General features: G+C 65.0%; 48 protein-coding genes and 2 tRNA genes (2 of these 50 cut by a window edge). 31 read left to right on the top strand and 19 right to left on the bottom strand.

The window, feature by feature from the left end:
• The 6 genes from napA (KUV81_RS14325) to KUV81_RS14300 all read left to right on the top strand — a co-directional run.
• On the top strand, positions 1-2,242 hold the 3' portion of the coding sequence (napA, locus tag KUV81_RS14325) for a nitrate reductase catalytic subunit NapA (RefSeq protein ID WP_222544565.1). Its footprint begins 239 nt before the window's first position; 2,242 of the gene's 2,481 nt are visible here — the last part of the coding sequence; its start codon lies off the left edge, out of view; its stop codon occupies positions 2,240-2,242.
• Positions 2,243-2,252: 10 nt separating this feature from the next.
• The gene (locus tag KUV81_RS14320; RefSeq protein ID WP_222544564.1) at positions 2,253-2,645 is read left to right on the top strand and encodes a nitrate reductase cytochrome c-type subunit; all 393 of its coding nucleotides are present in this window, start codon (positions 2,253-2,255) and stop codon (positions 2,643-2,645) included.
• 90 nt (positions 2,646-2,735) lie between these two features.
• Positions 2,736-3,488 carry a molybdate ABC transporter substrate-binding protein gene (gene modA, locus KUV81_RS14315; protein WP_222544563.1) on the top strand — a complete coding sequence of 251 codons (753 nt, stop codon included), beginning with the start codon at positions 2,736-2,738 and terminating at the stop codon, positions 3,486-3,488.
• A gap of 176 nt (positions 3,489-3,664) precedes the next feature.
• Positions 3,665-3,934: a chaperone NapD gene (locus tag KUV81_RS14310; protein ID WP_222544562.1), complete on the top strand. Its 270-nt coding sequence runs from the start codon at positions 3,665-3,667 to the stop codon at positions 3,932-3,934.
• Complete coding sequence (gene napA / locus KUV81_RS14305; protein ID WP_222544561.1) at positions 3,931-6,411, top strand: nitrate reductase catalytic subunit NapA; 2,481 nt, start codon at positions 3,931-3,933, stop codon at positions 6,409-6,411. Before KUV81_RS14310 ends, napA (KUV81_RS14305) begins: the two co-directional genes overlap by 4 nt.
• A gap of 13 nt (positions 6,412-6,424) precedes the next feature.
• Positions 6,425-6,790, top strand: a complete 366-nt coding sequence (locus KUV81_RS14300; protein ID WP_222544560.1) for a nitrate reductase cytochrome c-type subunit — start codon at positions 6,425-6,427, stop codon at positions 6,788-6,790.
• A 91-nt stretch (positions 6,791-6,881) separates the two neighbouring features.
• Here KUV81_RS14300 and KUV81_RS14295 read toward each other — a convergent pair whose 3' ends face one another.
• The 5 genes from KUV81_RS14295 to KUV81_RS14275 form a co-directional block, all read right to left on the bottom strand.
• Positions 6,882-7,490, bottom strand: coding sequence for a molecular chaperone (locus KUV81_RS14295; protein ID WP_222544559.1), 609 nt, complete (start codon positions 7,488-7,490; stop codon positions 6,882-6,884).
• Positions 7,491-7,560: 70 nt separating this feature from the next.
• A complete protein-coding gene (locus KUV81_RS14290) occupies positions 7,561-8,178 on the bottom strand; it encodes a DMSO/selenate family reductase complex B subunit (RefSeq protein ID WP_222544558.1) in 618 nt (205 codons plus the stop codon).
• Positions 8,179-8,197: 19 nt separating this feature from the next.
• On the bottom strand, positions 8,198-10,657 hold the full coding sequence (locus KUV81_RS14285; protein ID WP_222544557.1) for a DMSO/selenate family reductase complex A subunit: 2,460 nt from the start codon (positions 10,655-10,657) through the stop codon (positions 8,198-8,200).
• A 16-nt stretch (positions 10,658-10,673) separates the two neighbouring features.
• Positions 10,674-12,671 carry an MtrB/PioB family decaheme-associated outer membrane protein gene (locus KUV81_RS14280; protein WP_222544556.1) on the bottom strand — a complete coding sequence of 666 codons (1,998 nt, stop codon included), beginning with the start codon at positions 12,669-12,671 and terminating at the stop codon, positions 10,674-10,676.
• Positions 12,672-12,683: 12 nt separating this feature from the next.
• The gene (locus KUV81_RS14275; RefSeq protein ID WP_222544555.1) at positions 12,684-13,622 is read right to left on the bottom strand and encodes a DmsE family decaheme c-type cytochrome; all 939 of its coding nucleotides are present in this window, start codon (positions 13,620-13,622) and stop codon (positions 12,684-12,686) included.
• Between the two features lie 364 nt (positions 13,623-13,986).
• Between KUV81_RS14275 and KUV81_RS14270 the strand changes: the two genes are divergently transcribed.
• From KUV81_RS14270 to KUV81_RS14255, 4 genes are read left to right on the top strand one after another with little or no spacing between them, the layout of a single operon-like run.
• Positions 13,987-14,721 carry a Crp/Fnr family transcriptional regulator gene (locus tag KUV81_RS14270; protein ID WP_222544554.1) on the top strand — a complete coding sequence of 245 codons (735 nt, stop codon included), beginning with the start codon at positions 13,987-13,989 and terminating at the stop codon, positions 14,719-14,721.
• Entirely contained in the window at positions 14,718-15,470 is a 753-nt protein-coding gene (gene modA, locus KUV81_RS14265) for a molybdate ABC transporter substrate-binding protein (RefSeq protein ID WP_222544553.1), read from the top strand. Before KUV81_RS14270 ends, modA (KUV81_RS14265) begins: the two co-directional genes overlap by 4 nt.
• Complete coding sequence (gene modB, locus KUV81_RS14260; RefSeq protein ID WP_222544552.1) at positions 15,451-16,140, top strand: molybdate ABC transporter permease subunit; 690 nt, start codon at positions 15,451-15,453, stop codon at positions 16,138-16,140. Before modA (KUV81_RS14265) ends, modB begins: the two co-directional genes overlap by 20 nt.
• 9 nt (positions 16,141-16,149) lie before the next feature.
• Positions 16,150-16,962: an ATP-binding cassette domain-containing protein gene (locus tag KUV81_RS14255; RefSeq protein ID WP_222544551.1), complete on the top strand. Its 813-nt coding sequence runs from the start codon at positions 16,150-16,152 to the stop codon at positions 16,960-16,962.
• Between the two features lies 1 nt (position 16,963).
• Here KUV81_RS14255 and KUV81_RS14250 read toward each other — a convergent pair whose 3' ends face one another.
• Entirely contained in the window at positions 16,964-17,413 is a 450-nt protein-coding gene (locus tag KUV81_RS14250) for a hypothetical protein (protein WP_222544550.1), read from the bottom strand.
• A gap of 410 nt (positions 17,414-17,823) precedes the next feature.
• Here KUV81_RS14250 and KUV81_RS14245 point away from each other — a divergent pair, with 410 nt between their 5' ends.
• Together KUV81_RS14245 and KUV81_RS14240 are read left to right on the top strand one after the other, a co-directional pair.
• Positions 17,824-19,809, top strand: coding sequence for a BCCT family transporter (locus tag KUV81_RS14245; protein WP_222544549.1), 1,986 nt, complete (start codon positions 17,824-17,826; stop codon positions 19,807-19,809).
• A gap of 59 nt (positions 19,810-19,868) precedes the next feature.
• Entirely contained in the window at positions 19,869-21,857 is a 1,989-nt protein-coding gene (locus tag KUV81_RS14240) for a BCCT family transporter (RefSeq protein ID WP_222544548.1), read from the top strand.
• A gap of 42 nt (positions 21,858-21,899) precedes the next feature.
• On the opposite strand, the gene KUV81_RS14235 is transcribed toward KUV81_RS14240, so the two are convergent.
• The 3 genes from KUV81_RS14235 to ubiK all read right to left on the bottom strand — a co-directional run bounded on the left by KUV81_RS14235 (position 21,900) and on the right by ubiK (position 23,192).
• On the bottom strand, positions 21,900-22,403 hold the full coding sequence (locus KUV81_RS14235) for a hypothetical protein (protein ID WP_222544547.1): 504 nt from the start codon (positions 22,401-22,403) through the stop codon (positions 21,900-21,902).
• A 65-nt stretch (positions 22,404-22,468) separates the two neighbouring features.
• The gene (locus KUV81_RS14230) at positions 22,469-22,924 is read right to left on the bottom strand and encodes a GNAT family N-acetyltransferase (protein WP_222544546.1); all 456 of its coding nucleotides are present in this window, start codon (positions 22,922-22,924) and stop codon (positions 22,469-22,471) included.
• A gap of 4 nt (positions 22,925-22,928) precedes the next feature.
• A complete protein-coding gene (gene ubiK, locus KUV81_RS14225) occupies positions 22,929-23,192 on the bottom strand; it encodes a ubiquinone biosynthesis accessory factor UbiK (RefSeq protein WP_222544545.1) in 264 nt (87 codons plus the stop codon).
• A gap of 125 nt (positions 23,193-23,317) precedes the next feature.
• Between ubiK and rep the strand changes: the two genes are divergently transcribed.
• Positions 23,318-25,333, top strand: a complete 2,016-nt coding sequence (rep, locus tag KUV81_RS14220) for a DNA helicase Rep (protein ID WP_222544544.1) — start codon at positions 23,318-23,320, stop codon at positions 25,331-25,333.
• On the opposite strand, the gene KUV81_RS14215 is transcribed toward rep, so the two are convergent.
• Positions 25,320-27,932 (bottom strand): EAL domain-containing protein, encoded by a 2,613-nt coding sequence (locus KUV81_RS14215; RefSeq protein ID WP_222544543.1) that lies wholly within the window; start codon positions 27,930-27,932, stop codon positions 25,320-25,322. The two genes, rep and KUV81_RS14215, sit on opposite strands and share 14 nt — an antisense overlap.
• A 208-nt stretch (positions 27,933-28,140) precedes the next feature.
• On the opposite strand from KUV81_RS14215, the gene KUV81_RS14210 reads away from it, so the two are divergent.
• Both KUV81_RS14210 and KUV81_RS14205 read left to right on the top strand, forming a co-directional pair.
• A tRNA-Arg gene (locus KUV81_RS14210) sits at positions 28,141-28,217 on the top strand.
• 42 nt (positions 28,218-28,259) lie between these two features.
• Positions 28,260-28,335: transfer RNA gene (locus tag KUV81_RS14205), tRNA-His, on the top strand.
• A gap of 52 nt (positions 28,336-28,387) precedes the next feature.
• Here KUV81_RS14205 and KUV81_RS14200 read toward each other — a convergent pair.
• The 7 genes from KUV81_RS14200 to KUV81_RS14170 form a co-directional block, all read right to left on the bottom strand.
• A complete protein-coding gene (locus KUV81_RS14200; RefSeq protein ID WP_222544542.1) occupies positions 28,388-29,056 on the bottom strand; it encodes a DUF3313 family protein in 669 nt (222 codons plus the stop codon).
• 103 nt (positions 29,057-29,159) lie between these two features.
• Complete coding sequence (gene moaA / locus KUV81_RS14195; RefSeq protein WP_222544541.1) at positions 29,160-30,146, bottom strand: GTP 3',8-cyclase MoaA; 987 nt, start codon at positions 30,144-30,146, stop codon at positions 29,160-29,162.
• A 9-nt stretch (positions 30,147-30,155) separates the two neighbouring features.
• Entirely contained in the window at positions 30,156-31,946 is a 1,791-nt protein-coding gene (locus KUV81_RS14190; protein WP_222544540.1) for a bifunctional molybdopterin-guanine dinucleotide biosynthesis adaptor protein MobB/molybdopterin molybdotransferase MoeA, read from the bottom strand.
• Between the two features lie 8 nt (positions 31,947-31,954).
• Positions 31,955-32,557: a molybdenum cofactor guanylyltransferase MobA gene (gene mobA, locus KUV81_RS14185; RefSeq protein WP_222544539.1), complete on the bottom strand. Its 603-nt coding sequence runs from the start codon at positions 32,555-32,557 to the stop codon at positions 31,955-31,957.
• Positions 32,554-33,231, bottom strand: coding sequence for an energy-coupling factor ABC transporter ATP-binding protein (locus KUV81_RS14180; protein WP_222544538.1), 678 nt, complete (start codon positions 33,229-33,231; stop codon positions 32,554-32,556). Before KUV81_RS14180 ends, mobA begins: the two co-directional genes overlap by 4 nt.
• Before the next feature lie 2 nt (positions 33,232-33,233).
• Positions 33,234-33,944, bottom strand: coding sequence for an ABC transporter permease (locus tag KUV81_RS14175; RefSeq protein ID WP_222544537.1), 711 nt, complete (start codon positions 33,942-33,944; stop codon positions 33,234-33,236).
• Complete coding sequence (locus tag KUV81_RS14170) at positions 33,941-34,750, bottom strand: substrate-binding domain-containing protein (protein ID WP_222544536.1); 810 nt, start codon at positions 34,748-34,750, stop codon at positions 33,941-33,943. Before KUV81_RS14170 ends, KUV81_RS14175 begins: the two co-directional genes overlap by 4 nt.
• 243 nt (positions 34,751-34,993) lie before the next feature.
• Here KUV81_RS14170 and KUV81_RS14165 point away from each other — a divergent pair, with 243 nt between their 5' ends.
• The gene (locus KUV81_RS14165; protein WP_222544535.1) at positions 34,994-36,355 is read left to right on the top strand and encodes a sigma-54-dependent transcriptional regulator; all 1,362 of its coding nucleotides are present in this window, start codon (positions 34,994-34,996) and stop codon (positions 36,353-36,355) included.
• On the top strand, positions 36,355-38,439 hold the full coding sequence (locus tag KUV81_RS14160) for a cache domain-containing protein (protein WP_222544534.1): 2,085 nt from the start codon (positions 36,355-36,357) through the stop codon (positions 38,437-38,439). The genes KUV81_RS14165 and KUV81_RS14160 overlap by 1 nt, the downstream gene beginning before the upstream one ends.
• A 62-nt stretch (positions 38,440-38,501) precedes the next feature.
• Here the strand turns inward: KUV81_RS14160 and KUV81_RS14155 are convergent, their stop codons facing one another.
• Positions 38,502-39,407 carry a helix-turn-helix transcriptional regulator gene (locus KUV81_RS14155; protein ID WP_222544533.1) on the bottom strand — a complete coding sequence of 302 codons (906 nt, stop codon included), beginning with the start codon at positions 39,405-39,407 and terminating at the stop codon, positions 38,502-38,504.
• Positions 39,404-40,237 (bottom strand): formate dehydrogenase accessory sulfurtransferase FdhD, encoded by an 834-nt coding sequence (locus KUV81_RS14150; protein ID WP_222544532.1) that lies wholly within the window; start codon positions 40,235-40,237, stop codon positions 39,404-39,406. The genes KUV81_RS14155 and KUV81_RS14150 overlap by 4 nt, the downstream gene beginning before the upstream one ends.
• A gap of 271 nt (positions 40,238-40,508) precedes the next feature.
• Between KUV81_RS14150 and KUV81_RS14145 the strand changes: the two genes are divergently transcribed.
• The 14 genes from KUV81_RS14145 to KUV81_RS14080 all read left to right on the top strand — a co-directional run.
• Positions 40,509-40,964 (top strand): DUF3305 domain-containing protein, encoded by a 456-nt coding sequence (locus KUV81_RS14145; RefSeq protein WP_222544531.1) that lies wholly within the window; start codon positions 40,509-40,511, stop codon positions 40,962-40,964.
• Positions 40,964-41,536, top strand: coding sequence for a DUF3306 domain-containing protein (locus KUV81_RS14140; protein WP_222544530.1), 573 nt, complete (start codon positions 40,964-40,966; stop codon positions 41,534-41,536). The genes KUV81_RS14145 and KUV81_RS14140 overlap by 1 nt, the downstream gene beginning before the upstream one ends.
• 129 nt (positions 41,537-41,665) lie before the next feature.
• Complete coding sequence (locus tag KUV81_RS14135; protein ID WP_315900088.1) at positions 41,666-43,354, top strand: 4Fe-4S binding protein; 1,689 nt, start codon at positions 41,666-41,668, stop codon at positions 43,352-43,354.
• Positions 43,355-43,366: 12 nt separating this feature from the next.
• A complete protein-coding gene (locus KUV81_RS14130) occupies positions 43,367-43,993 on the top strand; it encodes a molecular chaperone (RefSeq protein WP_222544529.1) in 627 nt (208 codons plus the stop codon).
• A 93-nt stretch (positions 43,994-44,086) separates the two neighbouring features.
• The gene (locus KUV81_RS14125; protein ID WP_222544528.1) at positions 44,087-44,281 is read left to right on the top strand and encodes a twin-arginine translocation signal domain-containing protein; all 195 of its coding nucleotides are present in this window, start codon (positions 44,087-44,089) and stop codon (positions 44,279-44,281) included.
• Positions 44,282-44,292: 11 nt separating this feature from the next.
• The gene (locus KUV81_RS14120) at positions 44,293-47,157 is read left to right on the top strand and encodes a formate dehydrogenase subunit alpha (protein ID WP_222544527.1); all 2,865 of its coding nucleotides are present in this window, start codon (positions 44,293-44,295) and stop codon (positions 47,155-47,157) included.
• A gap of 14 nt (positions 47,158-47,171) precedes the next feature.
• The gene (gene fdh3B, locus KUV81_RS14115) at positions 47,172-47,750 is read left to right on the top strand and encodes a formate dehydrogenase FDH3 subunit beta (protein ID WP_222544526.1); all 579 of its coding nucleotides are present in this window, start codon (positions 47,172-47,174) and stop codon (positions 47,748-47,750) included.
• A 16-nt stretch (positions 47,751-47,766) separates the two neighbouring features.
• On the top strand, positions 47,767-48,825 hold the full coding sequence (locus KUV81_RS14110; RefSeq protein WP_261389409.1) for a formate dehydrogenase subunit gamma: 1,059 nt from the start codon (positions 47,767-47,769) through the stop codon (positions 48,823-48,825).
• A gap of 391 nt (positions 48,826-49,216) precedes the next feature.
• On the top strand, positions 49,217-49,408 hold the full coding sequence (locus KUV81_RS14105) for a twin-arginine translocation signal domain-containing protein (protein WP_222544525.1): 192 nt from the start codon (positions 49,217-49,219) through the stop codon (positions 49,406-49,408).
• 12 nt (positions 49,409-49,420) lie between these two features.
• A complete protein-coding gene (locus KUV81_RS14100; RefSeq protein ID WP_222544524.1) occupies positions 49,421-52,291 on the top strand; it encodes a formate dehydrogenase subunit alpha in 2,871 nt (956 codons plus the stop codon).
• 14 nt (positions 52,292-52,305) lie between these two features.
• Entirely contained in the window at positions 52,306-52,878 is a 573-nt protein-coding gene (fdh3B, locus tag KUV81_RS14095; protein WP_222544523.1) for a formate dehydrogenase FDH3 subunit beta, read from the top strand.
• A 51-nt stretch (positions 52,879-52,929) separates the two neighbouring features.
• Positions 52,930-53,913 (top strand): formate dehydrogenase subunit gamma, encoded by a 984-nt coding sequence (locus KUV81_RS14090; RefSeq protein WP_222544522.1) that lies wholly within the window; start codon positions 52,930-52,932, stop codon positions 53,911-53,913.
• Positions 53,914-54,353: 440 nt separating this feature from the next.
• Complete coding sequence (locus KUV81_RS14085; protein ID WP_222544521.1) at positions 54,354-54,551, top strand: twin-arginine translocation signal domain-containing protein; 198 nt, start codon at positions 54,354-54,356, stop codon at positions 54,549-54,551.
• Between the two features lie 14 nt (positions 54,552-54,565).
• A protein-coding gene (locus KUV81_RS14080) for a molybdopterin-dependent oxidoreductase (RefSeq protein ID WP_222544520.1) crosses the window boundary here: on the top strand, positions 54,566-57,138 show its 5' portion. Its footprint extends 289 nt past the window's final position; only the first 2,573 of its 2,862 coding nucleotides appear in the window; the start codon lies at positions 54,566-54,568; the stop codon falls past the right edge of the window.

The following is a 57,138-nucleotide window of genomic DNA, read 5'->3' as shown; positions in this document are numbered from 1 at the left end:
CTGCGTTAAGGGCTACTACCTGGCCAAGATCATGTACGGCGAAGGTCGCCTGACCCAGCCTCTGTTGCGGATGAAGGACGGCAAGGTCGACAAGGGGGGCGAGTTGACCCCGGTCAGCTGGGACCAGGCCTTCGACGTCATGGCGGACAAGTGGAAAGCCAGCCTGAAGGCCAAAGGGCCCACCTCGGTGGGGATGTTCGGCTCCGGCCAGTGGACCATCTGGGAGGGCTACGCCGCTGCCAAGCTGATGAAAGCGGGCTTTCGCTCCAACAACCTCGAGCCCAACGCCCGCCACTGCATGGCCTCGGCGGTGGTGGGCTTCCTGCGGGCCTTCGGCATCGATGAGCCCATGGGCTGTTACGACGACTTCGAACACGCCGATACCTTCGTCCTTTGGGGCTCCAACGCCGCCGAGATGCACCCCATCCTCTGGGCACGACTGACCGAGCGGCGCCTCTCCCACGACGCCTGCCGGGTGCACGTGCTCTCCACCTACGAAAACCGCTGTTTCGATCTGGCGGACAACGCCATGGTGATGCAGCCCCAGTCGGATCTGGTGATCCTCAACTACATCGCCAACCACATCATCCAAAGCGGCGCGGTGAACAAGGCCTTCGTCGACAAGCACGTGAAGTTTGCCGAGGCGACGCCGGACATCGGTTACGGCCTGCGCCCGGAAGATCCCCGGGAGAAGAAGGCCAAGAACGCCGGCTCGGGGGCGATGAAGGACATCAGCTTCGACGAGTACAAGCGCTACCTGTCGGAGTACACCCTGGAGAAGGCCTCGCAGATGTCCGGGGTGCCCCAGGAGAACCTCAAGGCCCTGGCGGAGGCCTACGCCGATCCCAAGGCCCGGGTGATGAGCCTGTGGTGCATGGGCTTCAACCAGCACGTGCGCGGGGTCTGGGCCAACAACTCGGTCTACAACCTGCACCTGCTCACCGGCAAGATCTCCGAGCCGGGCAACAGCCCCTTCTCCCTCACCGGCCAGCCCGCCGCCTGCGGCACCGCCCGGGAAGTGGGCACCTTCAGCCACCGCCTGCCGGCGGACATGGTGGTGATGAACGACAAACACCGGGCCCTGGCGGAGGAGAAGTGGCAGCTGCCCAAGGGCACCATCCCCGCCAAGCCGGGGTTCCACGCCGTGGATCACTGTCGCAAGCTCAAGGACGGGGTGATCAACTGCTACTGGATCCAGGTCAACAACAACCTGCAGGCTGGCCCCAACACCAACGAGGAGGTGCTGCCGGGCTACCTTAACCCGGAGAACTTCATCGTCGTCTCCGATCCCTACATGACGGTGACCGCCTCGGTGGCGGACCTGGTGCTGCCCACCGCCATGTGGGTGGAGAAGGAGGGGGGCTTCGGTAACGCCGAGCGGCGCACCCACCTGTGGCACCAGATGGTCAAGGCCCCGGGCCAGGCCCGCTCCGATCTCTGGCAGCTGATGGAGTTTGCCAAACGCTTCAAGGTCAGCGAGGTGTGGCCGGACGAACTGCTGGCCCAGAAGCCCGAGTACAAGGACAAGACCCTGTACGACGTGCTCTTTGCCAACGGGGTGGCCAACCGCTTCCCCCGCTCCGACTGCAAATCGCCCCTCAACGACGAGTCCGACGCCTTCGGCTTTTACGTGCAGAAGGGGCTGTTCGAGGAGTACGCCGCCTTTGGCCGGGGCAAGGCCCACGATCTGGACGACTTCGACGCCTACCACGAGAACCGGGGCAAACGCTGGCCGGTGGTGGACGGCAAGGAGACCCCTTGGCGCTTCAAGGTGGGGCGGGATCCCTACGCCAAGGGGGAGGGGTTCGACTTCTACGGCAAACCGGACGGCAAGGCGGTGGTGATCGCCAACCCCTACGAGCCGCCGGCGGAGAGCCCGGACAAGGAGTACGACCTCTGGTTCAGCACCGGGCGGGTGCTGGAGCACTGGCACACCGGCACCATGACCGGCCGGGTACCGGAGCTGCACAACGCTTATCCCAACGCCAAGCTCTACATGCACCCGGAGGACGCCAAGGCCCGCGGCCTGGCCCGGGGCGACGAGGTGGTGGTGACCAGTCGTCGCGGCAGTGTGCGCACCCGGGTGGAGACCCAGGGTCGCAACAAGCCGCCCCAGGGGATGACCTTTATGCCCTTCTTCGACGCCAGTCAGCTGGTCAATAAGCTGCTGCTGGACGCCACGGATCCCATCTCCAAAGAGACCGACTTCAAGAAGTGCGCGGTCAAGGTGGCCAAGGCCTGAGGAGCCCGTTATGACCCATTGGAAACCCCTGTTACTGGTGGCGCTGGGCCTGTCGGGCCTGGCGCTGGCGGCGGAGCTGCCCCAGTCCTTGCGCGGCGCCACGCCGGTGTCCGACGCCGCCCCGGCACCGGCCATGGCCGATTACCCGGCCAAGGGCACGTCGCTGCCGCGCTCCCTGGTGCACCAGCCGCCGCTCATCCCCCACAAGGCAAGCTACCCCATCACCGGTCAGCGTAACGGCTGCACCGGCTGCCACGATCCCAAGCGGGCCGCCAAGATGAAGGCCACCCCCATCCACATCTCCCACTACCGCAGCGACAGCACCCTCAAGGGGGAGTACTACTTCTGCAACCAGTGCCATGTGCCCCAGCAGAACCTGTCCGAGATCAAGGCCGCGCAATAAAGCCGCTGACGGTAAACTCTTTCGGTTGCTAAGATGGGCGCGTTTTTTCGGGGCGGCACGGGCCGCCCCCGTCTTGAGCAGGGAGCCGGAATGATGCGTTGTGTCCGCGGGATGGTGTTGCTGTGTGCGGCACTGCTGTCGTCCTCGGTGTGGGCCACCGAGCTCAAAGTGGCGGTGGCGGCCAACTTCCATCCGGTGTTCGAGCGCATCGCCGAGGGCTTCGAGCGGGAGTCCGGAGTGCGGGTGCGGATCTCCTCCGGCGCCAGCGGCGCCCTCTACACCCAGATCCGCCACGGCGCCCCCTTCGATCTCTTCCTCTCCGCCGACAGTGCCCGCCCGGCCCTGTTGGAGCAGCACGACCTGATCCTGCCCGGCTCTCGCGCCACCTATGCGGTGGGCATACTGGCGTTCTGGTCCCGGGAGGGGGGCGCCGACGAAGCCCGGCTGCGGCTCTGGCATCAGCGCCTGGCCATCGCCAACGCCCGCACCGCCCCCTACGGCGAAGCGGCGGAGCAGGTGCTCGATCACCTGGCCCTTACCGACAGCCTCAAGGGCAAGCTGCTGCGGGGCAACAGCGTGGTGCAGGCGTTCCAGTACGTGGACAGCGGCAACGTCGGCGGCGGCCTGGTGGCCCTCTCGCTGCTCAAGGCCCGGGCGGTGCCCGAGTCCCACTACTGGCCGGTACCGCCTCAGTGGCACCACCCCTTGGACCAGCAGGCGGTGATCCTCAAGCGCACCGCCGAGCCCGAGGCCGCCAAGGCGCTGATGCGCTACCTGCTGGAGCAGCGCCCCCTGCTGACCCAGGCCGGCTACTCCGTCATTGAGGCGCCGATCCGCTTCTGAATCCCCACCTCCATACCGCTCCCATCCTGCCCGACCTGGCGGGAAGATTGTTTTCCCTTCCCGCGCCACTTTTTTGATCCGTGGCGCTTTTTTCGCCAACTACCTCCGACTGGGTATATCCCGGGAAAGGCCGCATTTTCATTATGGGTTTGAACGGTCAGCCAGAGGAGAGTCCCGTGACAGACGAATACCACATCACCAGTTTCGCGGTGCATTGCCAGCCGGGGCAGGTGGACGAGGTCTGCCGGGCCATCGAATCGATGGCGGGCGCCGAGATCCACGCCCGCACCGATGAGGGCAAGCTGGCAGTGACCTTGGAGCGGCGCGATCGCAACGACATGCGTCAGGGCATGGAGGGGATCGCCACCCTGCCCGGCGTACTGTCCGCGGCGCTGACCTACCACCGGGTAGAAACCTTAGATGAGCTGGGGGAAACAACAGGATGAAACTGGATCGTCGCAACTTTATCAAAGCCAACGCGGCGCTGGCGGCGGCCACCGCGGCCGGCGCCAGCCTGCCGGCTGGCCTGGCCAGGGCCGCCGAGGGTCAGGACGACATTCACTGGGACAAGGCGCCCTGCCGCTTCTGCGGCGTGGGCTGCTCCATCATGGTCGGGACCAAGAACAACCGCATCGTCGGCACCAAGGGCAACCCGGACAGCCCGGTCAACAAGGGGATGGCCTGTGTGAAGGGCTACTTCCTCTCCAAGGTGCTCTACGGCCAGGACCGGCTGACCACCCCGCTGCTGCGGATGAAGAACGGCCAGTTCGCCAAAGACGGGGAGTTGACCCCGGTCAGCTGGGATCGCGCCTACGACGAGATGGCCGCCCGCTGGAAGGCCAGCCTCAAGGCCAAGGGCCCCACCTCCGTGGGGATGTTCGGCTCCGGCCAGTGGACCGTGTGGGAGGGCTACGCCGCCGCCAAGCTGATGAAGGCCGGCTTCCGCTCCAACAACATCGATCCCAACGCTCGTCACTGCATGGCTTCCGCGGTGGTGGGCTTCCTGCGCGCCTTCGGCATCGATGAGCCCATGGGCTGCTACGACGACATCGAGCACACCGACGCCTTTGTGCTCTGGGGCTCCAACGCCGCCGAGGCCCATCCGGTGCTGTGGAACCGCATCACCGATCGTCGCCTCTCCCACCCGGGTTGCGAGATCCACGTGCTCTCCACCTACAAGCACCGCTGCTTCGAGCTGGCGGACAACGGCATGGTGTTCGCGCCGCACCGGGACCAGATCCTGCTGAACTTCGTCGCCAACTACATCATCCAGAACGATGCGGTGAACTGGGACTTCGTCAACAAGCACACCAAGTTCGCCATGGCCCAGGCCGACATCGGTTACGGCCTGCGTCCGGATCACCCGCTGGAGAAGGCGGCCAAGAACCCCGGATCCGGCAAGACCGAGGCGATCAGCTTCGAGCAGTACGCCCAGTTCCTGGAGCGCTACACCCTGGAGTACACCGTCGAGCAGACCGGCGTGCCCGCCGAGGCCCTGCTCAAGATGGCCAAGCTGTACGCGGATCCCAAGCGCAAGGTGATGAGCCTGTGGTGCATGGGTGCCAACCAGCACGTGCGCGGCGTCTGGGTGAACAACTCCATCTACAACATCCATCTGCTGACCGGCAAGATCTCCGAGCCGGGCAACAGCCCCTTCTCCCTCACCGGTCAGCCCTCCGCCTGCGGCACCGCCCGGGAAGTGGGCACCTTCGCCCACCGCCTGCCGGCGGACATGGTGGTGATGAAGGAGAAGCACCGCACCGTCACCGAGCAGCGCTGGCAGCTGCCCAAGGGCACCATCCCCGGCAAGCCCGGCTTCCACGCCGTGATGCACAACCGGATGCTCAAAGATGGGGTGATGAACTGCTACTGGACCCAGTGCACCAACAACCTGCAGGCCGGGCCCAACATCAACGAGGAGGCCCTGCCGGGGTTCACCAACCCGGACAACTTCATCACCGTCTCCGACGCCTACATGACGGTGACCGCCTCCATGGCCGATCTGGTGCTGCCCACCGCCATGTGGGTGGAGAAGGAGGGCGCCTACGGTAACGCCGAGCGCCGCGGCCAGTACTGGCACCAGATGGTCACTCCGGTGCCCGGCGCCCGCTCCGATCTGCGCCAGGTGATGGAGTTCGCCCAGCGCTTCACCATGGAGGACGTCTGGACCGAAGAGCTGCTGGCCCAGGCCCCCGAGTACCGCGGCAAGACCCTGTTCGAGGTACTGTTCGCCAACGGTGAGGTGAACAAGTTCCCCACCCGGGAGTGCAAGGGGCGGTTCAACGACGAGAACAAGGCGTTTGGCTTCTACGTGCAGAAGGGCCTGTTCGAGGAGTACGCCGGCTTCACCCGCGGTCACCACCACGATCTGGGCGACTTCGACGCCTACTTCGGTGAGGGCCTGCGCTGGCCGGTGGTGAACGGCAAGGAGACCCTGTGGCGCTTCAAAGAGGGGCTGGATCCCTACGTCGAGAAGGGCACCGGCTTCCAGTTCTACGGCAAGCCCGATGGCAAGGCGGTGATCATCGCCAACACCTACGAGCCGCCGGCGGAGAGCCCGGATGAGGAGCACGATCTCTGGATGTGCACCGGCCGCATCCTGGAGCACTGGCACACCGGATCCATGACCCGTCGGGTGCCGGAGCTGCACGACGCCTTCCCCAACGGTCAGGTGTTTATGAACGCCGAGGACGCCGCGGCCCGCGGGCTGAGCGAAGGGGACGCCGTGGTGGTCTCCAACCGCCGGGGCGAGGTGCGCAGTCGGGTGACCACCGACAGCCGTTACGAGATGCCGCGCGGGGTGATCTTCATGGCCTTCTTCGACTCCAGCCAGCTGATCAACAAGCTGATCCTGGACGCCACGGATCCCATCTCCAAGGAGACGGATTTCAAGAAGTGTCCGGTGAAAGTGACCAAGGCCTGAGGAGGAAAGGAAGATGAAAAAGACACTGTCCCTGATGGCCCTGATGCTGGCCCTGAGCGGTTGCCAATCCGGCGGCAGCGAGCCGGTGAACGGGCCCCAGTCCCTGCGTGGCGAGGTGCCGGTGGCGGCCACCGCGCCGGTCGCCGCCGTGGCCCAGTACCCGAGCAAGGGCACGTCGGTGGCGGTCACCTCGGTGGGCCAGCCCCCGGTGATCCCCCACTCGGCGGACTACCCCATCAACCTGGATAAGAACGGCTGCATCAGCTGCCACCGGGGCGGCAAGCGCAAGATGGCCGAAAGCCACTTCGACGACGGCAAGGTGGACGGCAAGTACTACCAGTGCAAAGCCTGCCACGTGCCCCAGGCGGAAAATTTCTGACCCCATCACGCCCAGACCAGGCCGCCCTTCGGGGCGGCTTTTTTGTGTCCGGCGCGGGGCAAAAAAACGCCCCCGTGTCGGGGGCGGCGTCTTACTTGTACAGCTGCAGCGGGTCCGGCGTGATGGCCAGCCGCCGCTGCCAGTCGCCCAGCAGCGTCGCCAGCAGGTCGCCGAAACCGGCGTAGTAGCCGGTGCGGGCCTCCCGGGCCACCGCCTCGGTGAAGCGGTGGCTCCAGGGCAGCAGGTGGTGGGTCAGCAGGTCGGTGACCCCGGCCTGGTCCTGCTGCTCGAACAGCTGGCCCAGCAGCGCCAGGATGAGGCCAATGTGATCCTCCGGCTCCCGGTGGGCCAGCTCGAAGGCCACGCCCTTCTCCCGGCAGAAGCGGGCCAGGGCCACCGTGGTGTCGCCAAACACCAGGTTCTCCTTGTCGGTGTACACCGAGCCCCAGGGGTAGGCGGCGATCTCCCCCGGGCCGATAAAGAGCCGGTAGTGCTCCCGCTCGATGGTGTCGAAATCGTCCTGGGCCAGGCTGGCCTTCACCTGGGCGATGGCCGCCCCGGTGGGGGTGCCTAAGTCGGGCCACTGGTCCAGCAGACCGGAGTCACTCAGCTCGGCCAGGAACGCGGGGGTGGGTTTGTGGTAGAACACGTTGTGCAACACGCCACAGGCGGCGGCCGCGTAGGGATAGAGTTCGGTCATGGGCGTCTCCACAGTGATGGAGTCAGGGTAGTTCAGCGGGGGCCGGCGGACGCCGACCCCCGTCGGGTTTTTACACTTCGAACCAGTTCAGCACTTCGCCACCGGCCTGGGCATTGCGGTTGCGCTTGATGACCAGGTTGGGCGCAGTGATGCTGGCGGAGGGCAGCGGGTTGATGTCGGCGTTGGAGCCGTACTTGGCCCGCAGCTCATCGATGGGGCCGAACTCCAGCGCCCGCAGGGGGCAGGACTCGACGCAGATCGGGTTGCGACCCTGGCTCAGGCGCTCGTAGCAGCCGTCGCACTTGGTCATCACCCCGTGGGCCTTGTCGATCTGCGGTGCGTCGTAGGGGCAGGCCCGGGCGCAGCTTTCACAGCCGATGCAGATCCCCTGGTCGATGTGCACCAGGCCGTCGCTGCGGCGCTTGTAGCAGGCGCCGGTGGGGCAGGCCTTCACACACACCGGGTTGCTGCAGTGGTTGCAGCCGATGGAGACGTAGTAGCTGTAGACGCTTTGCTCCACGGTGCCGTCGCCGTTCTCCTGCCAGCTGCCGCCGCCGTATTCGTACACCCGGCGCCACTTCACGTCCTTGGGCAGATCCTTGCGATCCTTACAGGCCACATGACAGGTCTTGCAGCCGGTGCACTTGCTGGTATCGACGTAAAAGCCGTACTGCTTGGGTTCGTTCATGGTCAATCTCTCCAAAATCTTAAGCGGTCACTTTTACCCGGATGGTGTGCTGCGGGTTGCCCTTGGAAACCGGGGTGGGGTGGTATTTGGTCAGGGCGTTGATGCAGCCGCCCTGGTCCACGGCACCGGCACGGTTGCCCAGGTACCAGGCGCCCTGCGCCATGGCCACCACGCCCACCATCACCCGCGGGGTGATCTTGGCGCGCACGCTGATGGCGCCCTGGGGGCTGGTGAGGGTGATCATCTGGCCCTTGCTGACCCCGTACTTGGCGGCATCGGCGGGGTTGAACCAGGCGGCGTCCTCCACCGCTTCGCGCAGCCACTCGACGTTGTGGTAGCTGGAGTGGGTACGGCCCTTGGTGTGGTAGCCCACCACCTGCAGGGGGTACTCGTCCCGGGTCTCCTCATCCTCGAACCCCTGCCAGGCTTCGGTGTAGTGGGGCAGCGGGGTGATCTGGTCGTAATCCTTGTCGGAGGCCGGCACCCACTCGTCCCGCTTCTTGGCCCAGTCGAGGGAGTAGATCTCGATCTTGCCGGAGGGGGTGGAGAGGGCTTTGCCGTCCTTGATGAAGCTCTGCAGCGCCACGTGGGTGCCCGGGCTGTGGCGGCGGTAGAAGCCCACCTTCTGCGCTTCGGCGTAGGTGGCCGGCAGGTTCAGCTCCGGGTTGCTGCTGCGGGTGCCCTGGTAGAGGTGCTCCAGCCACTCCTGTTCGCTGCGCCCCTCGGTGTAGGCGGCCTCCTGGCCAAACGCCTTGGCCAGCCCCAGGCCGATCTGGTAGAGGTTTTTGCAGTTGTACATCGGCTCGATGCCGGTGCTCAGGAAGGTGAGGTATCCGGTCTCACCGGAGGCGTAGCTGTCGTTGGCCAGGTCGTTGGACTCCACCCAGGTGGTGTCCGGCAGGATGTAATCGGCGAAGCGGGCGCTGGCGGTCATCCAGCAGTCGGCCACCACCACCAGCTCACACTTGGACTCGTCCTCCAGAATCTGACGGGTGTGGTTGATGTCGGAGTGCTGGTTGATCAGCGCGTTGCCGGTGGAGGAGAACACCGCCTTGACGTTGACCCCCAGTTTCTCGCCCTCGTCCAGCCCCTTCACCCCGTCGGCGGTGGCGGTCATCTCCTCGCCACGCTCGATCGCCTCGGCCCAGGTGTGGAAACAGATGGAGGCGGACTCGGGGTTGGAACCGGCGCTCATGCCGGAGCGGCCCAGGCCGAAGTTGGCTGGCAGCTCGCCGTTGTTGACCCCGTGCTCCCCCAGCTTGCCGGTCAGGATCGGCAGCATGTAGAGGGCGCGCATGGTCTGTTCGCCGCAGGCGTGGCGGTTACAACCGGCGCCGATGGTGATGTAGGGGGTCTGGGCGCCCATGATCTTGTCCGCCAGATCCTGGATCTGGTGGACCGGCACGCCACACTTGCCCGCGGCCCACTCGGCGGTGCGGGGGCCCTGCTCGGCGTACTTGCCGACGCCCATGATGTAGTCGTGGTAGTTCTCGTCGGAGTCGATGAGGTGGGCGTAGTCCGGGTTGTCGATCTTGGCCTGTTCCAGGGAGGCCTTGTCGTAGCCGATGGCGTACTGGTCGAGGAAGGCCTGGGAGTGCTGCGCCACCCAGCCGGAGCTGATCATCAGGTAGGCGATCGCCTCGGCCAGGGCGCCGTCGGTGCCCGGGCGGATCGGCAGCCACTGGTCTTCCTTACCCAGGGTGGTGTCGGTGTAGCGGGGATCGATGATGATCACGTCCAGCTTGGCGCTGGCCCGGCGCTTCTCGATGGCGTTGAGGAAGTCGATCTGCTCACCGGAGCCGGACATGCGGATCTCGAAGGGGTTGAAGCCGAAGCCCACCACCAGATCGGAGTGCTGGATCTCGGACAGCCGGGTGCCGCTGGTGCCGCCGGTGCCGAAGGTGGCCGGACCGGCCACGTTGAGCTGGGCCCAGGAGTAGTTGCCGTAGTAGTTGAGGTGGCCGCCGGAGAGGCGCAGGGCGCGCTGGATGCAGCTGCTGCTGGCGAAGCCGTAGTAGGCGCCGGAGCCGTAGTGGTGGTAGATGGAGCGGGGGCCGTAGGCCGCCTGCAGTTCCATCACCTTGCTGCCGATCTCGGCGAACGCCTGCTCCCAGCTGATCTCCTCGTACATGCCGGCGCCGCGCTTGGTGCCCGCCTTACGCTTGAGGGGGGTCTTGAGGCGATCGGCGGCGTAGGTGCGCTGCTTGATGGAGCGGCCCCTCAGACAGGCGCGTACCTGGTGGTCGCCGTACTGGTCGGTGCCGGAGTGGTCGGTCTCCACCCGCAGGATGCGGCCTTCGGAGCTGATCACCTTGAGCGGGCAGTTGGAGCCGCAGTTCACCAAACAGGCGGAGAAGTTCACCTGCTCCTCGGTGGGCACCTCGGGGTCCACGGTTTCGGTTTTCTTGCCACCACAGGCGGCCAGGCAGGACACCGCCCCGGCGGTGGCACTCAGTTTCAGAAACTCACGACGTTGCATAAGGTCACCTCTGTGATTAAAGCGAATAGGTAAAGGACAGCATCAGCAGGTGGGCGTTGTAGTTGTGCCCCAGGTCGCCCAGGGTGATGAGCCCGGGGATGCTGTCGCTGGCGACATCGGCGTAGTCCGTGTCGTAATAGCGTTCATAGCGGTAATCCAGTCGCACGCTGGTGCGGAGATCGAGCTGGTAATCGGCGTAGGCGCGCACGCTGTGGGCCCACTGGAAGTAATCGCCGTAGGGCTGGCCCTCGGACACCTCGGTGTCGGAGCGCGACTCGGTGTACTGGTAGTCGGCGCCCAGGGTCAGACGGTCGTCCATCAGGCCGCTGTACACGGCCCCGGCGCCGGCGTAGTCGAAGCGATCCTCGATGCGGTAGGTCCAGTCCGGGGCGGCGAAGCCCTGGCTGCCGGCCTGGTTGGATTCGATCCACTGCTGACCAACAAAGGCGTGCAGGTTCAGCGATGGGCTGATCCGGTAGCTGGCGGCCAGATCGTAGCCGAGATCCTCGGCGTCCAGCAGGCCGATCTCCGACTCGCTGTAATCGTCCTGGGCGAAGCGCACCGTGGCGTCCAGGGAGAGGTTCTCCAGCGGACTGTGGCCGATCTCCAGCTGCAGTTCGGTGCGGTCCCGGTCCGCCAGGTAGTACTTGCGCAGCAGGGCGTTGTCTTCGCTGGAGGTGGCCTCGCTGGCCTGGTAGCGGGAGCCGTCGCGCTGGCCGTAGCTGGCCTTGAGGGCCAGATCCCAGTGCTCGAAGGCGTTGACCCGGGTGCGGGCCCAGAGGGTGTTGTCCTCGGTGGTTTCCCGCACGCTGTGGCTGCGCTCGGTGCGTTCCCCCTGGTATCCCGCCTCCAGGGCCACGCCCTGGGCCAGGCGGGTGCTGGCGTCCAGCCCGTAGCGGTGGCGGGTGGTGTCCAGCGGGGTGTTCATCCGGGCGGTGCCGCTGAGGCTGTCGATGCTCAGCTGCTGGTCGTAGGCGAACACCGGGGTGCGGTTGTCCCGGTCGGCGTAGTCGTACTTGGCGGCCAGGCGCACCTGACCCACGGCGCTGGTCAGGCGCAGGTTGGCCCCCTGGGTGCGCACTTCGCCGTTGGCGTGGGTGATGCCGCTGGGCACCCCGGTGGCGTCAACGAAGGCGGTGTCGTTCTGGTAGAGCCAGCCCTGGGTCAGGCGGCCGCTCAGGCGGGTCTTGCCCAGGCGATATTGGCCGGTGAGGGCCAGCTGGTGAGCCTCGTTGTCCGGGGCCAGGGCCTGCACCGCGCCGCGCTCACCGTCGTAGAGGCCGCTGTAGCTGTTCTCAAACAGCGAGCCCTGGTAGCTGACTCCGGTGCGCCACTGGGCGCCGCCCAGCTCGGCCCCGGCGTTGAAGGTCTGGGTGGTGGTGTCCACCGGGGCGGTGATGTTGACCGGGCTCTTGTTGAGGCTGACGCTGCTGGCCTGGTGGCCGGTCTTGGACTCGTGCTGGTAGCGGGCGTAGGTGCGCCAGTCGAGGCCGGCAAAAGCATCCTGGTAGGCCAGGCCAAGCCCGGTGCGCTCGCGGCGCTGCTCCAGGGTGACGTCGATGGGGGCCTCCAGGCCCACCAGGTTGCGACCGTCGAAGCCGTACTCGGTCTGGGCCACGGCGTCTACGGTGCGCAGCTTGGCGTAGTCGAACTGGGCGTCCAGGTGGTTGTCGCGGTAGCGGGCCTGGCCGTAGCCGCTGCTCATCCCCAGCTGGTCGGCCTTGAGATCCAGCCGGCCGTCGGCTTCGCCGTTCAAGGTGGCGTCGGCGTTGATGCCCACCGCGGCGCCGTCCCGGGCACCGAACCGATTGGCGGCGTGGGGGTCGCTGCTGTCCACCATGCCGGCGCTGAGGCCGACGGTGCCACTGGCGTCGGGCCCGTCACAGCGGCGGCACTCCCAACCAGAGGTGTCCAGCGCCTCGGTGTTGGCCTGGGAGAGGGCAAAGCTGGCCGCCTGGGCCGGGGCGATGACCGACAGGATCGCCAGGGCGGTCAGAGAAAGTTGCGCTTTCATCACTGAAACTCCTTATTTCTCGAACAGGCTGCCGGCGGGGTGGTTGGACCCGTGCACCTGGCTGTGGCAGTTGAGGCAGCTCTGGCCGGCGACAAAGGCGCTGTTGCCCTGGCCGTCGTAGACCCGGCTGGCGTGGCCATCGCTGGCGTGACAGCTTTGGCACAGCTGGGGCGCCCGGCGGGTCAGCATGGCGTCGTTGACGCTGCCGTGGACGTCGTGGCAGCTGGTGCAGTTGTCGGTCACCGGGGCGTGCTCCCACACCACGGGGCCGCGCTTCTCGGCGTGGCACTGGTAGCAGGTGTCGTTGAGGCTCACCTGATTGAGGGCCGACTCGGTCAGGCTGCCGTGGGCGCTGTGACAGCTGGTGCAGGTCATGTCGCTGCCGCTGTGCAGGCCGGCCATGGGGTGGGCCGAGCGCTTGTTCATGTCCGCCCGCTGGCCGCTGTGGCAGCTGGTGCAGGTGGCGATCTCCCCTTCGGGGGAGAGCACGGGATCGCTGGCGGTGTGGATCTGGTGACAGTCGCTGCAGGCGACCTCGGCGAAGTCGTGGCGGCTGCCCTGCCAGTCGTGGCGGCCGCCATCCTCGTGGCAGCTCATGCAGACCGAGTTTTGCAGCTCGGCGCTGACGTTGGCGTCGTCACCGAAGTTGATCATCGGCTCGTTCTTGCCCCGGTGCTGGCCCTGGGGCCCGTGGCAGGTTTCGCACTGCAGCTGGGCCATGGGGCTGGCGCTGCTGTCCAGGCTGCCGTGAGGGGAGGCAAACAGGGCGGTGACCTGCTCGTCGCGGCCATGGCACATCAGGCAACCGTCGGCGCCCTTGCCGGAGTACTGGCCCTGCTGGAACTTGTCGATAAGCTGGGCCTGGGCGTCGTCCGCCCAGGCGGGGCCGCAGGTCAGGGTCAATACCCCGGCCAACAGGCTGGAACCCAGTAGGGTTTGGATCTGTTTCATCGGTTAGCCACCGTAATAAATGAAAACCGTTCTCATTATTTTTAAATAACCTGTAAGACGTTAATTTATTCAGTTCAATGGAATTAAATTTGGCGTCGTTAATGTCCGGTTATTTAATTGTGGGATTCCGGTAAATTGGGGAATTTGGGAATCGCGGAATTATGGAATTGCCGACGGATGGATAATGTCATTCAGATTGCATTTGCCGGTGTGGGTTTGGCGATTTGTGATCCAGCTGGCTTAATTCGGGGGCAATAAAATGGGCATCTATAATGATCAATTTGATAATTTGAACCCCAATCACTTTCTTGTCTCAGGCTGCGCGATAAGCTGGCCTCCTGACGCCTTTTGAGATTTTCAGAACATGCCCGTTGAGCCCACAGCGCGCCCCGCCCTGGTGGCGGCCCTTCGCCAGCTTGGCGTTGGAGAATCCGCCGCCGAAGCCCTGAGCCGACAAGCCCAAAGCCGCCGCCTCGATGAGGGCGACAGCCTCTGCCTGAGCTGCGCTGGCATGGGGCTGGCACTGGTGATGCGGGGCACGCTACTGCGTCAGATCCACTTCCACGATGGCAGCATTGGCGGCACCGAGTTGCTGTTTTCCGGCCAGTTTCTCTTTGCCAGTGGCTGCGGCCAGGGCAGTGACGATAATGTTCGCTACCTGGCCCTGGAAGCGGGGGAACTGCTGTGGGTGCCCATGGCTTGGGTATATGAGATCTGTCGAATACATAAGGGCTTTCTTGAAATATATATGGAAAGAAAACACCGTTATTCGAGAATGGTGGAAGATCACTTATTGCTGCGTTCCATATTAAGCAAGAAGGAACACATCGTTATGACCTTAGCGATGATTTTTTCCGCTAAATTAAGACGAAATGAATATGGTATCCGGATCACCATTGAGGATCTCTGCACTGTGACCGGGGCCACAAGACAATATTACAGCAAGGTGATTGCCGAGCTCTGTCAGAAAAAGATTCTTGAAAATCACTACGGTTCGTTGCAGCTGTGCGATTACGCCGGATTGAAAGCCGAACTGGGGGAGGACGCCCGTCGCCATTACGATCTGTTTCGCGCCAAACCCGTAGCGGTGGCCGCATGAGCCGCTGGTGTGCCCCTCTGAGTCTCTGTCTGGCCCTGCTGCTGGTGCCGGTGGCCCAGGCCACCACCCTGACGGTGGCGGTGGCGGCCAACTTCAAGACCACCCTGGAGCAGCTGGTGGCGGACTACCAGGCCCAGACCGGGGTGCGGGTGCAGATCTCCGCCGGCGCCACCGGGGCGCTCTACACCCAGATCCTCCACGGCGCCCCCTATGATCTCTTCCTGGCGGCGGACGACGTGCGCCCGGCGCAGTTGGTGGCCCAGGGGCTGGCGGATCCCGACAGCCTGAGCGACTACGCCATCGGGGTGCTGGCCTTCTGGCACCCGAAGGGGCGGGCGGACGAGACCACCCTGGCCCAGTGGGACCAGCGACTGGCGATGGCCAACCCGCGCACTGCGCCTTATGGCGCCGCGGCCGAGCAAGTTGCGCAACATCTTGATATCCTGCACAGGCTGAGAGGAAAGATCGTGCGCGGCACCAACATCCTGCATACCTTTCAGTATGTGCAAAGCGGCAATGCGCCCGCCGGGCTGGTGTCCCTGGCACAGCTCAAGGCGGCCGAGGTGCCGCCGCAAGAGTACTGGCTGGTGCCCGAGTCCTGGCACGGCAGCCTGACCCAACAGGGAGTGGTGCTGACGCGCAGTGCGCATCCGCAACAGGCCAAGGCGCTGCTCCAATACTTAATGGCACGAGACGATCTCCTGTCTCAAGCTGGATACGCTATCCCGGATGACCATCAATCCCGCTGATCTGGAAGCCCTCTGGATCACCCTGAAACTGGCGGCCATCAGCACTGCGTTGTTGCTGCTGATCACCCCACCCCTGGCCTGGTGGCTGGCCCACAGCCGGGCCCGCTGGCGCCCGGTGGTGGAGGCCCTGGTGGCCCTGCCGCTGATCCTGCCCCCCACGGTGCTCGGCTTCTATCTGCTGCTGCTGTTCTCGCCCCTCTACCTGCCGGGGCAGTGGGTGCAGGCCCTGACCGGCTCCACCCTGGCGTTCTCCTTCTCCGGGCTGGTGATCGGGTCGATGATCTACTCCCTGCCCTTCGTGGTGCAGCCGCTGCAATCGAGCTTCGCCACCCTGGGGAAAGGGGAGTTGGAGGCGGCGGCCACCCTGGGGATGAACCGCTGGAAACGGTTCCACTACGTGGTGTTTCCCATGACCCGCCACAGCTTCGTGCTGGCGGGGATGCTGGGCTTTGCCCACACCCTGGGGGAGTTCGGTGTGGTACTGATGATCGGCGGCAATATTCCTGGGGAGACCCAGGTGATCGCCATCGCCCTGTTCGAGCACGTGGAGGCGCTGGATTACGCCAGTGCCCATGTGCTGGCGGCGGGGCTGCTGACCATCTCCCTGGTGCTGCTGCTGTTCATCTACGTCGGCATGGACAGGCGCAAACGCGCCTGGGGCTACTGGTAAGGGGGCAGCATGCAACTGGAACTGGCCCTCAAGGGGCACCTGGGGGAGTTTGCCTTCGACCTGGAGCTGGCGTTGCCGATGCAGGGGATCGTGGGGGTGTTTGGCCCCTCCGGGGTGGGCAAGACCAGCCTGTTTCGCGCCATCAGTGGCCTGGAGAGTGGACTGGAGGGGCGCATCCGCCTCGGTGATACGGTGTTGCAGGACAGCGCCGAGAAGCGCTTCGCGTTGCCGGAGCAGCGGCGCATCGGCGTGGTGTTCCAGGACAGCCGGCTGTTTCCCCACCTGACGGTGCGGCAGAACCTGGCCCTGGCCCAGAGCCAGGCCCGTCAGCCGCTGTTTGGCATCGAGGAGCTGGCGGCCCAGTGCCAGTTCAGCGCGTTGCTGGATCAACCAGCACCCTCACTCTCCGCCGGCCAGCGCCAACGGGTGGCCATCGCCCGCGCCCTGGCCGCCTCACCGCGACTGTTGCTGCTGGATGAGCCCCTGGCGGCCCTGGATCTGGCCAGCCGTCAGCACCTGATGGGTTTCCTGGCCCGGGTGTCGGAGCGGATCCCCATGCTGTTCATCAGCCATTCGGTGTCGGAAACCCTGCACCTGTGCGATCCCATCATCACCATGAGTGAGGGGCGGATCGATCGGGTGGGCGCGCCGACGGAGGTGGGCCAGTACCTGCCCCGTCGCCGGGGCCATGGCCGGGTGGTGCGGTACAACGCCGAGACCGGCGAACTGGTGTTGCAGCTGGACGACTTTGCCCCGGACTTCGAGGCGGAGCAGACCGTGGGTCTGGTGAGCGATCCCGCCTGGCTGCGCGGCCGCGACTAGTTCAGCCGTGGCGGCCCATATTGCGCTGCTCGGTCCGCTTCTGGGTCATTGCCGCCTCCCAGCGCCGGTAGAGATCCAGCACCCGCTCCCGCATCTGGAGCAGGGGCGGGGGGGCGTCCTCGGGGGCCGGCTTCTGGGCCAGGTGGTGGGTCAGGGGGATCACCAGGTGCTCCGCCTGGGTCAGGGTCTCCCCCTGCAGGCTTTTGACCACCATCAGCTGGAAGGGGATGGCGAACACCGGCAGCAATTGCTGGGCGTCGATGGGCTGCTCCCGCAAAAGGGCCGGGGCCTCCGCCAGGGTGATCTCGGTGACCAGGTTGGCCACCTGGTCCAAGGTGGTGGCGCCGCGGAAATAGCCGTGGACTTGGGGGTCCTTGGCCAGTTCATTGGCCAGGGCCTCGGCCAGTTCGGCCACCGCCCACTTGGCGCCAACCTGTCGGATCAGGGTCATGGAGTCTCGCATCAATAGGGACCGATTCCCCAATCCTAGCAGGGCCGGCGGCCGCGAAACGTTAGCTTGCTCACCGGCCGCGACCCGAGCCCGAGCCAGCAGGATAATTTCACTGGATCGAGGGTAAAACGTTAAATAAAGCAACCTTCTGCGGTTGCATATTTGAACAGAAACCCGGTCTTGGGCATACTGCGCTGCGCACATCATTTGTTCCTGTTGGAACACCAACTACCCTTTCCATGATGCGGTGCGGGCGCTTACCCCGGATCGGATTGCCTACATAGTGCCGACGCGGTTCCCGCGAATCGTCAGTTCTTTGGACACCTTTGGCCCCCTTGGGGACCCAATCCTGTTTGCTGAGCCCCGTTGGTGCCGACGCCCCCTGTGGCGTCACTGACCAAGGAGGCCCCATGTCCGATGAGCCGAAGACGCTCAACTCTCCATCCACTTTGAACCGGCCCGTGTTTGCCTGGTCCACCGGCCTGATCCTGGCCCTGGTGGGCTACGCGGCGCTGTTCCCCAGCCAGGCGGCTGACCAGTTCTCCACCATCCAGTCCAGCATCATCACCAACGCTGGCTGGTTCTACGTCACCACGGTGGCGCTGATCCTGATTTTCGTGGCCTTCCTGGGCCTGTCCCGCTACGGCGACATCAAGCTGGGGCCGGACCACGCCGAACCGGCGTTCAATAACAAGTCCTGGTTTGCCATGCTGTTCTCCGCCGGCATGGGGATCGGGTTGATGTTCTTCGGCGTGGCCGAACCGGTGATGCACTACATGAGCCCGCCAGTGGGCGAGCCCGGCACCGTCGAGGCCGCCAAGGAGGCGATGAAGCTCACCTTCTTCCACTGGGGCCTGCACGCCTGGGCGATCTACGCCATCGTGGCGCTGATCCTCGCCTTCTTCGCCTACCGTCACGGCCTGCCCCTGACCCTGCGCTCCGCCCTCTACCCGCTGATCGGCGACAGGATCCACGGGCCCATTGGCCACGCGGTGGACATCTTCGCCATCATCGGCACCGTGTTCGGGGTGGCCACCTCCCTGGGCTTCGGGGTGCTGCAGGTCAACAGCGGCCTGCACTACCTATTCGACATCGACGTCAGCACCCAGACCCAGGTGGTGCTGATCATCGCCATCACCGCCCTGGCCACCCTGTCGGTGGTCTCCGGCCTGGAGAAGGGGATCCGCCGCCTGTCGGAGCTCAACCTGCTGCTGGCGGTGGGCCTGATGGGGCTGATCCTGGTGCTGGGGCCCACGGTGCTGCTGCTGCAGACCTTCGTTGAAAACACCGGCAGCTACCTGTCGGAGATCGTCAGCAAGACCTTCAACCTCTACGCCTACGATCCCACCGACTGGCTGGGCGGCTGGACCCTGTTCTACTGGGGCTGGTGGATCTCCTGGTCACCGTTCGTTGGCATGTTCATCGCCCGCATCTCCCGGGGCCGAACCATCCGCCAATTCGTCATGGGGGTGCTGTTCGTGCCCGCCGGCTTTACCCTGGCCTGGATGACGGTGTTCGGTAACAGCGCCATCGATCTCATCCTCCATCACGGCATGGCCCAGCTGGGCACGGTAATCAGTGAGGACTCCTCCCTGGCCCTGTTCGTCTTCCTGGAGCAGTTCCCGCTGTCGGCGGTGCTCTCCACCATCGCCATGCTGATGGTGGTGGTGTTCTTCGTCACCTCCGCCGACTCCGGCTCCCTGGTGGTGGACATGCTTGCCTCCGGCGGCAACGACCGCACCCCCATCTGGCAGCGCATCTACTGGGCCGCCAGCATCGGTGTGGTGGCCGTGGTGCTGCTGATGGCCGGGGGCCTGTCGGCCCTGCAAACCGCCGCCATCGCCAGCGCGCTGCCCTTCTCACTGGTGCTGATGCTGGCCGGTTACGGCCTGCTCGAAGCGCTGCGGGTGGATCTGCACAAGAAGGACAGCCAGCAGGCCGCCAACCTGGCGCCGCGGGTGACACGCAATCCGGTCTCCTGGCAGCGCCGGCTGCGCAACATGATGCAGTTCCCCCGTCGTACCCACGTGAACCGCTTTATCGACGAGGTGGTCTACCCGGCCATGGAGTCGGTGCTGCTGGAGCTGCGCAAGCAGGGGGTCGAGGTGCTGCTGACCAAGGACGAGGAGACCCACCGGGTGCGCCTCGAGGTGCTGCTGGGCGAGGAGATGGACTTCGAATACGAAGTGCGTCCCCGGGCCTACCTGCGCCCCTCCTTCGTGCTCGGCGAAGAGGATGAGCAGGACGAGGAGAGCAAGTACTTCCGTGCCGAGGTCCATCTGCGCGAAGGGGGCCAGGACTACGACGTCATGGGCTGGAGCCAGGAGCAGGTGCTGGGCGACATCCTCGACCAGTACGAGACCCACCTGCACTTCCTGCACATGGTGCGCGAATAACAACGATTCTGTCCCCCGCTCTGCGGGGGACTTTTTTTTGGCCAGATTAAGGGATGTTTATGTCTGCCAACGCCGATTTGGCGCCTGCTACAACCGATGCCTCCCCCGCTTTGACCCTCAACCGCCCGGTGTTCTTCAGCGCCAGTGCCCTGCTGTTGGCCCTGGTGCTGCTGGCGGTGGCCTTCCCCGAGGCGGCGGCCCAGCAGTTTTCCCTGCTGCAGGCCGACATCCTCGAGAAGGCCAGCTGGTTCTACGTCACTACGGTGGCGGTGATCCTGCTGGTGACCCTCTACCTGGGGGCGTCCCGCATTGGCGAGATCAAGCTGGGGCCGGACCACGCCGAACCCCAGTTCAGCGCCCTGTCCTGGTTCGCCATGCTGTTTTCCGCCGGCATGGGGATCGGCCTGCTGTTCTTCGGCGTCTCCGAGCCGGTGATGCACTTTCTGACCCCGCCCCAGGGGGATCCGGCCACGGTGGCCGCCGCCCGGGAGGCCCTGGTGCTGACCTTCTTCCACTGGGGGGTGCACGGCTGGGCCATCTACGCCCTGGTGGCGCTGATGCTGGCGTTCTTCGCCTACCGGCACAACCTGCCACTAACCCTGCGAAGCGCCCTGCATCCCCTGCTGGGGGATCGGATCCACGGGCCCATCGGCCACGCGGTGGACACCTTTGCCATCCTGAGCACCATCTTCGGGGTGGCCACCTCCCTGGGTTACGGGGTGTTGCAGGTCAATGCCGGCCTCAACCACCTGTTCGGGGTGCCGGTGAGCGCCGGCATGCAGATCCTGCTGGTGGTGGGGATCAGCGGCCTGGCGGCGGTCTCGGTGGCCACCGGGCTGGAGCGGGGGATCCGGCGGTTGTCGGAGTTCAATATGGTGCTGGCGGTGGGCCTGCTGTTGCTGGTGCTTTTCCTCGGTCCCACGGCCTGGCTGATGGAGGGCTTTGTCCACAACACCGGCCACTACCTCTCCACCCTGGTGGACAAGACCTTTAACCTCTACCTCTACGAGTCCAACGAGTGGCTGGGGGGCTGGACCCTGCTCTACTGGGGCTGGTGGCTCTCCTGGGCGCCCTTTGTCGGCATGTTCATCGCCCGCATCTCCCGCGGCCGCACCATCCGCGAGTTCGTTACCGGGGTGCTGCTGGTGCCGGTGGGCTTCACCTGCTTCTGGATGTCGGTGTTCGGCAACAGCGCCATCGACCTGATCCTCAACCAGGGCAGCGACCAGCTGGCCACCGTGGTGCAGCAGGACGTGGCCCTGGCGTTCTTCGCCTTTATTGAGCACTTCCCCTTCAGCACCCTGCTGTCCGGGATCGCCATCGTGATGATCGTGGTGTTCTTCGTCACCTCCGCCGACTCCGGTGCCATGGTGGTGAACATGCTGGCCAGTGGCGGCGAGGACGACACTCCGGTGATCCAGCGGGTGTTCTGGGCGGTGCTGATCGGGGTGATCGCCAGCGTGCTGCTGTACGCCGGCGGGCTGGCCTCGCTCCAGACCGCCACCATCGCTTCCGCGCTGCCCTTCTCCGTGGCCCTACTAGCCTGCACCTACGGCCTGTTGCGGGCCCTGCGTCTGGACGTGACCAAGCGGGAAACCCTGGCCCAGATGAGCAACCTGGCCTCCAACGGCAGCAGCCCGGGGCGCTGGGACCAGCGCCTGCGCAATGCCATCCAGTTCTCCCGGGAGGGTCAGGTGGAGGGTTTTGTCGACTCCGTGGTGGCCCCGGCGATGCGTTCGGTGGCGCGGCTGCTGCAGGAGGAGCAGATCGAGGCGCGGGTGGCGCGGGACCCGGAGCGCGGCAGCGTTTGGCTGGAGGTGCTGCACGGTGAGGAGATCGATTTTTACTACGAGGTGCGTCCCCGGGCCCACAGCCAGCCGGCCTTTGCCGGCGAGGCGGACGATCAGGAGTATTTCCGTGCCGAAGTCCACCTGCGCGAAGGGGGCCAGGATTACGACATCATGGGCTGGAGCCGGGAGCAGGTGCTCAACGACATCGTCGAGCAGTACGAGAAGCACCTGCACTTTCTGCATCTGGTGCGGGAGTGATCCCAAGCAACCAAAAGGGCGGCCCGATGGCCGCCCTTTATTTTACCCGTTGCGCTGGGCCGGGTGATCCGGTGCCAGGGGCCCCTGGCCCGCTTTGAGCGCTTCACGCAGCCGCTGCTCCTGCTCGCCGATCCGCTCCGCCATCTTGGGCTGGCTGGCCTGCTGGCCCATCAGCAGGGCGCAGTGCAGGGCCCGGTGAAACAGGGGCCAGGGCTCATGGCCCTGAGCCTTCTGCACGCCGCCGAGGTAGTCGGCCAGCAGGGTGCGGATGGCCCGGGAGTCGGCGCTGGCGCCGTCGCCTTTGAGCTGGGCGCCGTAATCGAAGGCGTCGGTTAGGGCGGCCTTGAGCACCGCCTTGGTGTCGTGGTCCGGCTCGCTCAGGGGATCCCAGTCGGCGCAGCGGGTCCGGGTGTCACTCTCCAGCGCCGTCAGTTTGGCTTCGGCCTGCTCATTGGCGGCCTTGTGGTCCTTCTGGAACTGCCGGGCCTTGTAGGCCAGGAACAGGGTCAGCAGGGCGATGAAGATGAAGATGGGTTCTAAAGCCACGGGGTACTCCAGCTGGGCGTCGGATTGTTATAAGGATATGGCGTTCCCGGCCCTGGGGCCAGTCGTCAGCGGTAGGCGTCGGGGCGGTGGCGGGTCAACAGATGGGCCGGCTGGGCCGGTGGGGCGAAGCCGTGGGGCCGGTACAGGCCGTGGGCGTCCTTGGTCACCAGCAGCAGGCGGCGCAGCGACGCTACCCCCGGGTAGGCCAGCACACACTGGATCAGCCAGCGGGCCAAGCCCTGGCCCCGGTGGGCCGGCAGCAGGTAGACGTCCGCCAGGTAGGCGAAGGTGGCGTGATCGGTGATCAGGCGGGCAAACCCCACCTGGTGCTGGTCCTGGTAGAGGCCGAAACAGAGGGAGTGATCCAGGGCGGTGTCCAGGGTGCGCCGGGGGATCCCCAGGCACCAGTAGGCCTCCTGGCTCAGGAAGCGGTGGATGGCGTCGCGATCCAGCCGCTGGGGATCCGTGCTGATCCGGTAGGAGCCACGGCACCACTCCCGGTTTGGCCGTGCCGGGGCCATCGGCCTACTCGCTGTCCGCCGGCTTGCTTTGCTCGGCTTCCAGGGCCGCCAGGCGGGCTTCGAGCTGCTCCACCATCATGCGGGTCTTGGCCAGCACCGCGGATTGGCGGTCAAACTCTTCCCGGGAGACCATGTCCAGCTTGGACAGCTGGCTTTGCAGAATGGTCTTGGCCTTGGCTTCAAAGTCGTCGGCGGCGCTTTTCAGGCCGGGGGGCAGGGCGCTGCCCAGTTGCTGGGCTAGTTGCTCCAGTTTGTTGGGGGTTATCATAGTAGACTTCCAGTGGTCACGAATGCCCCCATGGTACCAGAAAAGCGCCGTGGCAGCGGTGGCCAAGTCCCCCGGATTTTGCTTAGAATGCGCGCCCTCAAGATGGGCGGCACACAGGTGAGGCGATGAAACTCAACCCGGCACAACAAGAAGCGGTCAACTACGTCTCCGGGCCCTGCCTGGTGCTGGCGGGGGCCGGCAGTGGCAAGACCCGGGTGATCACCAACAAGATCGCCTACCTGGTGCAGCAGTGCGGCTACAAGGCCCGCCACATCGCGGCGGTGACCTTCACCAACAAGGCCGCCCGGGAGATGAAGGAGCGGGTGGCCCAGACCCTGGGTAAGGGGGAGGCGCGGGGACTGTGGATCTCCACCTTCCACACCCTGGGGCTGGACATCATCCGTCGGGAACACAAGGTGCTGGGGCTCAAGCCCGGCTTCTCGCTGTTCGACGATCAGGACACCCTGGCGCTGCTCAAGGAGCTCACCGCCGACGAGCTCAACGAGGACAAGGACCAGCTGCGGATGCTGATCACCCAGATCAGCAACTGGAAGAACGATCTGGTGCTGCCGGAGAAGGCGGTGACCCTCGCCCGGGACGCCCAGCAGGCGCTGCACGCCCAGCTCTACCAGCGCTATCGGGCCCACCTGACCGCCTACAACGCGCTGGATTTCGACGACCTCATCATGCTGCCCACCCTGCTGCTGGCCTCCAATGCCGAGGTGCGGGAGAAGTGGCAGAACCGATTGCGCTACCTGCTGGTGGATGAGTACCAGGACACCAACACCAGCCAGTACGAGATGGTGAAATTGCTGGTGGGGGAGCGGGCCCGCTTCACCGTGGTGGGGGACGACGACCAGTCCATCTACTCCTGGCGGGGGGCCAAGCCCCAGAACCTGGTGTTGCTGGGCAAGGATTTCCCCCAGCTGCGGCTGATCAAGCTGGAGCAGAACTACCGCTCCTCCGGCTGCATCCTCAACGCCGCCAACATCCTGATCGCCAACAACCCCCACGTCTACGAGAAGACCTTGCGCTCGGAGCTGGGCTACGGCGCCCCCATGAAGGTGATCTCCGCCAATAACGAGGATCACGAGGCGGAGCGGGTGGTGGCGGAGCTGGTGCGACACAAGTTCGTCAACCACGCCAGCTTCAAGGACTACGCCATCCTCTACCGGGGCAACCACCAGTCGCGGCTGTTCGAGCGGGCGCTGATGACCAACCGCATCCCCTACAAGATCTCCGGCGGCACCAGCTTCTTCAGCCGGGCGGAGATCAAGGACATCATGGGCTACCTGCGCCTGCTCACCAACCCGGAGGACGACAACGCCTTCCTGCGGGTCTGCAATGTGCCCAAACGGGGCATGGGGCCGGCCACCCTGGAGAAGCTGGGCCGGCTGGCCAACGAGAAGCAGGTGAGCCTGTTCGCCGCCGCCTTCGAGCCGGAGCTGGAGCGGGTGCTGCCGCCCCAGGCGGCGGAAACCGTGATGGTGTTCACCCGCTGGCTGGTGGAGCTGGGGGACCGCGCCGAACGGGGCGACACCCTGGCGGCGCTCAAGGACCTGGTGCGGGAGATCAACTACGAGGATCACCTCTACGACACCTCCCCCAGCCCCAAGGCGGCGGAGATGCGGATGAAGAACGTCTCCGAGCTGTATCGCTGGATCACCGACATGCTGGAGGGGGACGAGCTGGAGGAGCCCATGACCCTGGCTCAGGTGGTGACCCGCCTGACCCTGAGGGACATGATGGAGCGCAACGCCGAGGAGGAGGAGGCGGACCAGGTGCAGATGATGACCCTGCACGCCTCCAAGGGACTGGAGTTCCCCTACGTCTTCATGGTGGGCACCGAGGAGGGGCTGCTGCCCCACCAGAGCAGCCTGGATGAGGGCAATGTGGAGGAGGAGCGGCGTCTGGCCTACGTGGGGATCACCCGGGCCCAGCGGGAGCTCATCTTCACCCTGTGCCGGGAGCGGCGTCAGTTCGGCGAGCAGATCCGCTGTGAGCCCAGCCGCTTCCTGCTGGAGCTGCCCCAGGACGACCTGGTGTGGGAGAGTCGGCAGAAGAAGCCCTCGGAGCAGGAGCGGATCAGCACCGGCAAGACCAACGTGGCGGCCCTGCGGGCCATGCTCAACAAGAGCTGACCGGCTCCGCCGCCCGCTCCAGGGCCTGGGGCGGGCTGAACAGGTAGCCCTGGCCCCAGTGACAGCCCAACTGCTGCAGCGTGCGGTGCTGGGCGCTCTGCTCAATGCCCTCTGCGGTCAGCATAAAGCCCAGCTCGGCGGAGAGCCCCACCAGGGACTCCAGCACCGCTCGGTGGCGCTCGCAATCGGTGCTCTTATGGCTGTAGCTCTTGTCCACCTTGACGAAATCCAGCGGCAGTTGCGGCAGCAGGGTCAGGGCGCTGTAGCCGGTGCCGAAATCGTCCAGCCCCAGTTTTACCCCCAGTTGATGCAAGCGGTTCAGCCCCTGGTGCAGGGTGCGCTGATCCACCAGCAGATCCCGCTCGGAGAACTCCAGGGCCAGCTGTGCCTTGGGCAGGCTTAGCCCCTCGATGCACTGCTCCAGCAGCGCCAGCTTGGCACTGGAGCGCAGGTGCACCAGGTCCAGGTTGACGTGGATCCAGCCGTCGGACCCGATGCGTCGGCACAGGTCCGGGTGGTCGCGGTCCACCTGGGCCAGCACGTAGCGGTCCAGCTCCGCCACCGCGCCACTGTGGCAGGCCCAGGGCAGGAACTGGTCCGGGCTCAGGGGCCCCAGCTGGGGGTGGTGCCAGCGGGCCAGGGCTTCGATCCCCACCACCTTGTCCTGGCTCAGGTCCATCACCGGCTGGTAGTGGACGGTGATCTCCCCCTTGTTCAGCGCCTGGCGAAACTGGGCCTCGCGGCTGACGTCCGCCATCACCTCGGCGTGCATCTCCTCATTGAAGAACTGGTAGCAGCCCCGGCCGGCGGACTTGGCGTGGTAGAGCGCGGCGTCGGCGTCCCGCAGCAGCGACTCGGAGTCGGTCTCGCCATGGGGATCCGCCAGGGTGATGCCGATGCTGGCGCCGGGGTAGAACTCCTTGCCCTCCAGCTTGATCGGCTGCTTGAGGTGCTCGAGGATCCGCTGGGACACCTCCTGCACATGGGCCCGGTTGCGGATGCTGTCCAGCAGGATCACGAACTCGTCGCCCCCGAGCCGGGCCAGGGTATCGTTGTCCCGGATGCAGTCCGTCAGGCGCTGGGCCATGGCCACCAGCAGCTGGTCGCCCGCCAGGTGGCCGAGGGAGTCGTTGACCAGCTTAAAGCGATCCAGATCGATAAAGAGCACGGCGAAGCGCTCGTTGGCGTGGCGCTTGATGTGCTTGAGGGCCTGGTCCAGGCGGCTGAGCAGCAGCGCCCGGTTGGGCAGACCGGTGAGGGTGTCGTGCAGGGCGTCGTGACGCAGCTGGTGCTCGGCCTTGCGCCGCTGCAGGATCTGACGCTGCAGGTCGACGTTCATGGCGTGCACCTCCCGGGTGCGCTCCATCACTTTCTGCTCCAGCTCCTCCCGGTAGCGGACCCGCTGGGCCAGCACCTGGCGCCGCTCGATGGCGGTGCTGATGTGCTGGGAGACAAAGCCCATCAGTTCCAGATCCTTGTCGTCATAGCCGTAGCCCGGCTCCTGGCTGAACACCGCCAGGACGCCGCGGATCTCCCCTTCGATCAGCAGCGGGACCCCCATCCAGTCGTGCAGCTCCACCAGGCAGCGGTCGGTGTGCTGGCTCAAGGAGCCGTCCCGGTAGGCGCTGCGGATCGCCTCGGCGGTCATCCGCAGGGGGCGACGGTGCTGCATCACCCGCTCGGTCAGACCGTCGCTGGGTAGCCGAGGCTGGGGCGCGGTGAGGGCTTCCCCCGCCTCGTAGTAGGGGAAGGTGATCATCTGGTCCTGATCACTTTGCAGGGCGACGAAGCAGTTTTCGGCGTAGAGCAGGTGGCGCAACACGCCGTGAATTGCCCGGTAGAAGCTGTTCATGTCCCGACCGCTGGCGGTGATCTCGGAGATTTCCAGCAGGGCGTTCTGCAGCCGCTCGGCCCGGCGGCGCTGGCGCACCTCCTCCTGCAGCGCCCGGTTGGCCTGGCTCAGGGCCCGGGTGCGGTGTTCGATCACCAGCTCCGTCTGGGCCCGGGCCTTGAGCCGCTCCATGGCGGTGACCAGGTGTTGGCCGACGAAGGTGAGAAACTCGGTCTGGGGCTGACCGTAGCGAAAGCCGGGCTTGTAGGACTGCAGCACCAGCACCCCCAGTACGGTGCCGTCCTTGACCAGAGGCACCCCGAGCCAGGCCTGGGCCGGGCTGCCGATGGGGGTGATCTGACCGCGGGCGATCATGGCGTTGAGGCCGTCGCGATCCAGGCACAGGGGCTGCCCGTGACGGTATACGTGGCCGGTGAAGCCGCTCATCAGATCGGCGGCGTCGACGAACTCCGGTGGCCGGTTGTCCCGCTGGTCGAGGAAGAAGGGGAAGTGGAATCGGTCGAGGCTGGGATCGTAGAGCGCGGCGTAGCAGTTTTCCGTGCCGGGGAACTGGCGCACCAGGGGGGTCAGTGCCCGGTAGAAGTGATCCATGGAGTCACAGTGGCTGGCCAGCTCCGAGACGCGAAAGAGGATGGACTGCAAGGATGCGGCACTCTTGTAGCGGGCGGCGATCCGACGTAGGCGGTCGACCCGACGCTTCCAGAACGCCAGTTGCCCTGGTGGCGATTGTGCCTCTCCCTGCTCCATTGCCCGGTGCGATCCTTGAATCTTATTGTGGTTATAACTCTCCAGCGAGATAGATTGACTAAAAAACCGTCATGAAGCAATGTTTTTGATTGTTTTATCTGGCCTTTTTTACTATTGCTAGTTAATTTTCCACCAGTTGGTCTTTGGCGGCGCAAAAATTCGTGGACGCCGGGCTGGCCCTTACGTATCATGTCCGCCGTCAATGAGAGCGCCCATAGCTCAGCTGGATAGAGCGCTGCCCTCCGGAGGCAGAGGTCAGAGGTTCGAATCCTCTTGGGCGCGCCATTCCTCATTGACCTGTTTGGCAAGCCAGACGTCCCGACAGTGGTGGCTGTAGCTCAGTTGGTAGAGTCCCGGATTGTGATTCCGGTTGTCGCGGGTTCAAATCCCGTCAGCCACCCCACTCTTTCTCGAAACCCCCGCACTGCGGGGGTTTCGTCGTTTTTGGCCCGAAATTACTTGGCTTCGTTGAGGGCGTCCACCAGCATCTGGGCCCAGCGGCGCAGGATCTTGTCCGCCTCCGCCCGGTTGGTGACCTGGTTGGCGTACTGGAAGTGGCCCGGATCCATGGCGCTGCGGGAGTCCACCACCCGGCCGATCAGGTCGTGGGTGGCGCCGTCGTAGAGCTCCATATAGAGGGTCATGGAACCGGCGGAGGCGACGTAGCTGCGCTGGTGAGTGGCGCTTTGCAGGTCCGGTGCCGCCACATCCAGGTTAACGATGGCCGGGCGCAGCAGCAGCACGTCCTCCCCCAGGGTGTCGGGGCTCACCACCTGGTAGCCCCCCCGCTCCCCCAGCTCCCGGTCAAACACCTTCTGAAACTCCGCTGCCAGGGCTTTGCGGATCTTGTCCATATCGTCGGCGCTGACCCGCTGGGAGAGCTCCCGCCGGCCGCTGTTGAAGTCCCGCTGCCAGTTCTTACGGAAGGCGACGAAGCAGTCCATGATGGCCACCCGCTGGTAGGGGGCCAGACTGGCGCCCTCACGCCAGTAGGCGGCTTCCACGTGTTTGGCTTCGATCCGCACCAGGCCGTCGTCGGTGACGTCCGGGAAGCCGTCTTTGGCGCTGCCTGGGGCGCTCAACAGCAGCAGGGGCAGCAACAGGGTCAGGGTTCTCAGGGTCATGGCCGGGCTCCTTGGGCGTTTGGGTTGCCTTCAAGGTATAGACGCTGCCGGCATCCAGGCACAAAAAAGCCAGGCCGAGGCCTGGCTTGTCGGTGAGGGCGCACTAGCCCCCGGTAAAGCTCATAAAGCGCAGGATCTCGGTCTCACCGTCGGTGCGAAACTCGTGCTTCTCCGGCTTCTTCATCATGGCGTCGAGGATCGCCGTTTTCAGCCGTTCGACGTCCCCGGGGTGGGCCCGCAGGATCGCCTTGAGGTCCACGGCGTTCTCGTTGCCCAGGCACAACAGCAGCTGCCCCGTGGTGGTCACCCGCACCCGGTTGCACTCGTCGCAGAAGTTGTGGCTGTGGGGGCTGATGAAGCCCACCCGGATATCGCTGTCCGGCATCCGGTAGTAGCGGGCCGGGCCACCGGTGTTCTCGGTGGTGGGCACCAGCTCGTAGCGCTCGGCCAGGATGGCCCGCACCGCGTCGCTGGTCAGCAGGCTCTGCTGGCGCCGGGCGGCGTCCAGCTGGCCCAGGGGCATCTCTTCGATGAAGCTGATGTCCACCCCCTTCTCCCGGGCAAAGGCAACCAGGTCGAGGATCTCGTCGTCGTTGCTGCCGCGCATCGCCACGGTGTTGAGTTTGATGCGCTCGAAGCCCGCCTCGATGGCGGCGTCGATCCCCGCCAGCACCCGCTCCAGCTTGCCGTTGCGGGTCACCGCGGTGAAGCGCTCCGGTTGGAGGGTGTCCAGGCTGATGTTGACCCGCTTGAGCCCCGCTTCCTTGAGCGGCCGGGCGAACTTCTTCAGCCGTGAGCCGTTGGTGGTGAGGCAGAGGTCTTTCAGCCCCGGCAGGGCGGCGATCTGCTTGACCAGGTAGTCCAGGTCGCTTTTGACCAGGGGCTCGCCCCCGGTCAGGCGAATTTTTTGCACCCCCAGCTCGGTAAAGGCCTGGGCGATCAGGTGAAGCTCCTCCAGGCTCAGCACCTGATCCCGGGGGAGGAAAGTGGGGTCTTCGTCCATGCAGTAGACGCAACGGAAGTCGCAGTGGTCGGTTACCGACATCCGCAGATAGCTGATTTTGCGTCCAAAGCCGTCAGACAATGCCATCGGTTTCTCCTACATCAGATCGGCGAAAAGTTGCACCCAGACGGCGTCGCCGGGGCGGACCTGATCGATAGCTTCCTCGATCACGATCAGGCAGTTGGCCTGCACCATGGAGCTCAGGATTCCGCTGCCCTGGCTGCCGGTGGTGCGCACCTCCAGCTGGCCACCGGCCCCCAGGGCGGCGATGCCGCGGGTGAACTCGGTGCGGCCGGTGCGGCTGCGCATCGGCTCGGTGGCGATGGCCTTGATCAGGGTGGGCTGCCAATCGGCCTCCCCCGCCATCTTGCGCAGTGCCGGCTGGACAAATTGCATAAAGGAAACCATCACCGCCACCGGGTTGCCGGGCAGGCCGAAGAACAGCTTGCCCTTGAGGGAGCCAAAGGCCAGGGGGCGACCCGGGCGCTGGGCGATCTTCCAGAAGTCGATGTTGCCCAGCTTGGCCAGGGCGTCCTTGATGAAGTCGGCGTCACCCACGGACACGCCGCCGGAGGTGATCACCACGTCGGCTTCCGCCGCGGCCCGCTCCAGCGCTGCCACCATGGCCGCCTCGTTGTCCTCGATGATCCCCAGATCCAGCACCTCGCAGCCCAGCTTGGCCAGCATGCCCTGCAAGGTGAAGCGGTTGGCGTCGAAGATGCAGTTGGCCTTGAGGGGCTGCTCCGGGGCGCACACCTCGTCGCCGGTGGAGAAGATCGCCACCTTGGGGCGGCGCCACAGGGTGGGTTGGGCCAGGCCCAGGGAGGCCAGCAGGCCCATCTCGGCGGCATCGATACGCTGACCGGCATTGAGGGCGGTAGCCCCCACGGCGATGTCCTCACCGGCCTGGCGCACGTTCTGGCCCGGCTCGATGGCGCCGTCGAAGCGCACCCGGCCCGCCTGCTCGCTGGCCAGCTCGCGCATCACTACGGTGTCGGCGCCCTCGGGCAGGGGGGCGCCGGTCATGATCTTGACCGCCTGACCCGGGGCCAGGGTGCCCTCGTGGGCGTAGCCGGCGAACACCTCGCCCACCAGCTGGTAGTCATCGTGCGCGCCGGCGGCGAAGGCGTAGCCGTCCATCGCCGAGTTGGTTTGCTGGGGCACGTTGACCGGGGAGATGGCGTCTTCGGCCAGCACCCGGCCCAGGCTTTCGGTCAGGTGGGCCGATTCGGTTTCGGCCACCGGCTGAACCATGGCCAGGATCCGCTGGACCCCCTGGGTGACCGACAGCTGCTTGCGTTCGACGCTGTCGCAGCTGGGGCCCAGGGGCGCCGGGGCCACGGGTGTCCAGCGGGCCATAAAGCCCTGGATAAAATCGGCGATCCCCTCGACGTCGTTGATGGAGAGGCGGGAGAGGGCGCAGTCGGCGGGCAGCACGGTGGCGTCGTCGCAGGCGATGGCCTGGATCAGCGCATCCTGGGTGAAGACGAAGGGCTTGCCCACCTCGGCGCGGTGCAGTTCCAGCTTGGGCAGGGCCAGTTTCTTGAAGCCCTCCACCAGGATGAGATCCACCCGCTCCTGGTCGATCATCGCCAGCAGTTCCTTGAGATCCGGATCCCCCTCGACGGGGCGCTCCATCATCAGGGCACGGCGGTTGCTGGAGCCGATCAGCATCTGATCGGCGCCGGCCTTGCGCAGCTCGAAGCTGTCCTTGCCGGGCTTATCCACCTCGAAGTTGTGGTGGGCGTGTTTGACCACCGCGACCTTGAGGCCCCGGCGGTTGAGTTCGGGCAGCAGTTTCAGCAGCAGCGTGGTCTTGCCGGTGCCGCTGTAGGCGCAGATCCCCAACACGGGGACGCGGCAGTCGGACAGCAGGGTGTCGGTCATCGGTTCTCTCACTTGTCACGGGCCAGCAGCTGGTTCTCCAGCTCCTGGCGCTGCTGCGGGGTGTTGATGTTGGCGAAGGCGTCGGCGGCGCCGTCGAAGACGCAGCGGGCCACCTTGTGTTGGCCATACCAGAGGTCGATCTTACGATCGCCGGCGGCGAGAAACTGCTCGATGGATCCCAATAACTCCCGCTTGAGCAGGACGACCACCGGGTGCTCCCGCTGCTCATCGCAGGCCACCGCCAGATCGGCGTCGGCCTCGGTCAGGCTGGCCAGCATCCGCTCGGCCAGATCCGAGGGCAGGTTGGGGGTGTCGCAGGGGCAGATCAGCACCAGCGGCGTCCGGGCCTCGGAGAGGGCCACCGCCATGCCGGCCATGGGGCCCATAAAGCCCGGCAGCGTGTCGGCGTGGACCGGCAGGCCCAGCTCGGCGTAGCGTTCCTGGTTGCGATTGGCGATCACCAGGGCAGCCATGGCGTCCCGGCGCACCCGGCCCAGAACGTGTTGGATCATCGGCTGGCCGGCAACGGGGATCAGTCCCTTGTCGTCGCCGCCCATGCGACGGGCCTGGCCACCGGCCAGTACCGCCAGGGTAATGTCGTGCAGTGTCATGCGAGGGCTTCCTCCCGGTCCGCCAGGCTCAGGCGGGTCAGGCTCTGGTTGTCCAGGATCCAGTGCTCCTGGCACAGATCCGTCAGTTCGGTTTGCTGATGGCTGGTGATGATCAGGCCACAGCCCTGCAGATGCAACTGTTCCACCATCTGGGTGATCAGCCGCAGCGAATCCGGGTCCAGGTTGGCGGTGGGTTCGTCCAGCAGCAGGAAGCGGGGCTTGAGCACCCAGGCCCGGGCCAGGGCCAGGCGCTGACGCTCGCCACCGGAGAGCACCTGGGCGGGGCGCTCGCTGAGGTGCTCGAGCCGGGCCAGCCCCAGGGCTTCGCGGATCCGCGCTTCGCGCTCACCGACGCTCAGGGCCAGCCGCTTCAGGCCATAGGCCAAATTGTCCCACACGGTGCCGTCGAACAGGTAGGGGCTCTGGTGCAGGTAGACCACCTGACCCAGGGGGGAGCCGTCCCGGCGCCAGCGCCGGCTGGGGGCGTCGGTCAGGTCCACCTGGCCGTGGCTGGGTTTGTGCAGCCCAGCCAGCAGCTTCATCAGGGTGGTCTTGCCCACCCCGTTGGGGCCCTTGAGCCAGACCCGCTGGTGCCCCTCCAGCGTCAGGCTGGGGATGGTGAACAGCGGTTGGTGGTTAAAGCGCATCTCCAGCGCCGTGGCGTTCAGTTGCATGGCTATCCTCGACGCAGGCCTTCCTGCTGATTACGCAGGGTGCCCAGGGAGAAGTTGATGATCAGGGCCAGCAGCAACAGCACCGTGCCCAGGGCGGCGGCCTGGGCGAACTCGCCCTTGGAGGTCTCCAGGGCGATGGCGGTGGGGATGTTGCGGGTGACGTTGTGGATGTTACCCCCCACCAGCATGGAGGCCCCCACCTCGGTGATGATGCGGCTGAAGGCGGCGATCACCGCCACCAGCAGCGGGGCGCGCAGCTCATGACACAGGGTGAGGAAGGCGCGGTAGCGGGGGGCGCCCAGGGTGCGGGCGGTTTCCCAGGCCCGCCAGTCCCCGCTGGAGAAGGCGCCGTAGCTCAGGGAGACCAGCACCGGCAGGGCCAGGAACACCTGGGCCAACACCATGGCGTTCTGGGTGAACAGCCAGCGTAGATCCCCCAGCACCCCCTGGCGAAACAGCAGCAGGTAGGTGATGAGGCCCACCACGACGGTGGGGATCGCCTGCAGGGTCTGGAACAGGGAGATCACCCCGCCCCGACCGGGGAAGCGGGAGACCGCCAGGGCAAAGCCCAGCAGAATGCTGGGCAGCAGGATAAAGGCCATGGCGCGCAGCGACACGCTGAAGGACACCCCGATGATGGCCCAGACTTCGGGGTCAAAGCTCAACAGCAGGGCGATGCCCTGCTGAAACACGCCAAACATGCCGTCGCTCATTCAGTTGCCTTGTAGGTCGCCTGAAACAGCTGCTCTCCCTGCACTTTGAAATCGTCGATCATCGCCTGTCCTTTGGCACTGATCAGCCAGTCACTGAGGGCCTGGGCCCCGTCGTGGTTGAGATCCGGGTACTTGCTGTTGCTGATCAGGATTACCTGGTAGGGGTTCAGCAGGTTGGCGTCCCCCTGGTAGAGCACGCTCAGGTTGAGCTTGTCCTTGAACGCCAGGTAGGTGCCGCGGTCGGCCAGCAGGTAACCCTGCATCTCGCTGGCGGTCAGCAGCGCCGGGCCCATGCCCTGGCCGATGGCCGCGTAGCCGGTGAAGTCGGTGCTCACGCCGGCGGCCTGCCACAGGGCCAGCTCCTTAATGTGGGTGCCGGACTCGTCGCCGCGGGAAACGAAGGGGGCCTTGGCGTCGGCAATGGCCTTCATCGCCTCGGTGACGTTGGCGCTGTCGGCGATGCCGGCGGGATCCGCCTGCGGGCCCAGCAGGATGAAATCGTTGGCCATCAGCTGACGGGGCTGGCGGCCAAAGCCGTCGTCGACGAACTTGGCTTCCGCGGAGGGGGCGTGGGTCATCACCACGTCCACGTCGCCGTTGCGACCGTGGCGCAGGGCCTTGCCGGTGCCAGTGGCGATCACCTGGACCGAGTAGCCGCTGTCCTGCTCGAAGGTGGGCAGCAGGTGGGCCAGCAGGCCGGAGTTGTCGGTGCTGGTGGTGGTGGCCAGACGGATCGGATCCTTCGCCAGGGCCAGACCGGGGAGCAACGCCAGCAGCAGCAGGGCTTTAGACAACGCGTTTTTCATCCTTTGGGGTTCCTTTTTGCAATCAATCGCAACAGCGGCCGGGGACGTCCCGACCAGGTCGCGAGAATATGTGCAAACTTGGTGCCAATCCCTTTGTGAGGAGGGATTTTTGCAGGGGATCACACTTTCCGCCTGGCCAATTGGGTCAAAATGACGCACCTTAACGAAACCCATGGGCAATTTGACCCTCGATGGACAAATTGTACCAACCTAACCCCATGAAATCGGAGGCCCTCAGCGGTTATGGTCGATAAGCTTCCCCCTTCAACAGCGATGTCGGTCCTGGTGGTGGACGATGAGTCCGGCATGCGCTCGTTCCTGAAGAAGGCTCTCAGCAAGCGGTTCGCCCTGGTCGAGGTGGCCGGCAGCGTCGAGGAGGCGGAGCAGCTGCGCAGCCGCTGCCACTTCGATCTGCTGATCGTCGACATCAGCCTGCCGGGCCGGGACGGCATCGAGTGGCACGAGGCCCTGGACATGGACACCCGTCGCTCGGACGTGATCTTCATGACCGGCTTTGCCGACATGGAAACCGCCATCCGCGCCCTGCGGGCCGGGGCGGTGGATTTCATCCTCAAGCCCTTCCGCCTGGAACAGATGATGCAGGCGGTGGACCGTTGCATCGAACGCCGGCTGCTGAAGCGGGAAAACCTGCTGCTGCGCCGGGAGGTGGCCCACAGCCACCCCAACACCATCATCGGCAACAGCGCCGCCATGGCGGAGGTCAAATCGGTGATCAGCCGGGTGGCCCCCACCAACGCCGTGGTGCTGATCGAGGGCGAGTCCGGCACCGGCAAGGAGCTGGTGGCCCGCTCGCTGCACCAGCTGTCCGGCCGCAGCGGCTCCTTCGTGGCGGTCAACTGCGGGGCCATCGCCCCGGAGCTGCTGGAGAGCGAGCTCTTTGGCCACGTGGCCGGGGCCTTCACCGGCGCCCGTGGGGCCCGGGAGGGGCTGTTCAGCTTCGCCTCCGGCGGCACCATCTTCCTCGACGAGATCGGTGAGATGCCGCTGCAGATGCAAACCGCACTGCTGCGGGTGCTGGAACAGCGCACCATCCGGCCGGTGGGCTCGGAGAAGGAGACCCCGGTGGATGTGCGGGTGGTGGCGGCCACCAACCGGGAGCTGTTCCAGGAGGTGGAGGAGGGCCGATTCCGGCGGGATCTCTTCTACCGTCTCAACGTGCTCAACATCCACATCCCCAGCCTCAAGGAGCGGCCGGACGACGTGGTGGACCTGGTGCACCACTTCACCCGTCAGCTGGCCTCTGAGCTGGGCTTGCGGGAGGTGGCCTGGAGTCACGAGGATCTGCAGGTGATGCAGCGTTACGACTGGCCGGGCAACATCCGCGAGCTGCGCAACCTGGTGGAGCGCTGCCTGCTGCTGGGCAAACCCCCGGCGGAGTATTGGCGCAGCCAGGAGACCCCGGTGACCGAGGCGGCGCCCGGTGCCGGTTACCCCGACGAGATGGAGCTCAAGGAGGTGGAGCGGCTGCACGTGCTGCAGGTGGTGGCGGCCCAGGAGGGCAACAAGTCCGCCGCCGCCCGGGTGCTGGGGGTGTCCCGCAAGACCCTGGATCGCAAGTTTAAAGAGTGGGGTCAGGAGAGCTGATGATCAGAGGCTGGCGACGCCAGGTCAAAAACGACGTCAAGGTGATGACCAGCACGGTGCGCTACCGCCTGCTGGTGCTGATGTTGCTGCCGGTGCTGGTGACCCTGGCCAGCCTGGTGTTCATCACCATCTACTGGAACGTGGCCTACACCGGTAAGCAGCTGTTTATGAAGGTGCGGGCGGATCTGGCGGTGGCCCAGGGGGTGCTGGAGAACCAGGCCGAGGCCCAGGAGCAGGCCCTGCGCCAGACCCAGCACGCCTGGGACTTCAAGCAGCTGACCCAGTCGCTGCACTACTCGGATCGCTCCCTCAATCGTCTGCTGGAGGAGCACCGGGCCCGGCTGGGGCTGGATTTCCTCCGTCTGGTGACCCTGGAGGACGCCCTGGCGGATCCCAAGATGCGCCAGCTGATCCCCGATGACGGCGACGACGCCCGCTCCGGGCTGCAGGTGCTCTCCCGCAAGGCGATGCTGAGGATCAGCCCCGCCCTGGCCCGCAACGCCTCCATGGAGCTCAAGCCCACCCCCATGGCACCGGAGCCCCGCCAGGGGTTCGAGCAGCGGGGCATGGTGATCCGCAGCCTGATCCCGGTGATCGGCCCGGACGGCGAGCGGATGGGTTTCCTGGACGGCGGCGCCCTGATGAACCACAACACCGAGCTGGTGGACAAGATCCGCGCCCTGACCTACGCCGAGGGCACCCTGCCCAACCGGGCCCACGGCTCGGTGACCCTGTTCCTGGACAACGTGCGGATCAGCACCAACGTCCCCTCCCAGGACGAGGATGGCCGGGCGGTGGGCACCCTGGTGTCTGAGCAGGTGCGGCTCAAGGTGCTGGAGCGGGGGGAGACCTGGGTGGACCGGGCCTTCGTCTACAGCGACTGGTACATCTCCGCCTACGCCCCCCTGGTGGACACCAAGGGGGAGCGGATCGGCATGATCTACACCGGCTTTACCGAGGCCCCCTTCGTCCTCAACTACCTGATCAACATCATTGAGATGGGCACCATTTTGCTGCTGGTGATGGCCGGCTCCGGCCTGGCGGTGTACCGCGGTGCCTCGGGCCTGCTCAAACCCATCGACCGCATCCACACCGTGGTGCGGGAGGTGCAGGAGGGGCGCCACCGCCGCATCGGCGATCTGGGGCTGGACCCCTCCAACGAGCTGGCCCAGCTGGGGCGTCAGTTTGATCTCATGCTCGACCAGCTGCAGGAGCGCAGCCAACAGATCCAGGCCGCCGCGGCGCAGCTGGAGATGAAGGTGGAGGAGCGCACCTACAGCCTCAAGCAGCGCACCAAGGAGCTCAAGCGCAATATCCGCCTGCTGGAGGAGACCCGCCAGCAGATGGTGACCAACGAGAAACTGGTGGCCCTGGGGGAGCTGACCGCGGGGATCGCCCACGAGATCAACAACCCCACGGCGGTGATCCTGGGCAACATCGAGCTCATCAAGATGGAGCTGGGGGGCCAGGATCACGAGGTGGACGAGGAGATCGAGCTTATCGTTCAGCAGGTGCAGCGGATCAACACCATCATCCAGTCCCTGCTGCAGTACGCCCGCCCCGGCGATCTGGCGATGCCCCTGGAGCGTCAGCCGGTCAACCCCATCATCGAGGAGATGCTGGTGCTGGTGCGCCACTCCCTGCGTAAGCAGTCGGTGGACGTCCAGCTGGAGCTGGCAGCCACCGCGGCGGTGGAGGTGAACCGCCAGCAGCTGCTGCAGGTGCTGATCAACCTGGTGGTCAACGCCGCCCACGCCCTGGATGGCGAGGGCCAGGTGCGGGTGGCCACCGGCGACTGGCTGGCGGAGGACGACAGCATCAAGGGGGCGTGGATCACCGTCGCCGACGACGGCTGTGGGATCCCCCCGGAGGTGCTGTCGCGGATCTTCGACCCCTTCTTCACCACCCGCAAGCAGGGCACCGGCCTGGGCCTCTCCCTGAGCTACGGCATCATTCGCCGTTTCGGCGGCCTGATGGAGGTGGAGTCGGAGCTGGAGCGCGGCTCGGTGTTCACCATCAAGCTGCCGATGCAGTGCCCGGCCCTGACCGATCAGCAGGGAGTGCAGATCAACGTCCGCTCCTGATTCGGGTTAGTGGCAATCAAAAAAAGCGCCCTCGGGGCGCTTTTTTTGTGGCAGCTGGGGTGTTAGACCGGGCTCCAGATCAGCTTGCCGCAGTCGGTCAGGTCGTAGCCCCCCAGGCGCTGGGCCTGGGACAAGGTGTCCGGGCTCTGCATCACCGCAAACAGCTGCTGCAGGTGCTGGCGGAAGTAGACCCCCTGGGGCATCACCAGGTCGAAGGACTCCCGGCCCAGGGGCACGAAGGCCAGCCCCAGTTCGCCGGCGATGCCGTGGCAACCGAAGCCGAAATCCGCTTCGCCCCGGGCCACCGAGGCGGCCAGCTCCCGCTCGCTGAAGGCGGTGCCCACCAGGTTGAGATCCGTGCCCGCCATGCCCCGCTCCGCCAGCCAGCTGTCGAAGTGGTAGCGGGCGCCGGCGCCCTCCTGGCGGGTGAGCCAGCGGTAGCGCAATGAGAGCGCCTGCTCCACATCCTGGCCCAGGTGGTGGTGCTCATTGCGCATCATCAGGCCAAACTCCCGGCTGGCGGCGTGCACCATCACCCACTGCTTGTGCAGGGCGTGGCGTTTGAGCAGGGCCGGGTGGCGCAGGTCCCGCTCCGACTCGTTGCCCCAGTGCAGGCAGCAGACGTCGGCAAAGCCCTGGGCCAGCTGGGACAGGCCCAGACGGGAATCGGTGGCGGAGTAGTTGACCAGCCCGGTGCTGCCGATGCGCTGGCTGACCCGGCCCACCACCCAGTGCAGCAGGGGGTCGTCGGAGCCGGTGATGATCAGCCGGTCCGACAGCATGCCGCTGTGGCAGGACTCCATCACCCAGCGATCGATCAGGGTCTTGGGGAACAGCCATTTGCCGGTGACCTTGGTGCCCGGCAGCTGGCGTTCGTTGGCCATGGCGTAGACCTTCTTCTCGTTCAAGTCGAGATAGTCCGCCACCTGCTTGGCGTTCATAAACAGGGTGTCGGTGGGCTGGGTCATGCCTGGGCTCCGTCAAATTCGATGGTCTCGGCGCCGTGGTAGACCAGGAAGTGGCGCCCCTTGGCGCGGGCGATCATGGTGATCCCCAGCTGCTTGGCCAGGCTGAGGCCCATCTCGGTCACCCCGGAGCGGGACAGCAGCACCGGGATCCCCATCTTGGCCACCTTGATCACCATCTCCGAGGTGAGTCGGCCGGTGGTGTAGAAGATCTTGTCCGATCCCTCCTGGCCCTCCAGCCACATCTCGCCGGCCAGGGTGTCCACCGCGTTGTGGCGGCCGACGTCCTCGACGAAGCTGAGGATCTCGGTCTCGGCGCAGATCCCGCAGCCGTGCACCGCCCCGGCGTTCTTGTAGGTGTCGTTGTACTGGCCCAGGTTTTTCAGCAGGGCGTAGATCCCGCTCTGACTGAGGCTGGGCACCGGCAGCGTGATCTCATCCAGACCGGCGGTAAAGCTGCCAAACACCGTGCCCTGGCCGCAGCCGCTGGTGACGGTTTTCTCCTCCAGCTGCTTGTCCACGTGGGCGATGTCCTCCCGGGTGATCACCGCCGCGGAGTTGACCTCCCAGTCGACGATCACCGATTCCACCAGGCCGATGTCGCTGATGAAACCCTGGTTTTTGAGGTAGCCCAGGGCCAGGGCCTCGGGCCGGGCCCCCAGGGTCATCAGGGTGACGATGGGCTGCCAGTTGAGGTAGAGGGTCAGGGGTCGCTCGCAGGCGATCTGCTTCTCTTGGATCTGGCCTTTCTCGTCCACCGCGGTCACCGCAATGGTCAGGGGGGCTTCCGCGTGGGTGCGGGAAAGGCGGGGGCGTTTAAGAGATGTGGTCATGGATAATCAACAGCTTGCCAGGGCATTTATACTCACCCTGGGGTAATGCAAAAGCCGTTCCACAGCCCCAGGGGTGGGGAAACGGGATCGAGATCACGGCCAGAGGGGCAAAGTGTCCCAAGCTGTCCCTGGGCTCTGGGACAAATTGTCTCTCCTGGGTCAAAAAGCGTGAGAGGGATCATCCTCTGGCGCCGGAACCAGGGTGGAACGATACTTGCAGCGTGTTGGGCAAAGTGGCCTTCGGGCTCAACCCACACCTTAGGAGCGTGGAATGCAACACAGCGAATCCATCTGGCCCCTGTACGTCACCCTGGCCTCGAAAGAGGTACAGGTCGGGCGCTGGACCCAGACCAACTGGGAGGTGGCCTCCCTGCTGCCCGCCACCGGCAAGGCACCCGAAGGGGCCCACCTGGTGGCCCTGGAGTTGTACCTGGATGAGCGGGCCAACTACCGGCTGAACCTGGACCTGGACCACCCCAAGCTGTTCGTCATCTGCGACGACAAGGGCGACGGCGTGCCGGTGCCCATGTCGGTGACCGCCAACCAGAACGTCGCCGCCGGCGCCCTGGAGGGGGACACCCCGGTGCTGACCTGCGCCATTCCCGAGGCGATCGGTTGCTGGATCGAATCCTTTATCACCCGCCACGGTGAGGCCCCCATCCAGGCCCACCGCCGCAGACACATCGATGTCCGTGGCGAGGCGCGCAAGAGCCGGGAGGAGTCCTGATGAGCCTGTTATCCCGTTGGCAACTGCGCAAGGCCCAGGTGGCCGAGGAGGAGGCCAAGGAGGAGGCTCAGTCGGCGACGGCCCCGGCAGAAGCCGCTCCCACCGATGCCCCCCTCGACGCCGCCGAGACCGCTGAGACTCCGGATGGCGTGCCCCAGGCCGAGGCTCAAGAGGGCACCGAGGCCGAAGCCCTGCCGGATCCCGACAGCATCGAAGAGGGGGGCAGCTTCGCCGACTTCCTCAAGCCGGGGGTGGATCCGAGCAAGCGCAAGGAGGCCCTGCGGGCCCTGTGGAAACAGCCCCACTACAACGTCCGCGACGGCCTCTGCGAGTACGACCTGGACTACGCGGCCCAGCCCAAGCTGAGCGCGGCGGTGGCCGCCGAGGTGGCCAAGAACGTCTTCCGCCACGTGAGCGAAGCGGTGGAAGAGGTGGACAAGGCGGTGGCCCGTCAAGCCGAAGCGTCGGCCGAGGGGGAAACGCCGTCAGAATTACCCAATGTCCCAGGGGAAGAGGGACAAAATGTCGCAGCGTCCGAAAGCGACCCGGACGAGACCAAGACCGAAACGTAATTCAACTGACCAAATTGTGAGCAGTGCTGGTACGTCCCTTGCAGCTAAATTGGGGATCGTTGCCAGCCATGGCAGGGGAAACCCTGCCCATCGACAAACAGAGCAACGACACCGAGTAGGAAACGCAGAGTGAGCAACAGTATCAATCCGGTGCAGGACCAAGCCCGTGAGCAGAGCCTGGCCCAAGTCACCATGCTGGAGAACCTGATCCCGCAGACGGTCTCCTACAACACCGCCGGTCACCTGTTGATCGTCGGTCCGGAAGACCTGATCCGCCTGGCGGCCGCCGAACTGGCGTCCATGGCCAGTCGTACCCTGGTGGCCACCGAAGCGGTGACCAGCCAGGACGAGGCCCACCTGGAGAAGGTGATGGCCGCCGCCGAAGCCACCGAATCCCTGCCGGCGTACTTCAGCCGCAGCGTCTCCGTGAAGGGGTTCCTGGGACAGTTCCAGGCCTTCATCAAGGACGACGGTGCCCAGCGCGAACTGGCCCCCGCCGCGGTGCGCCGCCCCCACTATGACCTGGTGCTGGACATGGGTCAGCAACCGCTGCTGAACCTGGAGCTGCTGCCGCCGGGCTACTTCCACGTTGGCGACGATGCCGACAAGCTGGCCGCCGCCCTGGCCCAGTTGCCGGAGCTGATCGGCCAGTTCGACAAGCCCCGCTACGTCAAGGTCAACTACGACATCTGCGCCCACCACTCCAGCGGCATCGACGGCTGCACCCGCTGCATGAACGTCTGCCCGGCGGACGCCCTGGAGAGCATCGACAACCGGATCACCGTGGATCCGCACCTCTGCCACGGTGCCGGCAGCTGCACCGCCGCCTGCCCCACCGGTGCCCTGAGCTACGACCAACCCACCCCCACGGTGCTGCGGGACTACCTCAAGCGCCTGCTGGGCCGCTACCTGGAGCTGTCCGATCAGCGTCCCGCCGTGCTGCTGCACGACGCCAGCGCCGGTGAGGCCGCCCTGTCGGCCCTGCGTCAGCTGCCGGGTCAGGTGTTGCCGGTGGCCCTGGAAGAGGTCGCCGTGGCCGGACTGGACAGCTGGCTGGCCACCCTGGCCTGGGGCGCCCGCCAGGTGATCGTGCTGACCACCGCCGAGACCCCGGAGACCCTGCTGACCCTGGTGCGCAGCGAGCACCAGCTGGCCACCACCTTGCTGGACGCGGTGGGCGAGCGGGCCGAGCGGATCACCCTGCTGGACGCCGCCGAGCTGGATCGCCTGGACGCCCTGCTGGCGGACAGCGCGACCTTCGCAGAGCTGCCGGTGGCGGCCTTCGGCAAGGACCTGAGCAAGCGCGATACCCTGTTCAACGCCCTGGACCACATCAACGGCGCGGCCGCCGGCCGCATCGAGGTGCTGGAGCTGCCCCGGGTGCCCTACGGTGCCGTCACCGTGGACGCCGACAAGTGCACCCTATGCATGAGCTGTGCGGCCCTGTGCCCCACCCGGGCCCTGATGGACGGCGGCGACAGCCCCGCCCTCAAGTTCACCGAGCAGCCCTGCGTCCAATGCGGCCTGTGTGAACAGGCCTGCCCGGAGAAGGCGATCACCCTAACCGCTCGCATCCAGCTGGACCGCGAGGCGCGTCAGGCCGAGCAGGTGCTCAAGGAGGAGGAACCCTTTGAGTGCATCACCTGCGGCAAGCCCTTCGCCACCAAGGCGGTGGTGGAGAAGATGACCACCGCCCTGGCCGGCCACAGCGCGTTTGCGGGCGACGCCCTGAACCGTTTGAAAATGTGCGAAGACTGTCGGGTGAAGGACCTCTTTACCGACATCCTGAACGATCCCGAAAAACAACTGCGCGTCTAAATTGAGGTAGTGATGACTGAACAACAAACCACCCGGGTCGTAACCGAACATCAGCAGCTTCGCGCTGACATCTACCAGCTGATCTCCGCGTTGCTGCGCCAGGCGCCCAACGCGGAGCTGATGCAGTTTCTGGCCAACCTGGAGCTGGACGAGGACAACGACAGCGACATGGGCAAGGCCTGGCACGGCCTCAAGCTGGCGGCCCAGACTCACCTGGACAGCCAGTTGGACGACGAGTTTTTCAATCTCTTCATCGGCTTGGGTCACGGCGAAGTGATCCCTTACACCAGCTGGTACCTGACCGGCTCGCTGATGGACCAGCCCCTGGCGCTGCTGCGTCAGGACCTGATGCGACTGGGCTTTGCCCGTGAAGAGAGTGTGAAAGAGCCCGAGGACCACCTGGGGGCGCTCTGTGAGGTGATGGCGTTTCTGCTGCTCGAATCGAGACAGCAGGAGCAGATCACCTTCTGGCAGCGTCACCTGGAGCCCTGGGTAGACCAGTTCTTTACCGATCTGGCCAAGGCCAAGAACGCCTCCTTCTACGTCGCTGTGGCGGCGCTGGGGCAAGCGTTCTTCGCTGCGGAGAAGGTGGAGTTTGGCAACCTGATCCTGGATGTGCAGGTGCAGCAGACCGGCTGAGCCGGTGTGTGCCAGACCGGATGGGTAAAGGTTCCGGTGGTGGGGCAGAGGGCTGTCGCCCCACCTTAAATCCAGCAACACCATGGAGGTGTTATGAACGATCGGCAAACCCGATTGGACCGCCGCCGCGCGCTCAAGGCCCTGGGCCTTGGGGCGGGGGCTGCTGCCCTCAGCAGCGGTGCGGTTCAGGCCCAGACGTCCGAGCCTGAGGCCACGCCTGTCACGAAGCCATCCGGCTACCGTGAAACTCCCCATGTCCTAACCTACTACGCCACGCTGCGCAAATAAGGAGGCTTAGGATGAAACTCACACGTTCAGTACAAGCCAATAAAGTCGCCAGCGAGAAGAAGTCGCTAGGGCTCAATCGGCGCCAGTTCCTGAAAAACGCCGGGGTGACCGCCGGTGGGATCGCCGCCGCCTCCATGCTGGGGCAGGGGATGATCCGCAAGGCCGAAGCGGCCCAGGGCAGTGGCTCCGGTGAGACCAAGACGGTGCGCACCATCTGCTCCCACTGCTCCGTGGGATGCGGCGTTTACGCCGAAGTGCGCAACGGTGTCTGGGTGGCGCACGAGCCGGCCTTCGATCACCCCATCAACCGCGGCAGCCACTGTGCCAAGGGCGCCTCACTGGTGCACCACACCCACAGCGAAAAGCGGGTCAAGTACCCGATGAAGCTGGAGGGAGGCAAGTGGACCAAGTTGAGCTGGGAGCAGGCGATCGAGCAGGTGGGCGATCTGATGCTCAAGATCCGCGAAGAGTCCGGACCCGATTCCATCTACTTCATGGGCTCGGCCAAGACCAACAACGAGCAGTCCTATCTGTATCGTAAGTTCGCGGCGATGTGGGGCACCAACAACATCGACCACTCCGCCCGGATCTGTCACTCCACCACGGTAGCCGGTGTGGCCAACACCTGGGGCTACGGCGCCATGACCAACTCTTACAACGACATGCACAATTGTAAGAGTATGATTTTCATCGGCTCCAACGCCGCTGAAGCCCACCCCGTTGCCATGCAGCACGTGCTCACCGGTAAAGAGCGCGGCGCCAAGATGATCGTGGTCGACCCCCGCTTCACCCGTACTGCGGCCCACGCCGACGAGTACGTGCACATTCGACCCGGTACCGACATCCCCTTCGTCTACGGCCTGCTCTGGCACATCTTCGAGAACGGTTGGGAGGACAAGGACTTCATCGCCCGTCGGGTGTGGGGTCTGGACGCCATCCGCGAGCAGGTGAAGAACTACCCGCCGGATGAGGTGGAGAACATCTGCGGCACCGGCGAGAAGCAGATGTACCGCGTGGCCAAGACCCTGGCCGAGCACCGTCCCGGCACCATCGTCTGGTGCATGGGCGGCACCCAGCACACCGTGGGTAACGCCAACACCCGTGCCTACTGCATCCTGCAGCTGGCCCTGGGTAACATGGGCGTTTCCGGCGGCGGGGCCAACATCTTCCGTGGCCACGACAACGTGCAGGGCGCCACCGACTTCGGCCTGCTGTTCGACAACCTGCCCGGTTACTACGGCCTGTCCGAAGGCGCCTGGCAGCACTGGTCGCGGGTGTGGGAGCTGGAGTACGAGTGGGTGAAAGCCCGCTTCGACCAGGGCACCTACCTGGGCAAACAGCCGATGACCTCACCGGGGATCCCCTGCTCCCGCTGGCACGATGGCGTGAGCGAGGACAAGGACAAGATCGGCCAGCGCGACAACGTGCGGATGTCCTTCTTCCTGGGCCAGTCGGTGAACACCGAAACCCGGGGCCGTGAAGTGCGTGAAGCGCTGAACAAGATGGATGCCGTGGTGGTGGTCGACCCCTACCCGACCATGGCCGGTGTGATGCACACCCGCAAGGACGGCGTCTTCCTGCTGCCCGCTGCGACTCAGTTCGAGACCTACGGCTCGGTGTCCGCCTCCAACCGCTCGCTGCAGTGGCGCAGCCAGGTGGTGGAACCCGTGTTCGAGTCCAAGCCGGACCATGAGATCATGTACCTGCTGGCCAAGAAACTGGGTTTTGCCGACCAGATGTTCAAGAACATCGAGGTGCGCGGCAGCGTGCCGCTGATCGAGGACATCACCCGCGAATACAACCGCGGCATGTGGACCATCGGCTACACCGGTCAGTCCCCCGAACGGCTCAAGCTGCACCAGGAAAACTGGGGCACCTTCGAGTACGAAGACCTGCAAGCCAAGGGCGGCCCGGCCAAGGGCGAGACCTACGGCCTGCCGTGGCCCTGCTGGGGCACCCCGGAGCTCAAACACCCGGGCACTCACATCCTCTATGACACCTCCAAGCACGTGATGGAGGGGGGCGGTAACTTCCGTGCCCGCTTCGGTGTGGAGTACGAGGGTGAGAACCTGCTGGCGGACGACGCCGGTTCCCTGGGCAACGAGATCGGCGAAGGGCATCCGGAATTCACCTCCGACATGCTCAAGCAGCTGGGCTGGTGGGATGACCTGACCGAAGAGGAGAAGGCCGCCGCCGAGGGGCGCAACTGGAAGACCGACCTGTCCGGCGGGATCCAGCGCGTCGCCATGGCCCACGGCTGCATCCCGTTCGGCAACGCCCGGGCCCGCTGCCGGGTCTGGACCTTCCCGGATGAGATCCCGGTTCACCGCGAGCCGCTCTACACCCCGCGTCGGGATCTGGTGCAGAAGTACCCCAGCTACGAAGACCGCCAGGTGGCGCGTCTGCCCACCCTCTACCGCTCCATCCAGGAGAAGGTGATCGCCGAGGATCTGGACAAGAAGTTCCCGATGATCGTGACCACCGGGCGCCTGGTGGAATACGAGGGCGGCGGCGAGGAGACCCGCTCCAACCCCTGGCTGGCGGAACTGCAGCAGACCATGTTCGTCGAGATCAACCCCGCCGACGCGTCGGATCGGGGCATCCGCGATGGCGATGCGGTGATCCTGCACTCGCCGGAAGGGCCCAAGCTGCACATCCACGCCATGGTGACCGAACGGGTGATCCCGGGCGAATGCTTCATGCCCTATCACTTCGCCGGCATCTTCGAAGGCGAGTCGCTGGTCCCCGGTTATCCGGAGGGAACGGTGCCCTACATCCAAGGGGAGTCGGCCAACACGGCGATGACCTACGGCTATGACATCGTCACCCAGATGCAGGAGACCAAGGTGTCGATCTGCCAGATCAGCAAGGCTTAAGGACGGGAGTCATTATGGCTACGATGAAATTCCTGTGCGACACCAAGCGCTGCATCGAATGCAACGGTTGTACCGTCGCCTGTAAGAGTAAAAACGACAGTGCCCTGGAGTGGGGGATCCAACGCCGCCGCGTCGTCACCATGCACGACGGCGTGGTAGGCAAGGAGGTCTCCATCTCCGTGGCCTGCATGCATTGCTCCGACGCCCCCTGCATGGCGGTGTGCCCGGCGGACTGCTTCGAGCAGACCGAAGAGGGCATCATCCGCCACAGCAAGGACAAGTGCATCGGTTGCGGTTACTGCCTGTACGCCTGCCCCTTTGGCGCGCCGCAGTTCCCGAAACAGACCGCCTTTGGCGCCCGCGGCAAGATGGACAAGTGCACCTACTGTGCCGGTGGTCCGGATGCCGAACCGGGTTCCGAGAAGGAGGCGCGCCTGTACGGGGCCAACCGCATCGCCGAAGGCAAGCTGCCGTTCTGCGCCGAGGTGTGCTCCACCAAGTCGCTGCTGGCCGGGGACGCCGAGGTGATCTCGGAGATCTTCCGTCAGCGTGTGGCGATCCGCGGTGCGGAAAACGCCGGCTGGGATGGCTGAGCAAGGAGGACGCGTTATGAGACTCTCAGTAACGCTCCGGCGCGCCCTGGCGACGCTGGTGCTGGCAACGGCTTTTGCCGTGCCCGCGCTGGCCAGCGAGGCGACGTCGGAGGCCGATGCCCAGTTGGTGCAGTCGGTGATGGCAGCCCAGGCCGCGGAGGTGGCGGGGGAAACCCCGGCCGCTTCCGGTGAGCTCAATCCCCTGTGGAGCGAGGTCAAGGCCGGGGAGACGGGGCGAACCACCTCGGACAGCCGTTTCCACAACAACCTGATCAACACCTATGATCCCAACCTGATCCAGGCCCGCGCCGGCTGGTTGTCTCAGGTGCTGACCCTGGCACTGTTTGGCATGATCGTGATCTTCGCACTCTTTGTGCTGGTCAACGGTGCCGCCAAACTGGAGAAGGGGTTCTCCGGGGTCGAGGTGCTCAGGTGGTCCAAGGCCGACATCTTCATCCACTGGTTGATGGCCATCCCCTGCATCCTGCTGATCCTGACGGGACTCTCCCTGATGGCGGGACGCTTTGTCTTCGGTTCCTTCCTGGGGCCGGAGGGGGTGGGGGCGCTGGCGGCCATCGCCAAGCCGATCCACGACTACATGGCGATCCCCTTTATCGTGGGGGCGATCCTCGCCATGATCCGCTGGATGAAGCACAACATCCCGGCCGCCTACGACCTGAAGTGGTTCCTGGTGGTGGGGGGGTACCTGAACTTCGGGCCCTTCAAGGGCAAGCATCCGGATTCCGGGTTCTCCAACGCCGGTGAGAAGTTGTGGTTCTGGTCCTTCACCATCTTCGGCCTGGCGATCATCGGCTCCGGCATCGTGATGCTGTTCCCGGAGCAGGTGGATCCCAGCCGCACCGCCAGTCTGACCGCCATCTTCATTCACGGCATCTCCGCCATTGTGCTCACCGGCTTTACCGTGGTGCACATCTTTATGGCGACGGTGCTGTCGGAAGGCGGTTTCCCGGCGATGACCAGTGGCTACGTGGACGAGAACTGGGCCAAGCAGCACCACAACGTCTGGTACGACGAAATAAAGGCCGATGGCACCATCCAGTACAAGCAAGGATAAGTGCTGAAATAGGAGGCGTTCTCAACGCCCCCTTGGTCAACGACAAAACCCCGCCTCGGCGGGGTTTTTTAATGGATTCCAGGGCGTGAGTGAGTTCTCAAAATGACGAAAATGTTGGTTTGCTTATGTTTGGTGTCGCAAATCGATAAAGTCGGTGCAAATTACACGGTAAAACGACCCTGGGAGGCGAAGTTTTTTCGAAGGGACAAAAGGTCGCACTCTTTACCAAATGGTAACTTCAGCGAGGGGTGTTCAACAAAAGTGCCCATTCGACGACAAAATTCTTCGTGAGCCAGTTCAAGGTTAATAACATCTCAAGCGGTCATTCTTACGCGCGTTTGTGAACGGCGCGCCCTCTGGCGCCAAGTGTCATGACCCACTAAGGATGATTATGAAACAGCAACCCTCTCTGGCTCGTCGCCAGTTCCTCAAGCAGGTGGCCACCGGCACCGCGGCCGGTGCGGCCGTGATCGCCGTGCCTTCTGCCGTGGCCCAGACCCCGGTCGAGGCCTCTTCCAAGCACCAGGGCTACCAAGAGTCCGAGCACGTGCGCAACTACTACGCCGCCGCCCGCGGCCTGTGATCGGAGAGCATCATGAAACTGACGCCTAATACGACTCAGGTGGCGCCGAAAGCCGACGCGCCCCTGGGCCTGAACCGCCGCCAATTTTTGAAAAACGCCGGTGTCACCACCGGGGGGATCGCCGCCGCCTCCATGCTGGGCACCGGCATGATCAAAAAGGCGCAAGCCGCCACCGCGGTGGACCCCAACGCCCCCACCGAGATCAAGCGCACCATCTGTTCCGCCTGTGCGGTGGGCTGTGGTGTGTACGCCGAGGTCCAGAACGGTGTCTGGACTGGGCAGGAGCCGGCCTTCGACCATCCCTTCAACCGCGGTGGGCACTGTGCCAAAGGTGCCGCGCTGCGTGAGCATGGCCACTCCACTAAGCGCGTGAAATACCCGATGAAGCTGGAAGGCGGCAAGTGGAAGAAGATCACCTGGGAGCAGGCGATCGACGAGGTGGGCAACCAGATGCTGACCATCCGCGAGCAGTCCGGTCCCGACTCCATCTACTTTATGGGCTCCGCCAAGTTCTCCAACGAGGGCTGCTACATGTACCGCAAGTTCGCGGCCATGTGGGGCACCAACAACGTGGATCACTCCGCCCGGATCTGTCACTCCACCACGGTAGCCGGTGTGGCCAACACCTGGGGCTACGGGGCGATGACCAACTCCTTCAATGACATCCGTCATGCCAAGGCGATCTTCTTCATCGGCTCCAACCCCGCCGAGGCCCACCCGGTCTCCATGCAGCACATCCTGACCGCCAAGGAGCGCGGCGCCAAGATCATCGTTATCGATCCGCGCTTCTCCCGCACCGCGGCCCACTCGGACCTGCACGTTGGGATCCGCCCCGGTACCGACATCCCCTTCATCTACGGCATGCTGAACGTGATCTTCGAGAACGGCTGGCACGACCAGACCTTCATCGATCAGCGCGTCTGGGGCATGGAGGACATCCGCAAGGAAGCCGCCAAGTTCCCGCTGGCCGAGGCCGCCGAGGTGTGTGGCGTCGAGGAGCAGGCGATCTACAACGCCGCCAAGATGATGGCCGAGAACCGCCCCGGTTCCGTGGTCTGGTGTATGGGTGGCACCCAGCACACCGTGGGTAACGCCAACACCCGTGCCTACTGCCTGCTGCAGCTGGCCCTGGGCAACATGGGTCAGTCCGGTGGCGGTACCAACATCTTCCGTGGCCACGACAACGTTCAGGGTGCCACCGATCTGGGCCTGCTGTTCGACACCCTGCCGGGTTACTACGGCCTGTCCACCGCCGCCTGGAAGCACTGGTCCCACGTCTGGGATCTGGAGGAGAGCTGGGTCAACGGTCGCTTCGACCAGGGCGAGTACCTGGGCAAGAAGCCCCAGAACACCCCGGGCATGCCCTGCTCCCGTTGGCACGACGGCGTGCTGGAAGACAAGCAGAAGCTGGCCCAGCGCGACAACGTGCGCATGGGCTTCTTCTGGGGTCAGTCCGTCAACACCGAGACCCGTCAGCGCGACGTGCGCGACGCCCTGGACAAGATGGACACCGTGGTGGTGGTCGATCCCTACCCGACCATGGCCGGTGTGATGCACCGCCGCAAGGATGGCGTCTACCTGCTGCCCGCTTGCACCCAGTTCGAGTCCACCGGCTCCCTGTCCAACTCCGGCCGCTCCGTGCAGTGGCGTGAGCAGGTGGTCGAGCCGCTGTTCGACTCCAAGAACGACATCGAGATCATGTACCTGCTGGCCAAGAAGCTGGGCTTCGCCGAGCAGTTCACCAAGCGGATCCAGGTCAAGGGCAACCAGCCCGTGGTGGAAGACATCACCCGGGAGATCAACCGCGGCATGTGGACCATCGGCATGTCCGGTCAGGGCCCGGAGCGGATCAAGGCACACACCATGAACTGGGGCGCCTTCAGCGTTGAGGACCTCCAGGCCCCGGGCGGCGAGTTCAAGGGCGAGACCTACGGTCTGCCGTGGCCCTGCTGGGGCACCCCGGAGCAGAAGCACCCGGGCACCCACATCCTGTACGACACCTCCAAGCCGGTGCTGCAGGGGGGCGGTAACTTCCGTGCCCGCTTCGGCGTCGAGCACCAGGGCGATAACCTGCTGGCGGAAGGCTCCTTCCCCGTGGGTAACGAGCTCAAGGACGGTCACCCGGAGTTCACCGCCGAGATGCTCAAGCAGCTGGGCTGGTGGAACGAACTGACCGCCGAGGAGCAGGCCGAGGCCGAAGGCAAGAACTGGAAGACCGACCTGTCCGGCGGCATTCAGCGCGTTGCCATGGCCCACGGCTGCATCCCCTTCGGCAACGCCAAGGCGCGCTGCAAGGTGTGGACCTTCCCGGATCCCATGCCGGTGCATCGCGAGCCGCTGTACACCCCCCGTCGTGATCTCATCGCCAAGTACCCGACCTACGACGACATGCAGGTTCACCGTCTGCCCACCCTGTACAAGACCATTCAGGACAAGGTGATCAGCGACAACCTGGACAAGAAGTACCCGCTGGTGCTGACCTCCGGCCGCTTGGTGGAGTACGAGGGGGGCGGTGAAGAGTCCCGTTCCAACCCCTGGCTGGCGGAACTGCAGCAGGAGATGTTCGTCGAGATCAACCCGGTGGACGCCGCCGACCGCGGCCTGCGCGACGGCGACAACGTCTGGCTGGAGGGCGCCGAAGGCGGCCGCATCAAGGTGCAGGCGATGGTGACCGAGCGGGTCAAGCCCGGCGTCACCTGGATGCCCTACCACTTCGCCGGTGTGATGCACGGTGCCGACCTGGATTACCCGGAGTCCGGTGGCATCAGCACCAAGCCCTACGTGGTGGGCGAATCCGCCAACACCGCCCTGACCTACGGCTACGACCCGATCACCCAGATGCAGGAAACCAAGTCTTCCCTGTGTCAGATCGAGAAAGCGTAAGGAGTAACTGACTCATGGCTACCATGAAATTTATGTGTGACACCAAGCGCTGCATCGAGTGTAACGGCTGCGTCACCGCCTGTAAGAACGAAAACGATTCCGCCCTGGAGTGGGGCATCCAGCGCCGTCGCGTGGTCACCATCAACGATGGTAAACCCGGCGAAGCCTCCATCTCCGTCGCTTGCATGCACTGCGCCGACGCCCCCTGCATGAAGGTGTGCCCGGTCAATGTGTTCAGCAAGACCGAAGACGGCATCGTGCTGCACGACAAAGAGCGCTGCATCGGCTGTGGCTACTGCCTGTACGCCTGCCCCTTTGGCGCCCCGCAGTTCCCGAAAAAAGCGGTGTTCGGCTCCAAGGGCAAGATGGACAAGTGCACCTTCTGTGCCGGTGGCCCGGCCGTCGAGGCCGGCTCCGCCAAGGAGAAGGCCCTGTACGGTGCCAACCGCATCGCCGAAGGCAAGCTGCCGATGTGCGCCGAGCTGTGTTCCACCAAGGCCCTGCTGGCGGGCGATGCGGGCACCGTGTCCGACATCTACCGTGAGCGTGTGGTCAACCGTGGTCACAAAGACGGTGCCTGGGGCTGAAGCCTGACCGGTCGGGGCGCACGCCGCCCCGACCCTGTCTAAGGAGCAATGATGTTTTCCAAGATGCTGAAACCCCTGCTGGTGCTGCTGGCCCTGCTGCCCTCCCTGGCCCTGGCCAGTGACGCCGGCATGGTGGCGGCCCAGGCGGGGAACGAAGCGGAGGTGGTGTGGCAGGCGATCCAGCAGGGCGCCGAGGGCCGCACCGTGTCCGAATCCGAGTTCCACGCTCAGCTGATCAACCCCCAGGATGAGCGACTGCTGCCCCTGCGCAGCGACATCCTGGCCCCGGGCCTGGCCCTGGCGCTGTTTGGCATGATCGCGGCCTTTGCCGCCTTTATCGCGGTGAACGGGATCTCCAAGCTGCACGACGGTTTCTCCGGCAAAATGGTGTACCGCTGGTCCAAGGCGGACGTGGCGATCCACTGGCTGGGGGCCATCCCCTGCCTGCTGCTGATCCTCACTGGCCTGACGTTGCTGGCGGGACGCCTGATCATCGAGCCCTACCTGGGCCAGCAGGCGTTCGCCACCATGGCGGCCATCGCCAAGCCGGTGCACGACTACATGGCAATCCCCTTTATGCTGGGGTGGTTGCTGATGACCGTGAAGTGGGCCAAGAACCAGATCCCCGCCAAGTACGACATCGCCTGGTTTATGGTGGTGGGCGGTTACATCAACTTCGGGCCCTTCAAGGGCAAGCACCCGGACGCGGGCTTCGCCAACGCCGGTGAGAAGTTGTGGTTCTGGGCTTTCGCCCTGTTCGGTGGCGTGATCTCCGCATCCGGCGTGATCCTGCTGTTCCCGGAGTACGTCGAGCCCTCCCGCAGCCTGAGCCTGCTGTCGCTGATCATCCACGGCGCGGCGGCGATCATCATCTGTGCCTTCTCCATCGTCCACATCTTCATGGCCACCGTCATGTCCGAGGGCGGCATGGAGTGCATGGTGTCCGGTTACTGCGACGAGAACTGGGCCAAACAGCACCACAATGTGTGGTACGACGAGATCAAGGCCAACGGCGAGCTCAAGTACAAGGAGTAAGAGCGTTAAAAACCCTGGCCTTACCGGCCAACTGATAATGCCTCTTATTTGACTCTAAGCCCCGCAATCGCGGGGCTTTTTTGTTCCCAGCAGGAAGTTGATCTGGATCACAAAACGGGTATTTTCTCGTCCTTGGTTTACCAATCTGGGCAAGGAAAGCAAAAAACGGTAAATCCCTTCCCCGAACCCCCGCCGCAATTTGAAGCATGTCCACTGCGACACAATGACTCACCCCTAACCCGGTTTTTACAAAAGACGGGAAAACCACGTGCTGCATCACGAAAACAGGGAAATTTCGACTTGCGCCAGATCAAGATATCTTCTGCGGCGTCACGTCATGATGCATCCGTCGATTGACACGACTGTACGGGCAGGCCGTGGCCAAATTCGTCCCACCGGGGTGAGCGGGCCGGGCCTGGTACACAGAAATAAGGAAGCTTATGAAAACCGAAAAGCCTTTGGCTCGACGCCAATTCCTCAAGACCCTGGCGACCGGCAGTGCCGCCGCCGGTGCGGCCCTGGCCGCCCCCTCGGTAATGGCCGCACCCAGCGGTGAAACCCTGACCGAGAACAAAACCCAGGGGTACCGCGAGACCGACCACGTGCGTCGCTACTACGACGTCGCCCGCGGCCAGTAATTGAGGAGAACACCATGAAACTGACTCGCAAAGGCAATGGTATCCAGGACTCCGGCTCCCTGGGCATGAACCGTCGCCAGTTCCTGAAAAACGCCGGTGTTACCACCGGTGGGATCGCCGCTGCCTCCATGCTGGGTGCCGGCATGGTCCGCAAGGCCGAAGCCAAGGCCGTCAGCGCCGAGGGTCCCGTTGAGCGCGTGAAGACCATCTGTTCCCACTGCTCCGTGGGCTGTGGCATCTACGCCGAAGTACAGAACGGTGTCTGGACTGGCCAGGAGCCGGCCTTCGACCACCCCATCAACCGCGGTGGCCACTGTGCCAAGGGCGCGTCCATCCGTCACCACGGCCACAGTGAGAAGCGGGTGAAGTACCCGATGAAGCTGGAAGGCGGCAAGTGGAAGAAGCTGACCTGGGACCAGGCGATCAACGAGATCGGCGACCAGATGCTGAAGATCCGCCAGGAGTCCGGTCCGGATTCCGTCTACTTTATGGGCAGCGCCAAGTTCTCCAACGAACAGGCCTACCTGTACCGTAAGTTCGCGGCCATGTGGGGCACCAACAACGTCGACCACTCCGCCCGGATCTGTCACTCCACCACCGTAGCCGGTGTGGCCAACACCTGGGGCTACGGCGCCCAGACCAACTCCTACAACGACATGCACAACTGTAAGGCGATGCTCTTTATCGGCTCCAACGCCGCCGAAGCGCACCCGGTTGCCATGTCCCACGTGCTCACCGGTAAAGAGCGCGGCGCCAAGATGATCGTGGTCGATCCTCGCTTCACCCGTACTGCGGCCCACGCCGACGAGTACGTGCATATCCGACCCGGTACCGACATCCCCTTCATCTACGGCCTGCTCTGGCACATCTTCGAAAACGGTTGGGAAGACAAAGACTTCATCCGCCGTCGCACCTACGGTATGGACGCCATCCGTGAGGAAGTGAAGAAGTACCACCCAGAAGAGGTGCAGGACCTGACCTCCGTTTCCCCGGAGCAGATGCGCCGCGTGGCCAAGACCCTGGCCGAGCACCGTCCGGGCACCATCGTCTGGTGTATGGGTGGGACCCAGCACACCGTGGGTAACGCCAACACCCGTGCTTACTGCATCCTGCAGCTGGCCCTGGGCAACATGGGCGTTTCCGGTGGCGGTGCCAACATCTTCCGTGGCCACGACAACGTTCAGGGCGCCACCGACTTCGGCCTGCTGTTCGACAACCTGCCCGGTTACTACGGCCTGTCCGAAGGCGCCTGGAAGCACTGGTCCAACGTATGGGACCTGGAGTTTGACTGGGTGAAGGGCCGCTTCGACCAGGGTTCCCACCTGGGCAAGGTGCCGATGAACACCCCCGGCATCCCCTGCTCCCGCTGGCACGACGGCGTGCTGGAGGACAAAGCCAAGATCGGTCAGAAGGACAACGTGCGCCTGGCTTTCTTCTGGGGCCAGTCCGTCAACACCGAGACCCGTGGCCGCGAAGTGCGTGAAGCGCTGAACAAGATGGACACCGTGGTGGTGGTCGACCCCTACCCGACCATGGCCGGTGTGATGCACCAGCGTAAGGACGGCGTCTACCTGCTGCCCGCCGCGACCCAGTTCGAAACCTACGGTTCCATCTCCGCCTCCAACCGCTCCCTGCAGTGGCGTTCCCAGGTGATTGAGCCGATGTTCGAGTCCCTGCCGGACCACGTGATCATGTACAAGATCGCCAAGAAGGTGGGCATGGCCGACGAGATGTTCAAGCACATCCAGGTCAACAACGACGAGCCGCTGGTGGAAGACATCACCCGCGAGTTCAACCGCGGCATGTGGACCATCGGTTACACCGGTCAGTCCCCGGAGCGTCTGAAGCAGCACCAGGAAAACTGGCACCTGTTCAGCTGGGAAGACCTCAAGGCCCCGGGCGGCGAGGTGAAGGGCGAGACCTACGGTCTGCCGTGGCCCTGCTGGGGCACCCCGGAGCTCAAGCACCCCGGTACCCACATCCTGTACGACACCTCCAAACACGTCATGGAGGGGGGCGGTAACTTCCGTGCCCGCTTCGGTGTCGAGCACAACGGCGTCAACATCCTGGCCGAAGATCCCGGCTCCAAGGGCAACGAGATCGGCGACGGTCACCCCGAGTTCGACCACAAGCTGCTCAAGCAGCTGGGCTGGTGGGACGAGCTGACCGCCGAAGAGAAAGCCGCTGCCGAAGGCAAGAACTGGAAGACCGACCTGTCCGGCGGGATCCAGCGCGTCGCCATGGCCCACGGCTGTATCCCCTTCGGTAACGCCAAGGCCCGCTGCAAGGTGTGGACCTTCCCGGATGAGGTACCGGTTCACCGTGAGCCGCTGTACACCCCGCGTCGCGATCTCATCGCCAAGTACCCGACCCACGACGACATGCAGGTGCACCGTCTGCCCACCCTGTTCAAGTCCATCCAGGACCGGGTGATCAGCGACAACCTGGACAAGAAGTTCCCGCTGGTGGTCACTTCCGGTCGTCTGGTGGAGTACGAAGGGGGCGGTGAAGAGACCCGTTCCAACCCCTGGCTGGCCGAACTGCAGCAGGAGATGTTCGTCGAGATCCACCCCGCGGACGCCGCCGA

Source organism: Ferrimonas balearica (assembly GCF_019802085.1).
Lineage (GTDB): Bacteria > Pseudomonadota > Gammaproteobacteria > Enterobacterales > Shewanellaceae > Ferrimonas > Ferrimonas balearica_B.
Note: the sequence above shows the minus strand (reverse complement) of the source record. Positions and strands in the feature narration are given on the sequence as shown.

Bases quoted from the DNA above. Each gene is read 5' to 3' on its own strand.
- KUV81_RS14320 (WP_222544564.1), top strand. From the start codon at position 2,253: ATGACCCATTGGAAACCCCTGTTACTGGTGGCGCTGGGCCTGTCGGGC.
- modA (WP_222544563.1), top strand. From the start codon at position 2,736: ATGATGCGTTGTGTCCGCGGGATGGTGTTGCTGTGTGCGGCACTGCTG.
- napA (WP_222544561.1), top strand. From the start codon at position 3,931: ATGAAACTGGATCGTCGCAACTTTATCAAAGCCAACGCGGCGCTGGCG.
- KUV81_RS14300 (WP_222544560.1), top strand. From the start codon at position 6,425: ATGAAAAAGACACTGTCCCTGATGGCCCTGATGCTGGCCCTGAGCGGT.
- KUV81_RS14295 (WP_222544559.1), bottom strand. From the start codon at position 7,490: ATGACCGAACTCTATCCCTACGCGGCCGCCGCCTGTGGCGTGTTGCAC.
- KUV81_RS14290 (WP_222544558.1), bottom strand. From the start codon at position 8,178: ATGAACGAACCCAAGCAGTACGGCTTTTACGTCGATACCAGCAAGTGC.
- KUV81_RS14285 (WP_222544557.1), bottom strand. From the start codon at position 10,657: ATGCAACGTCGTGAGTTTCTGAAACTGAGTGCCACCGCCGGGGCGGTG.
- KUV81_RS14280 (WP_222544556.1), bottom strand. From the start codon at position 12,671: ATGAAAGCGCAACTTTCTCTGACCGCCCTGGCGATCCTGTCGGTCATC.
- KUV81_RS14275 (WP_222544555.1), bottom strand. From the start codon at position 13,622: ATGAAACAGATCCAAACCCTACTGGGTTCCAGCCTGTTGGCCGGGGTA.
- KUV81_RS14270 (WP_222544554.1), top strand. From the start codon at position 13,987: ATGCCCGTTGAGCCCACAGCGCGCCCCGCCCTGGTGGCGGCCCTTCGC.
- modA (WP_222544553.1), top strand. From the start codon at position 14,718: ATGAGCCGCTGGTGTGCCCCTCTGAGTCTCTGTCTGGCCCTGCTGCTG.
- modB (WP_222544552.1), top strand. From the start codon at position 15,451: ATGACCATCAATCCCGCTGATCTGGAAGCCCTCTGGATCACCCTGAAA.
- KUV81_RS14255 (WP_222544551.1), top strand. From the start codon at position 16,150: ATGCAACTGGAACTGGCCCTCAAGGGGCACCTGGGGGAGTTTGCCTTC.
- KUV81_RS14250 (WP_222544550.1), bottom strand. From the start codon at position 17,413: ATGACCCTGATCCGACAGGTTGGCGCCAAGTGGGCGGTGGCCGAACTG.
- KUV81_RS14245 (WP_222544549.1), top strand. From the start codon at position 17,824: ATGTCCGATGAGCCGAAGACGCTCAACTCTCCATCCACTTTGAACCGG.
- KUV81_RS14240 (WP_222544548.1), top strand. From the start codon at position 19,869: ATGTCTGCCAACGCCGATTTGGCGCCTGCTACAACCGATGCCTCCCCC.
- KUV81_RS14230 (WP_222544546.1), bottom strand. From the start codon at position 22,924: ATGGCCCCGGCACGGCCAAACCGGGAGTGGTGCCGTGGCTCCTACCGG.
- ubiK (WP_222544545.1), bottom strand. From the start codon at position 23,192: ATGATAACCCCCAACAAACTGGAGCAACTAGCCCAGCAACTGGGCAGC.
- rep (WP_222544544.1), top strand. From the start codon at position 23,318: ATGAAACTCAACCCGGCACAACAAGAAGCGGTCAACTACGTCTCCGGG.
- KUV81_RS14215 (WP_222544543.1), bottom strand. From the start codon at position 27,932: ATGGAGCAGGGAGAGGCACAATCGCCACCAGGGCAACTGGCGTTCTGG.
- KUV81_RS14200 (WP_222544542.1), bottom strand. From the start codon at position 29,056: ATGACCCTGAGAACCCTGACCCTGTTGCTGCCCCTGCTGCTGTTGAGC.
- moaA (WP_222544541.1), bottom strand. From the start codon at position 30,146: ATGGCATTGTCTGACGGCTTTGGACGCAAAATCAGCTATCTGCGGATG.
- KUV81_RS14190 (WP_222544540.1), bottom strand. From the start codon at position 31,946: ATGACCGACACCCTGCTGTCCGACTGCCGCGTCCCCGTGTTGGGGATC.
- mobA (WP_222544539.1), bottom strand. From the start codon at position 32,557: ATGACACTGCACGACATTACCCTGGCGGTACTGGCCGGTGGCCAGGCC.
- KUV81_RS14180 (WP_222544538.1), bottom strand. From the start codon at position 33,231: ATGCAACTGAACGCCACGGCGCTGGAGATGCGCTTTAACCACCAACCG.
- KUV81_RS14175 (WP_222544537.1), bottom strand. From the start codon at position 33,944: ATGAGCGACGGCATGTTTGGCGTGTTTCAGCAGGGCATCGCCCTGCTG.
- KUV81_RS14170 (WP_222544536.1), bottom strand. From the start codon at position 34,750: ATGAAAAACGCGTTGTCTAAAGCCCTGCTGCTGCTGGCGTTGCTCCCC.
- KUV81_RS14165 (WP_222544535.1), top strand. From the start codon at position 34,994: ATGGTCGATAAGCTTCCCCCTTCAACAGCGATGTCGGTCCTGGTGGTG.
- KUV81_RS14160 (WP_222544534.1), top strand. From the start codon at position 36,355: ATGATCAGAGGCTGGCGACGCCAGGTCAAAAACGACGTCAAGGTGATG.
- KUV81_RS14155 (WP_222544533.1), bottom strand. From the start codon at position 39,407: ATGACCCAGCCCACCGACACCCTGTTTATGAACGCCAAGCAGGTGGCG.
- KUV81_RS14150 (WP_222544532.1), bottom strand. From the start codon at position 40,237: ATGACCACATCTCTTAAACGCCCCCGCCTTTCCCGCACCCACGCGGAA.
- KUV81_RS14145 (WP_222544531.1), top strand. From the start codon at position 40,509: ATGCAACACAGCGAATCCATCTGGCCCCTGTACGTCACCCTGGCCTCG.
- KUV81_RS14140 (WP_222544530.1), top strand. From the start codon at position 40,964: ATGAGCCTGTTATCCCGTTGGCAACTGCGCAAGGCCCAGGTGGCCGAG.
- KUV81_RS14130 (WP_222544529.1), top strand. From the start codon at position 43,367: ATGACTGAACAACAAACCACCCGGGTCGTAACCGAACATCAGCAGCTT.
- KUV81_RS14125 (WP_222544528.1), top strand. From the start codon at position 44,087: ATGAACGATCGGCAAACCCGATTGGACCGCCGCCGCGCGCTCAAGGCC.
- KUV81_RS14120 (WP_222544527.1), top strand. From the start codon at position 44,293: ATGAAACTCACACGTTCAGTACAAGCCAATAAAGTCGCCAGCGAGAAG.
- fdh3B (WP_222544526.1), top strand. From the start codon at position 47,172: ATGGCTACGATGAAATTCCTGTGCGACACCAAGCGCTGCATCGAATGC.
- KUV81_RS14110 (WP_261389409.1), top strand. From the start codon at position 47,767: ATGAGACTCTCAGTAACGCTCCGGCGCGCCCTGGCGACGCTGGTGCTG.
- KUV81_RS14105 (WP_222544525.1), top strand. From the start codon at position 49,217: ATGAAACAGCAACCCTCTCTGGCTCGTCGCCAGTTCCTCAAGCAGGTG.
- KUV81_RS14100 (WP_222544524.1), top strand. From the start codon at position 49,421: ATGAAACTGACGCCTAATACGACTCAGGTGGCGCCGAAAGCCGACGCG.
- fdh3B (WP_222544523.1), top strand. From the start codon at position 52,306: ATGGCTACCATGAAATTTATGTGTGACACCAAGCGCTGCATCGAGTGT.
- KUV81_RS14090 (WP_222544522.1), top strand. From the start codon at position 52,930: ATGTTTTCCAAGATGCTGAAACCCCTGCTGGTGCTGCTGGCCCTGCTG.
- KUV81_RS14085 (WP_222544521.1), top strand. From the start codon at position 54,354: ATGAAAACCGAAAAGCCTTTGGCTCGACGCCAATTCCTCAAGACCCTG.